Origin of the sequence: Paenibacillus thailandensis (assembly GCF_042685365.1) — a bacterium.
GTDB classification, from domain to species: domain Bacteria; phylum Bacillota; class Bacilli; order Paenibacillales; family Paenibacillaceae; genus Paenibacillus_AP; species Paenibacillus_AP thailandensis.
In genome coordinates this window covers 1-57,671 of the sequence record NZ_JBHUMY010000011.1, presented here as the reverse complement: position 1 = coordinate 57,671, position 57,671 = coordinate 1, and the positions used below count along the sequence as shown (strand labels likewise).

Below are 57,671 nucleotides of genomic sequence, written 5' to 3'. Positions count from 1 at the left end.
GATAAGCGGTCGCGACCTCTCGCTCGCTTTTCTTTTCGATATCGACCTGGTAATTCAAATCGATCATCGTTTCGACGTCAAGCGTGCCGATGAGCTCCGCGAGAGCCGTTTTGGCCTCGGGGTATTCGGACGCGATCTCTCCTCTCATGACGGTCGAAGCGTCGTACGGCGGGAAAAATTGCTTGTCGTCCTCAAGCGTTTGTAAATTGTAAGCCTTCAGTCTGGAATCGGTCGAATAAGCCAATACGATATCGACTTGCTTGTTCGCCACCGCTTGGTAGACCAGCGCGAGCTCCATCGGATAGGTGGTGCCGAAGCGAATGCCGTAATGCTTCGCGAACGCCGGATAACCGTCGCTTGGCCGCTCCAGCCACGTCGTGTCGACGCCGAGGCGCATGGAGGCCGCGTCCGGCTTAACGTCGGAAATTTTGGAATAGCCGTTCTGTTCGGCTACGTCCTTCCGGACCGTAAACGCGTACGTATTCTCGAAGCCAAGCGGGTCGAACCATTCCAGGTTGAAATATTTGCGGAAGCCCTGCTGCGCCTGCTCGAGCACGCGCGCCCGCTCCTTCGTGTTTTCGATCGGAAAATGGTTGTTGAATATTTCGCCGCTGTACAAGGTGGCGACATCGACGTCGCCTCTTATCAATGCCGATACGACGAGCGGACTGGAAGCGAGATCGGGGATGACCTCCGCGCTGGCGTCCGTCCGGTCCTCGATAAGCGCCCTGTACATTTCGGCCAATATTTTCGCTTCCGTAAACGTTTGGGCGCCGATGACGATGTCGCTTCTCATGCCGCAGCCCCCCGCCAGCGCCGGCAAGGCGGCAAGCAGAACGACGGCGACCGATTTCAAGACGAACCTATGCCGAGCGAAACGAAGTTTAGCCATTATGCCGCGGCACCTCCCGTTCGGCCGAAGCGGCCGGATAGCCACCTCTCCAGCAGGCCCAGCAGGAGGTCGGCGAAAAACGCCAGCGCCACGGCGCCAATCGCTCCCGAAAAGACGAGCTCCGGCTTGTTGACGCCCATCCCCGACACAATCAGCTGGCCGAGCCCGCCCGCGCCGATCAAGGTGGCCAGCGTCGCCCAACTGATAATATAAACGGTCGTGATGCGAATGCCGGACATCATGTACGGCAGCGACAAGGGGAGCTGTATCGACCAGATGCGCTGCATCGTGCTGTATCCCATGCCGCGGGCCGACTCGAGCACATGCGGATCGACGGCTTTGAAGCCGTCGTACGTATTGCGCAATATCGGCATGATGGAATAAAGCAGCAAGGCGAGCACGGCCGGCTTTATGCCGATGCCGAGAAGCGGAATAAGAACCGCAAGCAAAGCGAGACTCGGTATGGTCTGCAGGATGTTCGCGACAAAAAAAACCGTCGTCCGAAGCCAGTTCTGCTTGGAATAAACGAGAGCGATGCCAAGCGGAATGGCGACGACGCTGCCGAGCGCGATGGATGCAAACGAGATGACGAGATGCTCGCGGAGCGCGGTCCATAAATCGGGAAAACGCTCCTGGAGAAAAGCCCATATATCGGCCATCGTTACACCTCCTTGCCCGTATTGGAGGGGAAGTCCCCGTTGTCGCGGGCATTCGCTTCGTCATCCGGTTCGGCAGGCCTATCCGCTCCGGTATCTCCGGACGCCGGCCCGCCCGATGCCGGATCGGATTTCGGTTCGCCGGCATCGGGATCGGGAGCGAACGTCGGCAGCACTTCCGCAAGGTGGCGCACGACGCTGCCCCTCGTAATCAGGCCGACCAGCCGGTTGTTGGCGTCCACGATAGCCAGATTGGATAGCTTAAAGTTGTTCAGCAATTCGACCGCTTCCGGCAGCGGCGTTCCCGACGGCAGACTGTACGCGACGGGCTTCATGACGTCCGCAATGGTCATGTTCTCGTCGCCGTAATGCTCAAGCACGTTGAAGATCGAGACGATGCCTTGCAGCTTCCGGTTGCGGTCCGTAATGAACAACGTATCGACGCGCCGGCGTTCCATGATGGCGATCGCCTCCGCCAAGCCCCGGTTCGGGTAGATCGTTACCGGGTGGCGGACCATCACATCGTCGACGGACGGCATGTCGTACACGTTTTCTTCGTTGTCTCCGGGATCCGGATTTTCTTGCGCAAGGCGCTGCTGTCCGATGAACGAACGGACGAAATCGTTTGCGGGGTGGCGCAGAATTCGTTCGGGCTTGTCGCTTTGCACGACGGTGCCGGCCTGCATAATGACGATGCGGTCGGCGATTTTGAGCGCTTCGTCCATATCGTGCGTGACGAACACGATCGTCTTGTGAAGCTCCTGCTGCAGCCGGACGATATCGTCCTGCAGCTGCTCGCGGCTGATCGGATCAAGCGCGCTGAACGGCTCGTCCATCAGAATGACGTCGGGATCGGCGGCGAGCGCCCGGATGACGCCGATCCGCTGCTGCTGGCCGCCGCTGAGCTCGGAAGGGTAGCGGTCCTTGTACTGATTGGCCGAAAGGCCAACCATGTCCATCAATTCCTCGACCCGGCGTTCGATCTTGTTTTTATCCCATTTTTTCAGCTGCGGCACGACGCCGACGTTGCGGCCGATCGTCATATGGGGGAACAAGCCGATGCTTTGGATGACGTAGCCGATATTGCGCCTCAGCTTGACCGGATCGATGGCCGATATGTCTTCGCCGTTAATGAGAATGGTGCCGCTTGACGGCACGATCAAGCGATTGATCAGCTTCATGGTCGTCGATTTGCCGCAGCCGCTCGGCCCGATCAATACCGTAATTTCTCCTTTATGAAACGTCAGGTTTATGTCTTTAAGCGCGTGAAATCCGTCGGGATAAATTTTATTTACGTTTTTGATTTCAATCATGAGCGGTTATGCCCTCCGTTCCCGTTGTCGGTCGATACCCTCGCGGTCTTGGTCCATATTAATATAAACGTTTAACGGAAATTTGAATCAGCGGCGGGACAAAAAAGAAAAACGTCCTTATTCCGGGCCGTCATCGGCGCGGGAATACGGACGTCTCAAGTCGATTCAATAACGTTGTGTTCTCCATTATTTGATTTCATAGCGATGCCGCAGCGATTCCGCAAGCTCGCGGATTCGCTCCTCCTCGGGCATCCGGAAAGCCGCTGCTGCAGCCTCGTCCGCTTCCGGCGATTGGGAGCGGCGGACGACTTCCTTCACTTCGTTAGCGAACGGAACCGCCGAGCCGGGCATCAAGTCGGCCAATTGCTCCAGACTTGCCATCTTGTCGTCCCGCACGATCGGGTATTGGCCGGGCTCGGCCCCGTCTGCGGCGATTCGGTAGAACGACCGGACCGTCTCCGCCCGCTGCCTGCCGTCTCCTTCGACGATGACGAACGCCTGAACGATATAAGCGTTCAATTGCCTGCGCTGCGCAATGCCGCAAAACTTGAACCCGCCGATGCTCAGGTCGTAGTCGCCGGGACAATACGATCCGGCGATTTCGCCTTTGTCGATCCGGCGGCCCGTCGCGGCAAGCGCGTCCGCAATCAGGCGGTACATCCGCTCGAAGTCGCCGTGAAAATGTTCGCCGGCGCTCCCGTTTTTGGGGAGGATGAGCGAAACGTTGACGACGCCCGAATCGAGCGGAACGGCTGCGCCGCCCGAATTGCGCACGGCGACGCTCCAGCCTTCCGCCTCGAGCCGCTCCTTCGCTTGCGGCGCGCAAGGGAGCCGGCTGTCGCGCAGCCCCATGATGAAAGCGGAAGGGTGGCGCCACAGATGGCAGACGGCGGGGCCGCCCGTTCCCGTCTGCCGGCACAGCAATTCATCGAGAGCGAATGCGTATAAAGGATCGGCCGCATACGGTTCGTTCATGCGATCCAAAATATAGATAGGCCTTGTCGTTTCAAGCTTGCCGTCCATGTTCATGGCGTTCGCCATCTCCTTTCGCATCCGTCCGAAATTCTCGTTTGGCGCTTCAAACCAAGAATTTCCTTAAGGTTTCTATCTCTTTCTTTCATCCAATGGGCTTAGTCGCCGGGAAGATTGATGTCAAACCTGCATTTTCCAATTATATCCAGGATTATGGCTGTATCGACTATTGCCCGGGCAATGACGAGAAGGTCTTAGTCGCGCGAATGCCGTTACATCAGCGCGTTATCCCGCTTTAAACGGCGGTACAGCACGATTCCCGTCAAAGAGCACAGCCATGCGCACACGCCGATAAAGAGATAACCCGCCTGCAGCCCTTTTACGATGCCCGCTGCAGGTCCGTATACGGCCGTCATCGCCGTCCGGAATAAATCCGAGATCGCCCCGACCAGAAAATTGCCGACGATGCTGGCAACGCCCATGAACGTTACCGTGAACGTAATGGCCATGTCGCTGTTGCCGGCATACTTGCGCGCAAGAAACGCCATGACGGTCGGATAAACGGGAGCGATGCCGATTCCCGCCGCGGCGAACAGGACCGCGCCCGATTCGCCGGAGGCGATAGCCGCTACGGTGCACGCTCCGGAGAATGCGGAATAAACGATAATCGATTTGATATAACCGATCTTGTCGGTCCAAACGCCGAGCACAAGCCTTGCAAGCGTAAAGCAGAGGAAGAAGGCGGAAAGCATATAAGACGAGGCGGAAGAACTCCAGCCGTAAGCCTTCTCCAAAAAGTTGACGAGCCAGCCGCCGACGGCAAGCTCGGATATGACGCCAAACGATAAAAGCAAAACGATGAGCCAGATGACCCGGTCGCCCATGAACTGCTTTATCGATATCCGTTCCGCTTTGACGTCGTCTCCGGCCGGGAAGGAGGCGGCGAGCGCCGGAATCATCGGCAGGACGGATAACGACAGCATGATCAGATACATGCCCCTCCAGCCGATCTCCTCTCCTCCAAGCGGGACTCCCATCAAGGCTGCTGCGGCGATCGGCGCGACGGTGGAGCTTAGCCCGTAGAAAAAATGCGAAAGGTTCATCATGGCCCCGGTGTTTTTCGTAAATACCCGCGCCCCCAATATAGCGAGCGCGATTTCGAGAATGCCGTTTCCTATGTACATAAAAAAATACGATAATGCAAAAGTTCCGAACGTCGCGGACAAATAGATGAAGACGCCGGATAAGGCCATCGAGCCGAACGCGAGCGACGTCGAAAGCTTTAAGCCCCATTTGCCGACCATCCAGCCGGTAAAGCTGCAAGCGAGCAAATAGCCGAGCGAGTTGAGCGCGAGCAGCAGCCCGAGCTGCATCTCGTCCAGCCCGAAATCCGCCTGCATGCGCGGCACGGCAGGGCCCTTTATATTTTCCGAAAAGCCGAAAACGGTATAGCCGATAAAGACGACAAGCAGCATCAGCACATAATGCCGCTTGATCGGATCCGTTTGGTAACGGATTTGTTCCATTCCGATCGATTCCCCCTGCAAAAATTGTCGGTAACTCGTAAACGTTGTCTATCGAAGAAGCAACTGCCGGCGAGCGGGCGATTAGCGGCGAAGCGCCAGACACATAATAAAGGTCGATGGCCCGAAATGAAACCGGCATTCCGGCATCATTTGATTACTATAACATTGCTTCCAAACAGCGACAATCGTTAACTTTTTCGGTATGTCGCGGACGACGAAGCCGTTTCGAATTGGAAATTATTGGACTTGCTTTCCTGCCCAAGGCAAGCCTATAATGTGATCAGTGAGATTGCAGTTAATTTTATAGTTACTCCCCATTTTTGAGTAAAACTGTGTTACAACGCATGCAGTTATAGGCTCATTCTCACACCATCACATCTTAACCGGAGGGATTTAGCAGTGGCTAAAGTATTGTTCATCAAAGCAAACGACCGTCCCGTAGAACAAGCGGTCAGCGTAAAGCTGTACGACGCATTCCTTAAAACGTACAAGGAAGCGAACCCGCAAGACCAAATTACGGAGCTCGACCTGTTCGCGCTGAACCTGCCGTATTACGGCAACACGACGATTACCGGCCAATTCAAGCTTGCGCAAGGCATCGAGCCTACGGCGGAAGAGAAGAAACTGGCCGATCTGGCCAACCAATACCTGGATCAATTCCTGGCCGCCGATAAAGTAGTCGTGGCCTATCCGCTCTGGAACTTCACCGTTCCGGCGCCGCTCATTACGTACATGTCGTACCTGTCCCAAGCGGGCAAAACGTTCAAGTACACCGCGGAAGGCCCTGTCGGTCTTGCCGGCAACAAAAAAGTGGCCCTGCTTAACGCGCGCGGCGGCGTATATTCGACGCCTCCGATGGACGCGATCGAAATGGCTCACAAATTGGTGAAAACGACGTTCGGCTTCTGGGGCATCAACCAAACCGAAGACGTCATCATCGAAGGACATAACGCGGATCAGCAGCGTTCCGCGGAAATCATCGAAGCGGGGCTGCGCAAAGCGGCGGAAGTTGCTTCCAAGTTCTAATTCGATTGATTTCGTTTCGCAAAGACCGGCAAGGGCATATCGGATGCCCGTTGCCGGTCTTTTTTTGGCAAATAGATGATTGATAAATCTGTGCTCCTCCAAAATTAGATTGAAATGTCGGCTGGGCATCTTTTACAATATGAGGTACGTCAGCCAAGCTTGTAGTACGGCGGGGGCGACGCCCCGATTGCCGTCGAAGAGAGGAGCATACATGAAACCGGTTACGATTTACGATATCGCCAAAGAAGCGGGCGTTTCCGTTGCGACCGTATCCCGGGTGCTGAACAATTCGGCGCCTGTCAAACACGAAACCCGCGACAAGATCAAGGATCTTATTCAGAAATACCAGTTTCAGCCGAACGCTCTTGCGAGAAGTTTGCTGAAGAAGGAGACGGGTACGATCGGCATTATTTTTCCCGACATTACCAATCCTTTTTTTCCGATGCTGCTTGCGGGACTGGAGGAGGAAGCGAGAAGCAAGGGCTATCATTTTTTTCTGTGCGACACGGTATCCACGATGGGGCAGATGGAAGATCAATACGAAAGAGAGTCCCAATACATATCGATCCTGATGGAGAAGCAAGTCGACGGCATTATTATGGTCGGGGGACGGATCAACTTAGCGAGGCCTTCAAAGGAGTTGACGACGGAGGTGGCGGAAACGGCGAAGCGCGTGCCCGTTCTGCTCATAAACGGCCAGCTGCCGGGAACGGACTTGAACCGGATATACGCCGACGAACGGCTTGGAGCGGAGCTCGCTACGCAGCATTTGATCGATTTGGGTCACCGTCGCATCGCGTTTGCCGGAGGTTACCGGTTTATGTCGAATTCGGTGCAGCGCATTCAAGGCTTCCGGAAGACGATGGAGCGAAACGGCCTCGCCGTCCGTCCGGAATGGACGCTCGTCACGGGTTATTCGGCGGACAGCGGCAAGGAGGCTTTCGAGACGCTGCATAGCATGGGAGAGCTGCCGACGGCCGTTTTTTGCGCCAATGACCAGATTGCGATCGGCATGCTGAAAGCCGCCCGGAAAGCAGGGCTGAAAGTGCCGGAAGATCTGTCGCTGGTCGGCTTCGACGACATTCCTTACGCGTCCTACAGCATACCGGAGCTGACGACCGTATCGCTCCGCAGCTATGAGGTCGGACGGTCTGCGCTCGATTTGCTACACCGGATGATCGGCAAGGAAAAGGTAAGCAAGCGGACAGTCGTCAAGCCGGAGCTTATCGTACGGGAATCGACGGCCCCGCCGCGTTGTTGAAGGATTCTTTCGATTGCAGGAAATTGTTTCAAAAAATATAATTGACAACGCTTACAAATGTGCATACAATCAAGGTAACAAAAACAGCAGACATCAGCGCTAAAAATGAAACCCGTTTCATTACAATGCCGCCAATCTGTTCATATCGCTTTTCCTTATACACGATCGCCGATAACGACAAGATGTTTGGCCGCAATAGAATCTGATGAACGTCCGAAGCAATCGGAAATCATAAATTCTATTGGCGATAAAACCTGCTTTGACGCTTTCGAAGCGAGCCGGCTCCGGGAATTCATCTGGCTGCTTAGCTTCGAAAAGCTCCGAAAGAGGTTTTCTTGAAATATAAGAATTTATAAGTTTTGCGTTATAAATTGTCTTATATTTTCGCTGAAACGTTTCGTCCTTAAGACAAGGACCGAGAAGACCGTTTCTGCTTGTCCGGTTCCAGAGAGTGTATTTCTTTTTGTTCGGATTGTAACCGATTTCATGAAATGGGTTTCATTATGCTTGCATTTTAACAAGGCTTGGAGGTCATGCCGTGAACATGGAAATCAAACCAAGCGAAGCCGTAAGCTTTCGGCCTTCCGGCGTCTGGCTTGAAGGCGTTCCGCGCATTTTAATGAGCGCTTCTCTGTTCTATTTTCGCATCCCGAGGGGGCTGTGGAAGGAGCGGATGGAGCAGCTCAAGTCATTCGGGTACAACGCCATCGACGTTTATTTTCCGTGGAACTACCACGAACGGTCGGAAGGCGAGTGGGATTTCGGCGGGGAACGCGACGTAACGGCGTTTCTGGCGGCTGCCGCCGAGACGGGGCTTTGGGTCATCGCCCGGCCGGGACCGTACATTTGCTCGGAATGGGACGGAGGTGCCCTGCCCGCCTACCTGTTCGCCGAGGAAGGAATGCGCCTGAGGGACAACGACCCGCTTTTCCTGCGGCATGTCGAGAGATGGTTCGGCCGCATTTTGCCGCTTCTGAAAGCCTATGAGGCGGGCGCGGGGGGCACGGTCATCGCCGTTCAGCTGGACAACGAGCTCGACTTTTACGGCTGCGCGGACCCGAAAGGGTACATGGAGGCTTTGGTCCGAATGGCCGCTTCGGCCGGCCTTAACGTTCCGCTGTTCGCGTGCGCGGGGCAAGGCGGCCTTCGGCAGGCGACCGGCCTCGAGGAAGGCGTGATGCCGACATGCAATTTTTATCCGAACGACAAAGATCCGGCGTTTGAGGAGAAGGCGCTCCATTACAACGGGCTGCTGCGATCGCTCGGGTATCCGCTGCTCGTGACGGAGACGAACCGTTCCCATTATTTGCTGCGGCGGCTCCTGTCCTGCGGCGCCAAGCTGCTTGGCCCGTACCTTCAAGTGTCGGGGACGAATTTCGGCTTGACGAACGCGACGAACAATTGGGGCAAACCGCTTGCTTTCCTGACGTCCGACTACGATTTCGGCGGGATGATTTCGCCCGAAGGGCATATCCGGGAGGAGGCCTACGAAGGCCGGCTGCTCGCCCGGTTGATCGAGGCGTACGGGACGGATCTTGCCGAAGCGGAAGCGATCGGGCCGGATCCGGAGCTGAAGATGGCCGGCGCTGCCGTTTCCAAAGCGGCGATTGCGGGTCCCTATACGCTGAAGCTGGCGGGAGGAGGGCGGCTAGTCTTCTTGACCAACCTGGAGGATTGCGATCATGCGGTCTCCCTCGCCGGTCTTGCGGGGACGGCCGATACCGGCATCGCCTTTACGCTGAAGGCCGGCCGCTCGGTTGCTCTTCCGGTCGGCTTGCCGCTTGCCGCGTGGGGCATGGAAGGCTCCGTTCGCTACTCCACGGCCGAGCTGTTCACGGCTACCTGCGGCGAAGGCAGCGCCGCTTTGTTCTTCCACGCCGAAGGAAGCGGGCAGCTTGCGCTCGCGATCGACGAGCCGCTGACGGCCGTCTCTTGGCAAGCGCAAGCCGAATACCGGGACGGCGGGCTCGTTGTATCGTTTGACGTCCGCGAGGGGGATGCCGTTTGCGAGCTTGTGACGAAAGCAGGTACTACGCTGCGCGTTATCGTTATGGATCGCGCGAAAGCGCTGCTGTTGGAAGAGGCGCGAGGCGACGGAACGTTCAGTATCGGCAGCATGCCGCGATATCCGGACCGGCCCGAGAAAGCCGAAGCCGGCTGGAGCCTCGTTCGAACGGCGGGAACGGAGCCGCTGTCGAACCGGAGGTTGTACAGGAAGGCGCTGCGCCGTCTGGAGCGGGAATCGGTCTACCGCGGTTTCGCCTGGTACGAAGCGGAGCTTGGCGTGCCGGCCGCCGCACCGGTGCTCGGCTTGCTCTTGAAAGAGGCCGCCGACGTCGTGTCCGTCTATGCCGGCGGGCGGTATGCCGGAACCGTCACTCCGGGCGGAGGCAGCGTTTATGTGCCGCTCGAAGGCGGCCCGCCGGAGGACGGGCGATGTATTTTGCAGGCTCGGGTCGAAATATGGGGCCATTCCAATTTCGACGACGTCCGGCTGCCCGGCTTGAGGCTGCACGCCGGGAAGGGGATAACCGGCGCTGCGGCCGTAACGTCCGTCAGCGACATTAACGGCAATTGGAGCGTATGCCGCCTATCCGCCGGCGAGCCGGAAGAACGGCTGCTGAGCGAGGACACCGCTCTATGGCCCGTCGTCGGGTTCGGCGGGTGGTTGTCGGCGGATCATCCCGCTTACGAATTGTACCGCCGCAAGGTTAAGCTGAGCGGCGACGCGGACAGCTGGATCATTAATATCCAGAATATTCGGTCTATTTGCAGCTTGTATGTGAACGGAAGCAAGGCCGGCGACATCAATCCGTTTGATCCTTTCCTGGACATTACCCCTTACGTCGCCCCAGGCGAAACGGCCGAAATCGCCGTATGCGTCAAACGGGTGCTTGGCTGGCCGGCAGGACGGGTCGTCCTGTACGAAGGGACGGAAGTGCGGGATTGGACGATATGTCCGGCCGACGAAGACGATTTGCGCGTTTGCGCCGACGCCGTGCAAGGGAGCGGGGAGGAGACCGCCTTGCCCGTTATTTTGTCCCCGGGAGAAACCGCCTGGCTGTACGCCGAGACGCTCAATTCCGATTGCGGGGGCGGCTGGCGGATGCATGCGGCCGGGGAAGGAGTGAAACTGACGGTCTTGCTGGAAAGCATCGTCGTAGGCCGATTGTGGCTTGGCGAAGCCGGCAGGCAAGCGGCGATGACGGGCGGCAGCGCCGATACCGTTTATTTGCCGGGCGTCTGGTATAAGGAAGGCGCCGGCAAGCTCGCCATATGGCTTGAAGCGGTGGACCGCGCACGGGAGGCGCGTCTCGAATCGTTAACCTTCGTGCCGGTTGGCAATCGGATTCAGCCGTAGCTTCCGAAGCGAGATTTTGTTGCGAAGAAATTTCATGAAGCAAAGCTCCACAAAACTCTTAGGAGGAAACAACATGACGGCTCAGACGGAAACCGCGGCGGCCGTCCCCAAGCGGGAGGCGTCAGCCGGCATCAAGCTGAAGCGGCTGTGGAACAACAAAACGCTGCTTCTCATGTGCCTGCCGGCCATCGTATTTTTTATCATTTTCGCTTATTTGCCGATGCCGGGCTTGTATCTCGCTTTTATTCAATACAACTATTCGGATGGCATTTTCCGAAGTCCGTTCGTCGGTTTCGACAATTTCCGTTTCCTTGTCATGAACGGGGATTTGTGGCGCCTGACGTTCAACACCGTCGCCTACAACGTCGTTTTTATCGTGCTGGGGAACGTGCTGCAAATTTTTGTGGCCATTCTGCTGAACGAAATCCGGAAAAAATGGTTCAAAAAAATATCGCAGACGATTATGTTCCTGCCCCACTTCATATCGGCGGTATTGATCGGGCTGATCGCCTACAACATTCTGAGCTACGATTACGGTTATTTGAACAGCGTCCTGGAATCGCTTGGCATGGAGCCGGTCAAAGTCTATTCCAATCCGAACGTATGGCCCATTATTATCGTGCTGACCTATCTGTGGCAATCGACGGGTTACGGCTCCATCGTTTATTTCGCCGCGATCATGGGGCTGGACAGCGAAATTATCGAAGCCTCCGAGATCGACGGCGCGAACGCTTTCCAGCGCATTATTTATATTTTGCTGCCGTGGCTGAAGCCGACTTTTATCATTCTCGTGTTGTTCTCCCTCGGCGGCATTCTGAAAGGAAACTTCGGGTTGTTCTACAACCTGGTGGGCGCCAACAACACGGCGCTGTACGGGACGACCGACATTATCGAAACGTACGTGTTCCGCTCGCTCATGACCAACTTCAACTTCTCGATCGGAAGCGCCGTCAGCTTGTATCAATCGGTATTCGGCTTCGTGATCGTCTTGACCGCCAACTGGATGGTCCGCAAAGTGTCGCCGGACAATTCCCTGTTCTGACCGGCCGGCCTGCCTAAGGCCCGGCATGCATAAAGAGGAGGTGCTTCCATGGAAATCGGGGAATCCCGCAGCATTCGCACCGATGCGAGCGAAGTGATCGTGAAGGTGTTCGGCTATTTGTTTTTGTCCGTCTTCGCGATTTGCTGCTTGCTGCCGTTTCTGCTCATCCTCGGCACTTCGTTTACGGCGGAAAGCGCGATTAAAAAATTCGGCTTTAATTTTGTGCCAAGGGAATTCAGCACGTTCGCTTACAAAATCGTATTCGAAAATCCGGACGTCATCGTCGGCTCTTATATCGTCACGATTGTGCTGACGATCGCCGGCACGGCCATCGGACTGTTTATCGTCGCGATGAGCGGCTACGCCTTGCAGCGCCCCGACTTCGGCTACCGCAACGGGATATCGTTTTTCATCTATTTTACGACGTTGTTCTCCGGCGGGCTGGTGCCTTTCTATTTGCTCGTTACCCAATATCTGAGCCTGAAAGACAATTATTTGGCCGTGCTGCTTCCCGGCCTGCTCAGCCCGTTTCTGATCATCATGATGAAAAGCTTCGTCCGGTCCATCCCGCACGCCATAACGGAATCGGCCAAAATCGACGGAGCCGGCGACTTTACGATTTTTCTCAAGCTGATCCTGCCGATGTCGACGCCGGCGCTGGCCACGATCGGGCTGTTCATCGCATTGGGCTACTGGAACGAATGGTACAACTCGATGCTGTTCCTGTCGCCGGACATGAAATATAGGCCCCTGCAGCTGTTCCTGTACAATGTCGTCACCAGCGCGGACTTTATCCGCAACTCGGCCGCCGCCTCCAACGTGGAGCTGCGGGATGTGCCGCTCGAATCGATGAAGATGGCGACGGCCGTCGTCGCGACCGGTCCGGTTATCTTGTTCTACCCGTTCGTCCAGCGTTATTTCATTAAGGGTATTACCGTCGGAGCCGTGAAAGGCTGATTGATCGGCGGAACGGCAACGTTCCTAAAGCGCGGCGGGAACCGACGATCCATTATAAAGGGGGAAAAAGGATGTTGAAGTTCAAACCGATTATTTCGCTTCTCGCTGCTTTCCTGCTTATTTTCTTGGCCGCTTGCTCGGGAGGCGGCGGAGGCGGCAACGGGGACACGGGGGGCCAGCAGCAGGGCGAGTCCGCTTCGCCGTCCGCGGATGGCAAGAGCAGCAGCGGCGGGGCCGTCGATACGTCCAAATTCGTCAAAATCAGCTATGTCGTGCTCGGCAACAAGCCGACCAACGGACAATTCGAGAAAGTGCTCGCCGAAGTGAACAAAATCATGAAGGAAAAAATTAACGCCGAGCTGGAATGGAAATGGGTCGAATGGGCGGATTGGCAGACGAAATACAATCTGCTGCTTGCGTCCGGCGAACCGGTCGACCTCATTACGATCGGCACCGACTGGCTCGACACATGGGGCAACGCGCAGCGCGGCGCATTTATGAACCTCGACGAGCTTCTGCCCGTATACGCGCCGGAAACATGGAAATCGATTCCGGAAGAAGATTGGAACGAAAGCAAATATAACGGCAAAATCGTGCTCATCCCCGAAAACGATTACACGCAATGGGTAAATCACGGCTTCTTCTACCGCGGCGATTGGGCGAAGGAAGCGGGCATTACGGAGCCGATCAAGGATTGGGAAGGCATCGGCCAATATTTGCAATACGTGAAGGACAATAAGCCGGATGTCATTCCGTGGGACGCCGCGGCCCAAACGAGCACATTCGGCGGGTATTTCAACTCGTATACCGACGAGCTGGAGCTTCCGATTTCGACCGGCTACCTCCCCGTATTCGCGGCGAAATCGTACGACGAGAGGTATACGGCGGTCAGCCCCGTTTTCGAAGATACGTTCCTCAATTACGCGAAGCTGATGAAGGAATGGGGAGACAAAGGATTTTGGCGCGAAGACGTGCTGAACAACAAAAACGACGCCCGCGCCGCTCTCCGCGCCGGCCTGTCGGGCATGGACCAGCACCATACGCAAACGTTCAGCGGTCTTCGGGTGCAGATGGATAAAGACCAGCCGGGCTCCGAGCTGCAAATGTTCCCGTTCTCGCGGACGAGGGGCAATCTGCTGGAGCTGTCCATTACGCACGGCGGAACCTCCGTCGGCGCACACAGCAAAAATCCGGAACGGGCGCTTATGGCGTACGATCTCATTCGCAACGACGAGCAAATTTACCATCTGATCAACTACGGCATCGAAGGGGTCCAATACGAAATTAAAGACGGCAAGCGCGTGCAGCCGGCGGGCTATGACGAAGCTCAGCATGGTTTCTACTCGGATTTCTGGGGCGGTCGCGTCGACAAATTCGAAATTCCGAGCGCCAATTCGTGGGATCAAATCGAGGAAACGCTTTACGCCGAATACGACAAAGTCAAAAAACCATACCCGTACGGCCAATTCGTCTTCGACAAAACGCCGGTCGACGCGGAGCTGACCGCCATTACGCAAGTAACGGGCGAGCTTGGCCCGGCCATCGGCTACGGCAAGGCTGGCGACCCGGTCAAAGCGGTCGAGGAATTCCGCAGCAAGCTGAAGACGGCGGGCGTCGACAAGGTGCTTGCGGAGCTGCAGCGCCAGCTCGACGAATTCAAGAAGAAGATGGAAGGGCAATAAGGGGGTTGAAAAGGTTATATAAAAGCAAAGACCCGGCTTTAGTTAAAGCCGGGTTATTCATTTCCAATTAAATAATCGGTTATTTAAACAATGGTAACGTATTTTTAAATAGCGCAAACCCGCCTTTTGCTGCACAATGACAATGGGGCCCATATGCGCTCTTCTTGGAATGAAACCAACTCTAAATTCGAGGAAGGTGTAGGACGGATGGAATACCGATTTGATTTCGGCGCGGGGGAAGCGGAAGCGGGCTATACGAAGGTGCCCGCAGGCACGGCGTACGATAAAGCGCTCGGCTACGGCTTCGAAGGCGGCATTGTGAACGAGCGGGACCGAGGCGGTCCGGATAAGCTGAGAGGATCGTTCTGCATACCGGTGAACGCGTCGTTTCTCGTCGATTTGCCGGACGGCAATTACACGGTCACCGTCACGATGGGCGACCAGATCGCGCCTACGACGACGACGCTTAAAGCGGGGCCGAACCGGATGATCCTGCATGAAGCGGCCGCGTCGGCCGGGCAATTTCTCGTTCGCAGCTTTACGACGAACGTCAATACGGGACAACTGAAGCTTTCGTTTTCGGGCATCGCCCCTCGCGTGAACGCGGTCACGATTCGGCCGGCCCCGCAGGCAACGACGATATTTCTTGCCGGCGATTCTACCGTTACCGACCAGGAGACGTTCCCTTACGCCGGATGGGGGCAAATGCTGCCGCTGTATTTGAACGCGGAAGTGGCCGTCGTCAACGAAGCGAAATCGGGCCGAAGCTCGAAGAGCTTCCTGAACGAAGGGCGGCTGCAGCCGATTTTGGACCGGATCAAGCCGAAGGATTTCCTGTTCATTCAGTTCGGGCATAACGACGAGAAGACGGACGAGGAGCGGGCGACCGATCCTTTCACGACCTACAAGCAATATTTGAATGTATATATAAAAGAAGCGAGGGAACGCGGAGCGATACCGGTTCTGATCACCCCCGTGCAGCGCCGCAAGTTCGGTGCCGACGGCAAAATTATCGACACGCACGGCGATTACGTAACGGCGATGAAGGAGCTGGCGGCGGAAGAGAACGTGCCGCTGATCGATTTGACGGCGAGCAGCACCGCGCTGTACGAAAGCATGGGGGACGAGCCGTCGAAGGCGCTGTTCATGTGGGCGTATCCCGGCGAGTTCGCGGCTTTCCCCGAAGGAGCAAAGGACGACACGCACTTCCAGGAGCTGGGCGGGATCCGCATCGCCGGCCTCGTCAAAGACGGCATCAAGGAGCTTGGGCTTATGCCGCTTTGCGTCTATTTGAGAGATTAGATTCTATAAAAGTTGAACAAATGAGCTCCCTGACAATGCCTAATGAAATGGAGAAAGGGAATCCCTTTCGGAATGGATGGCTGGCCATTATTACGTTCAACTTTTATAGCTGCGCCGAAGCACAAATTTCTTTACAGAAAATCTATTATTCGCCCGTCTTTAATCCGGTATGATACAAGTAGGAACGGCTTCGTTCGTCGCCTTGGCCGATGGGCATGACGTTCCTCGAATCCATAACGAAAAGGCGGCGCAATCGCGATGAGTGCAAACGGAATCGACACGGGATTAAAGCTGGAGGGCCAGACGATCGACCTGGTGCTGCTGGAGCCGGCCCATAAGGGCGAGCTGGCCGCAGTGCTGCATAATGATGCGATCTGGGAGTTTACATGGCGGAAGATAACGTCGCTGGAACAGGCGGAAGCGCTCGTAGACGAAGCGCTGCGGGGGCGCGCGGGAGGCACGCAGCTTCCGTTTGCGGTTATCGAGAAGAAGACCGGACAAGTCGTCGGCACGACGAGAATCGCGGATATCAACCAAACGCACCGGAACGCCGAAATCGGCTATTCGTGGCTGTCGCCCCGCGTATGGCGGACGTCCGTCAATACCGAATGCAAAAGGCTGCTGCTCGCCCATTGCTTCGAACGGCTGGGGACGCTTCGCGTGCAATTTTCGATCAGTCATTTCAATGTCCGGTCGCAGCGGGCGGTGGAACGGATCGGAGCGGTACAGGAAGGCGTTCTGCGGCGGGCCAGAATCAAGCCGGACGGGTCGGTGCACGACGTTCTGCTGTACAGCATTCTCGATACCGAATGGCCGGCGGTCAAGGAGCGGCTGGACGGCTTGCTGCGCAAAAAATACGATTGATTCGCCGACCCGGCGGCGAAATCGGAATATCCGGTTCCGTCAGCGGGAAACCGAAAGCGGGCTATATTTGCTTGCGGTAGTCGCGCGGCGGCACTTTCGCAATCCGCTTGAACGTTTTGCCGAAATGGGAGAAATTGTCGAAGCCGACATCCGCCGCTACCTCGGTTATGCTTTTGTCCGTTTCGCGCAGCAGACGCTGCGCTTCCTTGATCCGGGTCAGCACGAGATAATCGGTATAGGCGAAGCCGGTAATCTCCTTGAATTTGCGGCTTAAATAATGCGGGCTTATATAAAAACGGTCGGAGAGCTCCCGAAGCGTAAGCGGTTCGGCGAAATGGGCGTCGATATGGCGGACGATTTCGGATATTTTCGCATGGAGCGGCGTATCGTGATGAATCGGCACCGGGTCGTGCTCCTGCAAATATCTGGCGGCCGTCAGCAGCAGATCGGTCACGGCGGCGGCGGGAACGAGCTCGTAGCCCGCCGGCTTATGGCGGAGTTCGTCCGCAAGGCGGCGAAGCTGACGGTCGACCGGAAGCTGCTCCTGCCGCGGCAGCCGGATGACCTTGCTTGCTTGCTCGAACGGACTGAGCAGCAAGGCGCGGTGCAGGCTGGAGAACCCGTTAAGAAACGCGTCTCCGAAATGGACGACAAGCCGTTCATGCTCCGGATCGCCGGCATGCATCGTCTGGTGCAGCACGTTCGGCTTAATAAACACCAGGTCGCCTTGCTCTACCGGATAAGAACGGTCGCCGACGAAATAGATGCGGCTGCCGGACAGCATGTAATAGATTTCGTAATAGGGATGAAAGTGGTCCGCTCCCATCGTATAGGGGGCGGATCGTTTCACGTATTCGACGAACAGCCGGTCGACGGTTCCGAAGCGGAACGATTCCGTCTGGACATCCATTCGCGCGCCTCCTCCGATCTGCTGCCGCAAACGCAAAATATGCGGCATTTATAGCGATATCAGCATGATTTGCAAAGAATTATAGCATTAAGATGCGATAAGATGAAGCCGACAGCAAAAGCAACGCTTCAAATTAACGGAAAAGGATGGATTCGAATGAGCGCGAAGAAAAAGTATGCCCTGGTAGGCACGGGCGGCCGGGCGGAGTTTTTTTATTCCGCAATTGCAACCGATTACAAAGAGACGTCCGAATTGGTCGCATTTTGCGATATTAACCAAATCCGCATGGATTACGCCAACAGGCGGCTGACGGAAAAATACGATTATCATGCGGTCAACACCTATAAAGCGGACCGGTTCGATGATATGATTAAAACGGAGAAGCCGGACGTCGTCATCGTGACGAGCGTGGACCGGACCCATCATACTTACATTATTCGCGCCATGGAGCTCGGCTGCGACGTCATTACGGAAAAGCCGATGACCGTGGACGAGAAGAAGTGCCAGGAAATTCTGGACGCCGTGGAGCGCACGGGACGCAATGTCCGCGTGACGTTCAACTACCGCTACGCGCCGCACCATACGAAAGCGAGAGAGCTGATCGCGGACGGCACGATCGGCAAGGTCACGTCGGTCCATTTCGAATGGCTGCTCAATACGAAGCACGGCGCCGATTATTTCCGCAGATGGCACCGAGACAAGCGCAACAGCGGCGGCCTGCTCGTACACAAGTCGACGCATCACTTCGATCTGGTTAACTTCTGGATCGGCTCGCAGCCGGAATCGGTGTTCGCGTACGGCGATCTGCTGTTCTACGGACGGGAGAACGCGGAAGCGCGCGGCGTGACCAAGTTTTACGACCGGGCGACCGGCCATCCGAACGCGGAGGGAGATCCGTTCGCATTGCCGCTCGACAGGAACGAGCATTTGAAAGCGATGTATCTTGACGCCGAGCCGGAGGACGGCTACCGCCGCGACCAAAGCGTATTCGGGGACGGGATCAGCATCGAAGACACGATGGGCGTGCTTGTTCGTTACAAGAACAACGCGATTATGACGTATTCGCTGAACGCTTATTTGCCGTGGGAAGGTTACCGGATCGCGTTTAACGGCACGAAGGGGCGCATCGAGATGTCCATCGTCGAGCAATCGTACGTCAATTCCGGCGGCAAAAAATCGGAAGAGGGCGCGCTGAAAGCGAAAACGATTAAAGTGTTCCCGATGTTCGCGGAGCCTTACGAGGTGGACGTCGAGGAAGGCGCAGGCGGCCACGGCGGGGGCGACCCGGTGCTGCTCAACGATCTGTTCGGAACTCCGGTGGAGGACAAATTCAAACGCGCGGCGAACCATATCGACGGCGCCAGATCGATTCTGACCGGCATCGCGGCGAACCGTTCGATCCAGACCGGCCAGCAGATCAAAATCGACGAGCTTGTCAAATTCCATTAGCAGTTGCGGCCGCCGATGCCACCCGCGCATCGGCGGCTAGCCCGATTTTATGAGAAGGAGCGGAAGATTGCCTTGAAAACTTTTCTCGATGAACGATTTTTGTTAACGAACGAAACCGCCGTACGCCTGTACGAGGATTACGCAAAAGATTTGCCGATCATCGATTACCACTGCCATTTGAGCCCGCAGCAAATTTATGAAAACGCTGCCTTCGAAAATTTGACGGCGGCTTGGCTGTACGGCGACCATTACAAATGGCGAGCGCTCCGCGCTAACGGCGTGGAGGAGAAATACGTAACCGGCGGCGAAGGAGTCACCGATTACGACCGTTTCCTGGCATGGGCGCGCACCGTTCCGCAAACGATCGGCAATCCGCTGTACCATTGGTCGCATCTGGAGCTGAAGCGGTTTTTCGGCGTGGAGGAGCTGATCAACGAAAAAAATGCGCCGGTTATTTGGGAGAAGGTTAACGCCGAGCTGAAGACCGGCAATTACAAGGCAAGAGACCTGATCGTCAAGTCCAACGTGGAAGTGATCTGCACGACGGACGATCCGGCCGATTCGCTCGAATATCATGTGAAAATCAAGGAGCTTCCGGACTTCAACGTAAAGGTGCTGCCTTCGTTCCGTCCGGACAAAGCGCTGGAGATTAACCGCAAAGGCTATTTGGAATGGCTCGGGAAGCTGGAGCAGGCTGCGGGGACGAGCATCGCGACTTACGACGACTTGCTGGCGGCGCTGGAAGCGAGAGTGCGGTTTTTCCACGATACCGGCTGCCGCGTATCCGACCATGCGCTTGATTACGTGCCGTTCGCGGAGGCGACCAAAGAAGAGGCTGCGGCTATTTTCGCCAAGGCGAAAAGCGGCTCGGCCGTTTCTTTGGAAGAGGAAAAGCAATACAAAACGTATACGCTCGTATTCCTCGGCAAGCTGTACGCGGAGCGCGGCTGGGCGATGCAGCTCCATATCAACGCGTCCCGCAACAACAACTCGCGGATGTTCGAGAAGCTTGGTCCCGACACGGGCTACGATTCGATCGGAGACAGCCCGGTGGCGCTGCCGCTTGTGAGGCTGCTGGACGCGATCGAGTCGGACGGAGGATTGCCGCGCACGATTCTGTATTCGCTCAATCCGAACGACAACGACATTCTGGCATCGATTGCGGGCAGCTTCCAGGGCGGCGGCATTCCCGGCAAAATCCAGCTCGGCTCCGCCTGGTGGTTCAACGATACGAAGGACGGCATGCTGCAGCAGCTGAAAGCATTGGCCAATATCGGCCTGCTGAGCCGGTTCGTCGGCATGCTGACGGATTCGCGCAGCTTCCTGTCGTATACGCGGCACGAATATTTCCGCCGCATTCTGTGCAACCTGCTCGGCGAATGGGCCGAGAGCGGCGAAGTTCCAGGCGACATGGAGCTGCTTGGCGACATCGTCGGCAATATTTCCTACCGCAACGCCAAGGCCTATTTCAACTTTTAAAAAAAATGGATATGAGAACCGCTTGCCGGCCGGCCCGATGGCCCGCCGCGAGGCGGTTCTTTTTTAAAGCGGTTCCTTGCTTCATTGCGTCTTTTTGGCTAATATTTATAAGATAACGCTTGACCAGGAGAGAATGACCATGAGCTCGAACCGCAACCATCCCATCGGGCCGCCCCGCTTTGCCATTGCCGTTCACACGCTGGTCATGCTGGCGCATTGCGGCTGCATTATGACCAGCGGCGCGATCGCCAAGCACGTGAATTCGCATCCGACCTTCTTGCGCCGCGTTTTGGCGCAGCTTGCGGGCGAAGGCATTGTGGAAGCGCGCGAAGGGCGCGAGGGAGGATATTTCCTCAAGGCGAATCCCGACAAGCTGACGCTTGCCGACATTTATATGGCGGTCCGCCAGGACGCGGAGGAATGCCCGGGAGCCCGTTCTCCCGAATGCGCCAGCGCCGCGGAGCAGATCGACCGGCAGCTCGAAGCGATTATGGCCGAGAGCGAGCAGAGGACCTACGAATTGTTGAAGCAGTACAAGCTGTCGGATCTATTGGACAAAATCGTCTTTCATTCGCCAGACGTTTAGTTCGGCCGTTTCCGGAAGTTTCGGAGGCGGTTTTTTTCTGTCTTTTTTCTTCAAAAATAAGCTTCCAGCACCTTTAAAAACGGTATCCCAGCCGGAAACCAGCTCCTCCTCAAATTGGAATTCTGTGAAAAGGTTAATCCTGCGAGCCCTAAATGCTGTGGTATAATCTGCTAAACGCGTGAATGTCGGAAGCGCCCACGTATTTGAATCAAATATTGGGAGGTAACCATGTTCAAACGGAACAACTTTTACGGGCTGCGCTTTGTTATCGCAATATGTACGGCGCTGCTGCTTTGCTCCGGACCGCTGTCCGCTGCCGCATCCGCCGCGGATACGGTAGGAATCGAGCTTGACGGGAAAACGGCGAAGCTGGCCGATCCGGCCCGCCTGGTGAACGGATCGATATTCGTTCCCGTCGCGAGCCTGTCGACGCTGCTTGGAGCAGATATGAAATGGAACAATACGAACGAGGAAGCAACGATACATACCGCTTTAGGAGATACAATCGTGCTGGGCAACGGCGTGCCGGTCGTTTATTTCAACGACGGGCGTTACGTGATGGATTCGGTGCCGTTTGTGGAAGAAGGCAGAATGTACGTCCCATTGCGGGAGACGGCGGAAATGATGCACGCGAGAGTAAGCTGGAACGATAAAGCCGGCACGGCGGAAATCAAGACGGTCCAGCCGGCGGTTGCGGCGGACGACTACGGTTTGGCCGAGATCAGCAAGGATTACGGCATGAGCCAGGCCCAGCTTCTTGCCCGCAACGGGCTCGCCGGCGGCGACAGCATCAAGCCGGGTAAGAAGCTGAAGGTTGTAATCCCTTACGTGCAGATGAACAAGGCGAAGCCGTTTACGGAAGAAGAGCTTACGCTGCTCGCCAAGATCACGCAGGTGGAAGCCGGTTATGAGCCGTACGAAGGTCAGCTCGGCATCGCGAACGTCATCTTGAACCGGGTGAAAGACTCGCGTTTCCCGGATACGATCAAGGACGTCATTTATTCGGGCAAGCAATTCCCGCCTGCGCACAACGGCCTGCTGGACAAAAGCAAGCCGGGCGAAACCGCGCTTCGCGCCGCCAAAGACGCGTTAAACGGCAAAAATAACGTGGGGGACGCGGTTTACTTTTTTAATCCCGAAGTATCCAAGGGCGAGTTTTGGTCCAGTCTTGACGTCGTCGTCACGATCGGCCATCACAGCTTTGCAAAGTAAGAGGCACAACTCCGGTCGCTTCCGCGCCTACCGCTCTTCCGTTCGTTCCGGGGAGAGCTGCCGGATCTAGTCTTTCAGGAAGGGCTTCCCGCTTTTGTGCGGGAAGCCTTTTTCCATTCACAAAAGCGGTTCTTCCTTGTTCAGGAAGAACCGCTTTTGCCTTTTTTCGAAGGTTATGCCGGCGAAGCGCCGAGGGCGAGGGCCGTTTTTTATCCGGCGAATTGGCTTAACGCTTGATCAAGCAGCCGAAGCATGTCGTCGATGTCGCTTTGCTGCACGATAAGCGGCGGCATCAGGCGGATCGTCCCCGGCTGCGGCGAATTGACCAGCAAGCCCGCTTCGCGGCAAGCGGCGACCAGTTCGCTGCCGTAATGGTACGGCAGATCAAACGCGACGAGAAGCCCTTTGCCGCGAATGTTGGACAGGTTGTGCTTGGAAGCGAGCTTCTGCAGCCCGTCAAGCAAATATTGGCCTTGCACAGCGGCGTTTTGCGCCAAATCCCGCTTCATAATCTCTTGAACGACGGCAAGCCCCGCCGCCATCCCAAGCGGCTGCCCGGTATACGTGCCGCCTTGGTCGCCGGCCTCGAACAGGTCGAGTTTTTCCTTGGCGAGCATGGCGGCAAGCGGGAAGCCTCCGCCGACTCCTTTGCCGAGCGTCATAATGTCGGGCTCGATGCCGTAATGCTCGTAAGCGAACATGGCGCCGGTTCTGCCGAGCCCCGTCTGCACCTCGTCGACGATTAGCATAATGTCGTAAATGTCGCACATTTTTCGAATCGCGTACAGGTAGCTTTCGTTAGCCGCATGAACGCCGCCTTCGCCTTGCACCAGCTCCAGCATGATGGCGCAAGTGTTGTCGCTGACGGCCGCAAACAAAGCGTCGATGTCGTTTAGCGGAACATGCTTGAAGCCCGGCACCTTCGGCTCGAACAGCGTTTGCCATTGCGGCTTGCCCGTCGCGGACATCATGGCCAGCGTCCGGCCGTGGAAGCCGTTCGTAACCGTAATGATTTCATAAGCGCCGTTCTTATGAAGAGCGCCGTATTTGCGGGCCAGCTTCACCGCGCTTTCGTTGGCTTCGGCACCGGTGCTCGTGAAAAAAACTTTGTCGAAGCAGGAAATGTCCGTCAGCAGCTTGGCGAATTCGAGCATCGGCTTATTGTAGAAAGCCGGGCTTGCGTGCACGAGCAACGAAGCTTGGCGGGCAAGCGCCTCCTGCAGCGCGGCAGGCGAGTGGCCCAAGCTGTTGACCGCCCAGCCGCCGGTGAAGTCGAGGTAGCGGTTGCCCGCCGTATCCCACAGGTACATGCCTTCGCCGCGCTCCATAACCAGATCCGGACGGACGGCGGTAAAAAGAATAGAATCGGCCGGCGACTTGTGTCCGCCCGTTATCGTTTTGCCGTCGAGCGAACCGGGACTCGTCATGGCGTCGCCGCTTTTCAACGCCGGCTGCTGAAGTTGAGTTTGCGTAATCGGTGACATCGGTTATCGAACCCCCTAAAAAGTGTTGTGAGCGTCGCTTCCTGACCGGCGTCGAACAGAACTCGGCTTCGGAAGCATCGGCTAACGATCGTAAATCGTTAAGCTTGCCGTTTGGAACGAATTATCGGAAACAGGCGGCAATCGTCATTCGCATGGCGTATGGGATTGGCCTCTGAGTGATTTCGAATGCTGCTGCAATCATGGATTCGGCTTCTGCATAAAGGATATGAATAAATATACAACAGTATTAATAATAATACAACTCAATGGAAAAATTTTTATCAAAGTCTTTCGAGGATGTGAGGCATCGGTTACAAAAAATCCGGGTATAAGAGCCGTGCAGCTCTTTACCCGGATTTTGGTTCGCGGTTGGCTTTTGCGATTATGAGTAAGCTTATTCGGAAACTTTCAGCAGCTTGGAAGCGTGCGGCGCCAGGGTAAACGACAGTTCCTCGGCCGGCCCCAGATCCTTGTGCGCCCACAGATCGCGGACGCTTGCGAGCTCCCGCAGCCCAAGCCGGGCAGCGTCAACCGTGACGGTCTGCTCGGATTCGGAGGCGTTGAACAGCGCGACGAACATGCCGCTGCCGCCGGCCTCCTTGGACGTCCAGACGATGCGGTCCTCCTCCCGGAACAGCTGGCGGGCGTCCCGTCCGTCGCGAAGAACGGCCAGCACTTCCTCGTTCGTCAGCAGCGACAGCGTCCATTCGTCGTTGTCCCGCATTTCCCCGCCGAACATAAGCGGCGAACGGAATATGGACCAAAGCGTCATCATCGTCACTTGCTCGTCCTTCGTAAAACGCGTCCGCCGGTCGCTGGCGCCTCCGTCCACCGAGCGGATGCCGAGATGGCCAAGCGGCAGCATGTCGCAGTCCGGCCAATGCCCTTCTCCGACGTATGGCGCCCACTTCTCGCAGCGCTCGAACATGGCGTAAAGCAGCCGCCAAATATCCCAATAATCGTCGGTCATCCGCCACATGTTCGCTTGCCCGATCAGCTCTTCGGCGTATTCCAGCGGAGCGGGGCCCGGCGAAAGGCTGAGCACCATCGGACGGCCGCATTGGTCGATGGCATTGCGGATCAGCTTGATTTCGTCCATCTGGATGCCGTACAGCAGCGAGGCGGCGATATCGTCCACTTTGACGTAATCGACGCCCCAGGAGGCGTACAGGTCGAACAAAGAGTTATAGTACTCCTGCGCCCCTTCCTTCGCAGGATCGACGCCGTACATGTCGGTGTTCCATTTGCAGATGGCGCCGTCCCACGTTTTGGCGATGGAGCGGGCGGTTGCCGCCGTGCCGAGCAGCGGCGTATCCGCATGGACGGCTTGGCGCGGAATGCCGCGCATGATGTGGATGCCGAACTTAAGGCCAAGGCTATGGACATAATCGGCAAGCGGCTTGAATCCTTTCCCTCCGGCAGCGGAAGGAAACCGGTTCGCCGCCGGGATAAGGCGGGAGTATTCGTCCATCTCCAGCGGCACGTAAGGCCGGTAAACGGAAGATTCGGCTCCGGGCTCGTACCATTGAATGTCGACGACGACATATTCCCAGCCGTACGGTTTTAAATGCTCGGCCATATACTCGGCGTTGCCCCGCACTTCTTCCTCGCGCACGGCGGCCCCGTAGCAATCCCAGCTGTTCCAGCCGAGCGGCGGCGTCACCGCAAATTGATGATGCTTCATCGCATTATTCGCTCCTTCAGGCGTTTATGATTGCTGCGTTTGCCTTAATCGTAAAGCAGAAGAAGACGCGAATCCAGCGCAATGTTTTGCTCCGGTATGTAAAATATTGCTCATCGAAAAGAAACGAGAAAGCCTGCGCCGCAAGACGCAGCGTCTCTCGATTCTAGTCGAAAATGATGCGGTTAAAGGCGGGGAGCTCCTTCCCATCGCGGAACTCGCTTGGCGGGAAGCCGGTCCGTCCGCGGAACGCCTTGCTGAAATAGCTGCCGTTCGCGTAACCGACCTCGCGGGCGATTTCCTCGACGGTGAGCTCCGTGGACCGGAGCAGCTGAACCGCTTTTTCGATTCGCACCTTGGCGGCGTAGGCCATCGGAGACAGACCCGTAGAAGCTTTAAACATTCGCGACAAGTGATACTTGGAGCTTCCGGAAGCGGCGGCGATGTCGTCAAGCCCCTCCAGCTCCCGGTAATGTTCGTCGATATACGAGACGGCCAGCCGGACCGCTTCCGGCCAGCTTGTTTTCTGATGCTTATGCGTAAAGCCGCTGCGCATCAATTCCATAACGAAGCCGTACAGCAGCGACGAGGCGCGGTAGCCGTCCTGAATGGCTCCGAGCCTGGCTTCGGCGTAGACGGATTGCAGCAGACGGATCGCCGGGCTGCCCGGCTCGAAGCGCGGGAGCGGGCCAAGCTCGCGGAGCGCCTCCCGCCACAGATCCTCCAGATGCCGCTGCCGGAACAGGATGAAATAGAATTCCCAGCCGTCACTGTCTTCGGGCAAATAATACCGGTGCTCCCCCGGAATTTCGACGAGAAACGCCGTTCCGGGGCAACGTCATGCTCCTTGCCGTCTAGCGCCAGCCGGCCGAGGCCGGAGACGGTATATTGGAACAAGTAGAGCGGCCCGTCGATCCGCTTCATCCCGTCCCAATCGTAGTCATGCGACACGACATGCTCATACCCGACGGCAAACAGACGGTAGAGCGGCTGTACCGGGCCGTCCTGGAACCGGTAGCCGTATACGCCGTAGCCGTCTTTTTCTTTGCGGTCCGCCATAAGCCGTACCCCCTAATCTTTCAAATGTGTTTGTCTGTCGCACCCCGCCCGCAAGCGGATTTATTCGTTCGGGCGCGGCGAATGCCGATTACTAGGCTTGCTTCGAATACGATTGCCGGAATTGACGCGGCGAGACGCCGTTCCGAGCGGCAAAGCTGTTCGAGAAATACGGGATATTCTCGAAGCCGACCGCGCGGCCGATCTCGGCGATCGGCCATTCGGTTTTCAGCAGCAGCAGCTTCGCCTGCTCGAGGCGGTAAAACGTCAAATATTCGCCCGGCGTCATGCCGTACACCTGCTTCATGCAGCGCGTAATGTAGTTGTAATGGTAATGAAGCGCTTCGGACAACGTACGGCTTGTGAGCTGCGTGCCGTAATGGTTTTTAATGTAGGCTTCGGCTTTCTCCGCGACGGTTACGGCGGGGGAGGCATATTGCTCCAGCTGCCGCAGGTCCATCATGCGAAGCAGCTCCTCGAACGCTTGCCCGCCGTTCCAGAAGGCGCTGGATTGCCGTTCGCCGTTCGCCGCGATGAGTCGGTTCATCAGCCGGAACGTTTCTTCGGGATATGGCATGTCCCAATGCTTGGCGAGATGAAGCACATAAGGCGCCGCGCGGAACGTCCGCTGATGATCTTCAAGCCCCCAGGCCGGCGCGTCTTCCGGAACTTCCCTCCATTCGCATGCCGTTTGAAAATGAATCCAATAAAAGCTTGTCGCTTCCTCGCAAGGCTTCACCGAATAATGGTACAAGTCCGGCCGCAGCAATAGCGATTGGCCGGCCGTGAGCGACCATTCCGTATCCTCTTCGCCGATATGGAGGCAGCCGCTCTCCATGATGATAAGATCGAACAGGCCGAGCTGCTTTCGGCTCGGATGCTGGTCTCCGGGAGCGTAAACCGTTTTGCCGCATTCGATGAAATAAGGAGCCGGCGGCGCCGCAAACGCCACGATAAGCTCGGATTTGTTCATGTTACGCGCCTCCTTTCGTTCGATGGACCGCTAATGCCAATTCAGTGTGAAATATTATAACTTTCAGGTTGGCATGCTTTATTTTCTCTATCGAAAATATACCATACAATTAATCCATCGAGGATGAAATCCAATAAATTAAAGAGGTGTTACCGATGGCTGAAACCGTATCCATGGAGCGGGCCAGGACGCTCGCTTTGCCTAAAGTGAAAATCGACGACGGCTTCTGGAGCTATTATATATCGCTGGTGCGCGGCACCGTCGTGCCCTATCAATGGGAGGCGCTGAACGACCGGGTCGAAGGAGCCGAACCAAGCGGAGCGGTGCGCAATTTCAAAATCGCGGCGGGTCTTGAGGAAGGCGATTTTTACGGCTTCGTGTTTCAGGACAGCGACGTTGCCAAGTGGCTGGAGGCGGTCGGCTATTTGCTGGCGGCGCAGCCCGATCCGGATTTGGAAGCCGTAGCCGACGGCATGATCGATCTTGTCGCGGCGGCCCAGCACGAGAACGGTTATTTGAACACGTATTTCACGATCCGCAAGCCGGGCGAGCAATGGACGAATCTGATGGATTGCCATGAGCTGTATTGCGCGGGCCACATGATCGAAGCGGGCGTCGCTTACTACAAGGCGACGGGCAAGCGGAAGCTGCTGGACGTCGTTATTCGTTTCGCCGATTACATCGATACCGTGTTCGGCAACGAGCCGGGCAAGCTTCGCGGATACGACGGCCATCAGGAGATCGAGCTGGCGCTCGTGAAGCTGTACGAAACGACCGGCGACCGGAAATATTTGAACTTAAGCCGTTTCTTTATTGACCAGCGCGGCACGGAGCCGAACTTCCTCGTGCAGGAAGCGGACTCCCGGAACCGCGTCAGCCATTGGGGCTTCACCCATGGCAAAAACATCGATCTGGCCTACTTCCAGGCGCATGAGCCGGTACGCGAGCAGCAGCAGGCGGTCGGCCATGCGGTCCGGTTCGCTTATATGCTGTCGGGGATGATCGACGTGGCGGCCGAGACGGGAGACGGCGAGCTGCTGGCCGCTTGCCGCAGGCTGTGGGACAATATGACCGAACGCCAAATGTACATTACGGGCGGTATCGGCTCGATGGCCCAAGGCGAAGCGTTCTCCTTCGACTACGACTTGCCGAACGATACGGTTTATGCCGAAACCTGCGCATCGATCGGCCTTGTTTTCGCCGCGCAGCGGATGCTGCGGCTGGAGCCGGACGCGAAATACGCGGACGCGCTGGAGCGGGCGCTGTATAATACCGTCGTCGGCGGGATGTCGCGGGACGGCAAGCATTTCTTCTATGTCAATCCGCTGGAGGTCGATCCGAAGGCGTGCGGCGGCAAAAACAAAAAGTACGACCATGTGAAGCCGGTTCGCCAGGAATGGTTCGGCTGCGCCTGCTGCCCGCCGAACGTGGCGAGGCTGCTCGCTTCGCTTGGCTCGTACGTCTACACCGCGAAGGACGATGCGGTATACGCGCATCTGTACGTCGGCGGCGAAGCCGAGCTGGAGCTTGGCGGCACGGCCGTTACGCTCGTACAGCAGTCGGACTACCCGTGGAGCGGCGATGTCCGCTTCGAAGTGAAGCCGGAGCAAGCGGCAACGTTCAAGCTGTGCCTCCGCTTGCCGGACTGGAGCCCTTCGGCCTCTATCCGGGTGAACGGGACGGACTTCTCGTATCAAACGGAAAAAGGCTATGCCGTCATTGAACGGACTTGGCAGCAAGGAGATACGGTGGAGCTGGCGCTGGAAATGCCGATTATGCGCATTCGCAGCAATCCGCTCGTCCGCGGCAACGCCGGCAAGGTAGCGCTGCAGCGCGGCCCGCTCGTTTATTGTTTGGAGCAGGCGGACAACGGCGCGGACTTGCATCTGCTGCTGCTTCCGCAGGAGGCGGAGCTGAAAGCTCGCCGCGCGGAAGAGCTGCTCGACGGCATCGTCGTTATCGAGGCCGAAGGCTTGCGCGAGAACGCCAAGGCATGGGGCTCGTCGCTGTACAGCACGGCCGGGCGCCCGGCGGCCGAGCCGGAGCGGCTGACGTTTATTCCTTATTACGCATGGGCCAACCGCGGGGAAGGCGAAATGACCGTCTGGGTTCGCGAGGGTTAACTCGCCTTCGGAATGACCTTCGGAATGTCCGTATTTTCGGCCGGTTTTTTGTGACTGCTCTTACGGTTCACTGCGAAACGGCACCGTCCCTTTGTCGGAGACGGTGCCGTTATCTTGTCGTTCGTTAAAGAATGATTCGTTCGACAAAAATGATGTTCGATAATCAAAAATACGGAAAAATACCTCATTCATGGGTTGACAGCACTTATTCCGCGCGCTATGATAACTTTGCAAACGATATCAATACCGTTTTCTTCACGAATTGAAAACGGATACAGCCGAGGTAAACGATGAACGATTCCAAACGATTGACTTTAAAGGAGATTTCGCAGCTGATCGGGATTTCGGTGGCGACGGTCGACCGCGTGCTCAATAACCGGGGGAATGTGAAGCCCGAAACGTACCGCAAGGTCATGGAGAAATTAAAGGAGCTTAATTATACGCCGAACAAATCGGCCAGTTTTCTTTCGAGAAAAAAGGAATTGTCCATTGCGGTCGTCTTTCCGGAGCTGCCCGATTACTTTTGGGAACAGATCGAAAAAGGAATTTGGATTGCTTATGAAGAGTTGAGAGATTACGGGCTTCATATCGAGCTGTTCAAATCGGAGAAGTACGATATGGAGAAGCAGAAGCAGGTCGTTCAAAAAATTATTGAATCGCAATCGTTTGACGCCGTTGCGGTTTCTCCGAACGATTCCGGGGAAATGGCCGATATTATCGACAGAGGCATCGATTCCGGCATTGCCATTTGCACGTTTAATAACGATTCTCCGCTGAGCAAGCGCCTGTTCTATGTAGGCTGCGATTACCGCATCGCGGGAAGGCTGGCCGCGGATATGCTTTGCAAATTTGCCGGGCCCAAAGCCCGAATCGGCTTGATTACGTCGGACGCTTCATCCGTTTCTTCCGCGACAACGTTTCAGATGCAGCAGAAAATTACGGGGTTCCGGGAAGTGATTGCGGAGAACGGACAGGTCGAAATGACCGAACTGTTCAAGCTGAAACAGGAAGATTACGACAATCCGGACGTCTTTGAACCGTTGTTCCGGCAAGTCGATGCAGTTTATGTAACGAGCGCCAAGCTGCATGTCGTAGCCTCGCATCTGGAGAACGCCGATCTGGCCGGTAAAGTCGCTTTAATCGGGCATGACATGACGGAAGGAATTTATGACATGCTCCGCAAAGACGTCGTGACCGCGACGATTTGCCAGGACCCGGTGAATCAAGGGTATTTGGCGGTCAAAACACTGTTCTCCCATATGGCATACGGAGAAAAAATCAATATGAAGGAAAATATAACGAAGCTTGAACTTGTAACGAAAGAAAACGCTCACTATTATATTTAAACCGGACGGATAATGACAATAGCCGCCAATCCGCCAGGACCGGGCAATGTATGCGAAAACGGGCTTTGACCGCCAAACAAGGCGGCAGCCGTTTACGTCCGCCAAAAATGATGTACGTACATCATTTTTATGATTGTTGATATCAAGACATCAAAATATCGCCTTCATAGGGGAATCATAAGCTTAGGCGACACCTTTTAGGCGTTAAGTATAGATCCTTCGAAGCATCAAGCGATAACGGATTTATTAAAGGGGGAAGATCAGGATGTCAATCAAAATGAAGACGCTATCGGCGCTTTTGGCTTTAATCGTTCTGTTGACGGCATGCTCTTCGGGCTCCGGGCCGTCCGGGGCGGGGAAAAAAACGACGATCACCTGGTGGGACACCATGACGACGGATGCCAGCGTAGAAGCCATTAATAAAATCATTTCGGAATATGAAACGGCTCATCCCGACGTGACCATCAAACGGACGTACGTTTCCTATTCCGACATTAAAACGAAGCTGCTGCTCGGCTCGATCGGCAATAATGGGCCCGATATCGTCTGGATCGACAGCGCCGATCATCAGACGTTTGCCGCGGCTGGCGTTCTCGCCGATTTGACGGAAAAAATCGAGAAGTGGGGGCAGGCGAAAAATTACATCGAAGGACCTTGGTCCTCTACGGTTTACAACGGCCGGAACTACGGCGTGCCGGTAGGAAGCAATAACCTGGCTCTTTATTATAACGCCGATCTTCTCAAATCGGCCGGTTTGAATCCGCCGTCAACGTGGAAGGAGCTTGAGGAAGCGGTCGAAAAGCTGACGAAGGATGACGTCTTCGGCTTTGCTGTAAGCGCTGTTAAGACCGAAGAAGGAACGTTCCAATTTCTCCCGTTCATGCTGCAGGCCGGTTCGGACATTCCCGATTTCGATTCTCCGGGGACATTGAAAGCGCTTGAGATGCTCACCGCTATGGTGAACAAAGGTTATATGTCCAAAGACGTTATAACGCAGAAGCAGTCCGATACGGCAACCCAATTCGCGGCGGGCAAAGTGGCCATGATGGTGAACGGCACCTGGCAAATCCCTTTCCTGCAAAAAAACGCAAAGGTGAGCTGGGACGTCGTGCCTCTGCCTTCCGACAAGCAGTCCGCTACCGTTCTAGGAGGAGAAAACTGGGCGATCTCGGAAGCTTCCCGGCATCAAGACATCGCCTTCGACGTAATTCAATTCGCCAATGAGCCGGAACGGCTTAAGCAGCTGCTCCAAACGAACGGCCGCCTGCCGAGCCGCGGCGATCTGCTTCAGGATCCGTTCTGGCAGAAAGACAAGCAAATGAAAGTGTTTGCCGACAGTATGCTCGTGTCGAAAGCGAGAGCGTACGGCCCGAATTACGCTAGCATTTCCGAAGCGGTTCAGACGATGCTTCAGGAAGCGTTTACGGGAGCCAAAACGCCGGAAGCCGCCGTGAAAAACGCCGGCGCCGTCATCCAATCTTTGCTGGATCGTCAGCAAGAATAGCGGAAAGGAGAATCCGAGATGTCGCATCATGGAATAAGTTCGGCGAAGCGAGCTTCCGCACTGTCTTCTTCGTGGAAAAACTATTTGTTTGTTCTGCCGATATTGCTGTTTATGCTTGTATTCGTTTTGTTTCCGATCATTTACAACATTACGCTTAGCCTCCAGGACGTAAACGTATACAACTTTAAGAAAGCGCATCATTTTGCCGGATTGGAAAACTATATCGAAACGTTTAAAGATCCGGTGTTTTATACCGCTTTTAGGAATTCGGCCGTCTTCACGGTATTAAGCCTTCTGTTTCAATTCGGGATCGGTTTCGCTTTGGCTTTGTTTTTCAACCGCAAGTTTCCCGGACGGAACTTAATGCGCTCGCTGATGCTGCTGGCCTGGATGCTGCCGGCGGTCATTACCGCCTCCGTCTTTCAATGGATGCTGAACGGCGATTACGGCGTTCTCAATTTCATCCTTCATGGACTCGGCATCATCGATCAGCCGCATAGCTGGCTCAGCGACAACAGAACGTCGCTTTTGTCGACGGTCGTCGCCAATATTTGGATCGGCATTCCGTTTAATATGATCATTTTGTTGACCGGTCTTCAAGGCATGCCCGAGCAGCTTTACGAGGCGGCGAAGCTGGACGGAGCGAACCGGCTGAAGCAATTCCGCCATATTACGATGCCGCTTATGAGGCCGACGATTTTGATTTTGATCATGCTGGGCATCATCAACACGTTCAAAGTGTTTGACGTTATTTTCATCATGACGGCGGGCGGTCCCGTCAACTCGTCCAACGTATTGCCGATTTACGCTTACCAGCTGTCGTTTACGAAATTCCAGTTCAGCCAGGGAGCCTCGGTATCGATGATCATGTTCATAATCCTGATTCTGATCGCGATCGTCTACCTGCGCATGACAAGCAAGGAGGAAGCTCAATAATGGAAAATGCCCGCAACAAATACTTCATGACTGTTATTGCAGCTTTAATCACGATCGTCTTTTTGTTCCCGGTGTATTGGATGGTCAAAACGTCGCTTACGCCGATTACCGACCTGTTCCAGACGCCGCCGCGTTTCGGGCTGACGAACTCGACGTTTGCGGCTTATGTGGACAACTTTATAAAAAATCACGACATGCTCCATTACATCGGAAACAGCTTTATCGTTGCGCTCGGCACGATGGTTTTGTCGCTGTTGTTTGCGGTTCCGGGAGCGTACGCCCTTGCCAGGCTCAACATCAAAGGCAAATCGCTGCTGCTGATTTTGCTCCTGGCGATTCAGATGCTGCCGGGCATCACGATGGCGATGCCGCTGTTCATTATGTTTTCCAAGGTGCATCTGGTGGACAATTATCTCGGGCTCATCCTTGCGGATATGATTCACGCATTGCCGTTTGCGGTGCTTATTCTGAGACCGTCCTTTCTGGCGCTGCCGAAAGGGCTTGAGGAAGCCGCCGCCATCGACGGCTGCAACCGGTTTACCGCATTTACGAGAATTATATTGCCGCTTGTCGTGCCGGGCATGATGACGGTTGCGGTTTTCTGCTTCCTGTTCGGCTGGGGTGACTTTATGTTCGCCTTGACGCTTACGACGGACAACGCCGTTAGACCTTTGACGCTCGGGTTGTACCGCTTTATCGGGCAATACGGCACCGAATGGAACAATCTGATGGCTGTCGCAACGATCGCGGCGATGCCGATCATCATTATATTTGTTGCATTGCAGCGGTATGTGGTAGGCGGCATTGTCGCCGGATCGATGAAAGATTAAACAATAGACTAGTATGCGAGGGAGAGAACGACTGATGAAATTTACAGACGGTTACTGGCACGTAAGATCCGGATTGAATGTACTGTACCCGGTGGAAATCCGCGATATCCGAACGACGGACGATTCCGTCACCGTATTCGCCTCCACCAAAAAAATCGAGCATAAAGGCCACACGCTCAATACGACGCTGCTGACGGTACGTTACAGCTCGCCGATGAAAAACGTCATTTGCGTGGAATATATTCATAACGATATGGACGAAGTTTGGCCGAAGTTCCCTATTTACCGGGATGAAAACGCGAAAGTCGAAGTGTCCCGGGATAACGGCAAAGTCAGTCTTGCAAGCGGCAAGCTGAGCGTCCATATCGATCCGGAAGCAGGCTGGAAAGTCGATTATGTTTACTGCGGCCGCCGCCTGACGGGAACGGGCTACAAAGGCCCGGCCTATATCAAAAACACGCAAGACCCCGCGGTTTATATGCGCGAGCAGCTCGACCTCGGCATCGGCGAATATATTTACGGCTTGGGCGAAAGGTTCACGCCTTTCGTCAAAAACGGGCAAGTCGTCGACATGTGGAACGAAGACGGGGGCACTTGCAGCGAGCAGGCTTACAAGAACGTACCGTTCTACATCTCGAATTACGGTTACGGCGTGTTCGTGGACCATCCGGAGCGCGTATCGTACGAGGTTGCTTCGGAGCACGTATCCAAGGTTCAATTCAGCGTTGCGGGCGAAAGCTTGAAATATTATATCGTCGGCGGCGAATCGATGAAGGAAGTGCTTGAAAACTATACGGCGCTTACCGGCAGGCCGGCGCTTCCTCCGGCTTGGTCGTTCGGCTTGTGGCTGACGACGTCCTTTACGACGGATTACGATGAAGCGACGGTCAATACGTTCGTCGACGGCATGCTGGAGAGGGATATTCCGCTGCATGTGTTCCACTTCGACTGCTTCTGGATGAAGGAGTTTCAATGGTGCGACTTCAAATGGGACGAGGACGTCTTCCCTGATCCGAAAGCAATGCTGAAGCGGCTGAAAGACAAAGGGCTGAGCATTTGCGTCTGGATCAACCCGTACATCGGGCAAAAGTCGTATCTGTTCGCCGAAGGAAAGAAAAACGGCTATCTGGTGAAAAACCCGGACGGAACGGTATGGCAATGGGACCGCTGGCAATCCGGAATGGGACTTGTCGACTTTACGAACCCCGTGGCCGTCCGCTGGTTCAAGGACAAGCTGATCGAACTCGTCGAAATGGGCGTGGACAGCTTTAAAACCGACTTCGGTGAGCGCATCCCGACGAACGTCGTATATTACGACGGCTCCGACCCGGTGAAAATGCATAACTATTATACGTACCTATACAATAAAACGGTGTTCGAAGCGCTGGAGGAAAGCCGCGGCAAAAACGAAGCGATGCTGTTCGCGCGCTCGGCAACCGCAGGGAGCCAGCAGTTCCCGGTCCACTGGGGCGGCGACTGCTCCGCAACGTATGCGTCGATGGCCGAAACTCTCCGCGGCGGTCTGTCGCTCGGCTTGAGCGGCTTCGGCTTCTGGAGCCATGACATTAGCGGGTTCGAAAGGACGGCCACTCCGGATTTGTACAAACGGTGGACCGCATTCGGCCTCTTGTCCTCGCACAGCCGCCTGCACGGCAACGAGTCGTACCGCGTACCGTGGCTGTTCGACGAAGAAGCGGTCGATGTGCTGCGCCATTACACGAAGTTGAAGTGCACGCTAATGCCGTACTTGTTCTCCGCGTCGGTCGACGCGACGAAGAAGGGACTTCCTCTGATGAGAGCGATGGTGCTGGAGTTCACGGAAGACCCGAACTGCGCAACGCTGGATCTTCAATATATGCTGGGCGGGTCCATGCTTGTCGCTCCGATCTTCAACGAAGAAGGGATTGCTCGCTATTACTTGCCGGAAGGGAGCTGGACCCACTTTCTGACGGGCGAAAAGGTGCAAGGAGGCAAATGGTACGGCGGCCAATACGATTATTTCAGCTTGCCGCTGTTCGTTCGCGAGAACAGTGTCGTGGCTGTCGGACAGAACGACCGCCGTCCGGACTACGATTACGCGGACAACGTCGAGCTGCAGTTATTTGAGCTGCGGGATCAGGCCGTTGTGAGAACAACCGTTTGCAACACGAACGGCAATGACGAGCTTCATGTCACTGCGGAAAGAAAAGGCGATGTGATCGAAGTTGCGGCCGAAGGCGAAGGAAAGCCTTGGAAGCTGGTGCTCCGCGGCATTCATCGTATCGAGTCGGCGGAGGGAGCTCAATGGTCGGACAGCGAGAAAGGCATCGTGCTTGTTCCCGACTTCCCGCAAGGGAAATTTACCGTCGCATTGAAATAACGTTCGAGAAGCGGAACCGGATCTGCAAGGATCCGGTTCTTTCGTTTCGGAAATTAGTCTTCTTAAGGGAATAATTCGTGCCCTCAAACCATCTTCTTTTACAAAAAAAATCAATAGAAAGCCCTTTTCAGTTATGCTATGATCGAGCTTGGAAATTAGCCGACAGGAGAGGAAAACCGCAGAATGAAAACAATTTTGTTAAAAGGAGCTTTATCGCTCGCCCTATTGCTTTCCGTTTTTTATCCGATTCAAGCGCAATCCGTAGAGGCGGCGGAATCCCAGACGTTGGATATGTATTTTCCGGCCGATATCGAAGAGCATTGGGCTTATGACGAGATGGACAATTTCGTTAACGCCGACTTGCTGAAAGGATACGTTGACGCGGAAGGTACGGTTACGCTGAAACCGAACAATTCGATCACCCGCGCCGAATTTGTGGCTATTCTGGTACGAGCCCTCAATCTGCAAACCGAACAAAGCGGCAAAACGTTTGCCGACGTCGAGCAAGGAAAATGGTACTCCGAACCGATTCGCGTCGCCAGCTCGCTTGGCATCGTAAACGGCGTCAGCGATACGAAATTCGGCGTGAACCAAATGATTACGCGCGGCGAGATCGCGACGATCGTCGTTCGGGCATTTGAAGCGTCCGTCTCATTCGAAGGCGAAACGAAAGCTTTCACGGACGTTCCGGACTATTACGCGAAGCCTTTCATCGAAAAAGCGAGTCAGGCCGGCATCGTGCGGGGAGCAACCGCCGATTCGTTCAAGCCGTTTGCCCGCGCAACGCGCGCGGAAGCGGTCGTCATGCTGCAGCGGGCGCTCGATTTGGAGCGCAGCGATCTGCCCGAGGACGGCGTATTGACCGAAATCGTGAAAAACGCGGAACAGCAAGAGCTTGAAGCGATGGCGGACAAAAATTACGATGGAATGACCGAACTTTACAAGCGGTATTTCACCGGATACCAGCTTGCTTCCAATCTGTTCGCCATTGAAGAGATCAAAGGAATCGAAGAGTCCGGATTTAGTTTCGATATTCAGAAATCGAGCGATGCAGCCTATGAAGTCGCGGATAAAACGAATCGATTTGCGGTCGTGTTATCCAGCGGCGGAAGCTACACGGTCACGATGAACGACGGCACGGAGCAAACGGTTGAAACGGAATCGTCCGACGGGACTTATTTGCTCAAGAAAACGTCGGAAAGCGAATGGAAAATTTACGCGTTTTATCCGGATGAAGAACTGGAATAGGCTAGATGCGATACGGTACGCCGGCTTTTGTCCTTGTTGGGGCGAAGGCCGGCGTTTTTTAAGATCTTTGTCCCCCTTTTTCTGCGAAAAATCGATTCGAAACCTCTGTTATATTTATCAAGATTTCCAAAGATTGCCGCAAATCATCAACTTCCAATCCGTGGTTGGCATCCTTAACTCTACGTACATCTGTATTTGGCAACTCGTCCAATCGGTCCATCAAGTCACATCAGTCGTGAGACAGAGCCCGTTTTTTTTGTTATACTTTATGATAATGATAACCATTATCATAAAAAGGAAGAGGAATTATGGATCAAATATCCGACATGCGGTTCGAGGACCGTTCTATTTCCATACCTACCGACGAAATGGCCGCCAAGCTGTGGGGCGTTGATGTCATAACCGCCGGAGACACGCAATTATTTGGCCGGCAGCTTACGAATTCTTATGCGATCGTGGCGCTGCTAAGCGGCGGCGGCACGCTGGAGCGGGACGGACGGACATGCCGGCTGCGCCCCGATACCGTGTATCCTTGCATGCCGGAGACGACTTTCGGCATCACGCCCGAAGAAGGCGATTCCGCGATTGCGGTCGTTCGGTTCGGCTTGTATCGGACCGATTCGCGCTTCGCGGGAGAGACTTATGCGGCAGAAGCCGGCGCGGTAACGGCTCTTTTTTTGAACAGGGATACGGCCATAGAGCCGCATGGACGGGTGGCGGATCTGTGCCGGGCGATGCGCGACGGAATGGGAAGCGGCGACGCGCTGCTGCGATGGAAAGCGCAGATCGGGCTTTACGAGCTGTTGTACGAGACGATGGCCGCTTCCGGGCGGCAGCGAACGGCCGGCACCGGCGAAGCTTTGGAACGGGCGAGACGTTATATGGAGGAGCATTGCGGGGAACCGCTCAACATCGAAAGGCTTGCGGGCATTGCGGAGCTAAGCCCCAAATACTTCGTCGATTTGTTCAAAAAAACGTACGGCCGCAGCGCATTGGATTTTTTGACGCATATCCGGATGGCAAAAGCGAAGCGGCTGATGCTCCGGTCCGATCGGAGGCTCAAGGATATTGCGCATGAGGTCGGCTATGAGGACGAGTTTTATTTCAGCCGCAAGTTCAAGAAGGAAAGCGGCTTGTCGCCGACGGCTTTCCGGAAACGGCGGGAGCGGAAAATCGCGCTCTACGGCAGCAGCTCCCTTCTCGGCTATATGCTGCCGCTGCACATAATCCCCCATGCCGCGCCTCTCCATCCGAAATGGTCGGAAGATTATTACAATCTGCTGGGCGCGGATATTCCTTTTCATCTGGACGGTTACCGGCAAAACTACCGAAAAAGCGAAAATTTGGACCGCTTGGCGGAATCCCGGCCGCATCTGATCGTGACCGCGCCCGGTCTGGAGATTTGGGAAAAGGAGCGTTTGGACGCGATTGCAGAACATATCGAGATGCCGGAGGAGCCGGCCGGTTGGCGGCAAGGGCTTCTTCTGCTCGCCGAGCGGCTCGGCGAGACGGCGGAGGCGGAGCGTTGGATCGGCGAATACGAGCGCCGGACGGCCGAGCTGAAGGCAAGGGCGGAGTCTTCCCTGCAGCGGGAGCCGGTGCTGTTCGTGAGAGTGCTGAAAGGCCGGTTATATGCGTATTGCAACCAGGGCATCGAAGATGTCGTTTACGGCGATCTTGCCGTAATCCGGCCCGAAGGGTTGCCGGCCCGGGGAACGTTCAACGAGCCGTTGTCGCTCGAGAAGCTGGAGAGGCTCGGAACGGGACGGGTGCTGGTGCTGGTCTGTCAGGAATCCGAAACGCTGGATGCGTGGAAAAGGCTAAGCGCATCGCCGGAATGGCTGTCGCTCTCGGCCGTCCGCAACCGGAAGCTGCAGCTGATCGGCTCCAATCCGTGGCGCGAGCATTCGCCCGTCGCTGCGGAAAAAATCCGGGACGAAGCGATCGCGCTGCTGGCCGGAAATTGTCCATGAGCGTTCAGGAAATTATCCATGGCGCAGGAGGCGCTCCCCGACTACAATCACTAATGAGAATCGTTATCATTAATTGTGCGATAGGATGAAGGGAGTCTTATACAAAATGAAAGCTTTGTTGAAATTTTTTGTATTTGCCGCGCTTGCCGTCTTGCTTGCCGCATGCGGATCGAACGGGGGAGTGAGCTCCGTATCCGGATCGGCGGAGAACGCAAGCGCAAGTCCGGAAGCAAGCCCCGTTGCCAGTCCTGCCGAAAGTCAAACGCCGGAGGCGGCCGGCACGAAGACGATTACCTACTTGGACCAGGAATACGAAGTTCCGGCGAGCACGGAGCGGATCGTCATCGCGGGCGCAATCGAAGCGATGGAGGACGCGATCGTTCTGGACGTTCATCCGGCAGGCGCGATATCGGTCGGAGGCGTATTCCCGGACATGTTCGCCTCCATTACCGATCAGGCGAAGCCGATCGGCGAGAAAATGGAGCCGGACTTCGAAGCGATATTGGCGCTGAAGCCCGATGTTATTCTCGGGTCGTCGAAATTTAAGCCCGAAGTGACCGAACAGCTTCAAAAAATCGCCACGGTGATCCCGTACTCGCATATCGCGACGAACTGGGAGGCGAATTTGAGACTGCTTGCCGAGCTTAGCGGCAAGACGGAGGAGGCGGAGCAGGAGATCGCGCAGTACAAGGCGGACCTGGAATCGGCCAAAGCGAAGCTGGGGGAGGAATTGAAGGATAAAAGGATCGTGGCGGTCCGCGTACGCCAAGGAGACGTTTATGTATACCCGGTCGGCGTGTTCTTCAACCCGGTATTGTACGGCGATCTCGGCCTCGCTCCTCCGGCTGAAGTTGCGGCGGCGAAGGCGCAGGAGGCGATCTCGATCGAGAAGCTTGCGGAAATGAACCCGGACGTCATGTTCATCCAGTTCTCGCCGGACGAGAATACGGAAGCGCCCAAAGCGCTCGAGGAGCTGCAAAGCAATCCGATTCTGAGCGGCACGAACGCGTTCAAAAACGGCCAGGCCTACGTCAATGTCGTGGACCCGCTCGCCCAAGGCGGAACGGCCTACAGCAAAATCGAGTTTCTGAAAGCTTTTGTGGAGAAGCTTGGCGAATAGCATTCATTCGGTAAGGTGTGTTGCTTTTATGCGTGTTAACTTTTCGGCGGCCGCGGCGATCTTCGCTGCGGCGCCAGCGGCTGCGGCGCTGCTTATCGTCTTGTCCGTCCTGTTCGGCGCGAAAAACATCGCCCCGGCGACGATCTGGGAGGCGCTCGTTCAATTCGACGCCGGCAACGTCGATCATCAGATCATCCGTTCCTCGCGTTTGCCGAGGGTCGTCGGCGCCATGCTGATCGGCGCCTTCCTGGCCGCGTCGGGAGCGATCATGCAGGGGATGACGAGGAACGCCCTCGCATCCCCTTCCCTTATGGGCGTATCGGACGGTTCGGTATTTGCCGTGACGATGACGATGATCTTCTGGCCCGATTCGGGGTCCGTAGGTTTAATTGCGTTGTCCATGGTCGGCTCGGCCGTCGGAGCCGGTCTCGTGTTCGGCGTCGCGAGGCTTATCCCGCAAGGAATGTCGCCGGTAAAGTTGACGATATTGGGCACCGTCATCGGGACGTTCCTGAGCGGCGTATCCGCAGCGGCGGCCGCCTACTTCCAAATCTCGCAAAACATCGGCTTATGGTATAACGCCAGATTGCATCAAATGGACCCGGAGCTTATTAAGCTCAGTCTCCCGTTCGCGGCCGTCGGTCTCGGTCTCGGCCTATGTTTGTCCAAATCCGTTACCGTGCTGTCGCTCGGAGACGAGCTGTCGGCCGGTCTTGGCCAGCGGACCGTCCTGGTGAAAGGTCTATCGATGCTGGCCGTCGTCATTCTGACGGGCGTATCGGTCGCGCTCGCGGGCAAAATCGCCTTCGTCGGCCTGATCGTCCCGCATATCGCGAGGCTTCTCGCCGGGGTCGACTACCGGCGGATCATACCGGCGTCCGCGGTGCTCGGCGCCTTGTTTCTCGCGCTATGCGACCTGATCGCCCGTTTCGTCAACGCGCCGTTCGAGACGCCGGTCGGCGTCGTAACCGCTTTGTTCGGCGTGCCGTTTTTTCTTTATTTGATCCGGGCCAAAGGAGGCGGCAAGCTTGGTTAGAGGGAGTCTCGCCCGTACTTGGACCGTGATGCTTTCCTGTATCGCGATTATTTTGGCGGCGGTTTATGTAAGCCTGACGAACGGTACATTCGATATGTCCGTTGCGGAGGTCGTCAAGACGCTGCTGCGCATCGAGCCGGACCCGGACCACGATCTGGTCGTATTCGAATTCCGGCTTCCGCGCATCGTCCTTGGAGCGGCGGTCGGTTATGCGCTTGGCATCGCCGGAGCCGTCATTCAAGGCGTTACCCGGAACGGGCTGGCCGATCCGGGCATTTTGGGCATTAACGCCGGAGCGGGGACGGCGGTCGTGCTGTTTATGTTTTTGTTCCAAGGGTCGCTCCATACGACGGGGTGGGCGGCGGTGATGACGATGCCGATGTTCGGACTTGCCGGAGGGCTAGCGGCATTGGCCGCGATCTACCGCTTCGCGCGGAAAGACGGCCGGCTGGACCCGCAGAGGTTCGTTCTGGTCGGCATCGCCGTCACCTCCGGTTTCGGCGCCGTTACGCTGTTCGTTTCGCTTAAAATGTCGCCGCAGGATTACGAGTCGGCCGCCGTATGGCTGGCCGGCAGCATATACGGCGCGGACTGGAAGCTGGTCGCGGCGACGCTTCCCTGGATGCTCGTACTGCCGCCCGTCATCTGGCGGAGCGCGAAGGCGCTTGACGTGTTCCAGCTTGGGGAAGATAGCGCAACGGGGCGTGGGGCGCAGGTCGAAAAGGAAAAAAAGCTGCTCCTCCTTTGCAGCGCCGGCCTGGTTGCGGCAAGCGTGGCCGTCAGCGGCAGCGTAGCCTTCGTCGGCCTGATCGCTCCGCATATGGCCCGCCGGCTGGTCGGCCTGTCGCATCGGAGCATCATTCCGGCCAGCGGCCTGATCGGCATCGCGATGGTCGTCATCGGCGACTGGATCGGACGTACGGCGTTTGCGCCGGCTCAGCTCGCCGTCGGCATCGTCATTTCGATTATCGGCGTTCCTTATTTCGTTTACTTGCTAATGCGTTCCCGCACTTGACTGAAGGAAATGGCAGGAGGATAGCTATATGAAATCGATACGCACCGAGCGGCGAAACGGCACGAACCGTTGCCATGCGGTTACGATACAAGACCGTGCGCTGCTTGTTTATTTGCCGCCTTCGTATTCGAGCGGGGACCGGCATTATCCCGTCGCTTACGTTCAGGATGGCGGCGGGTTGATCGACGACTGCGCCAATTATTTGGAGCTGTTGTTCCGGGAGGGGAAGCTGCCGGAGCTTATTCTGGTCGGCGTCGCGACGCAGAACCGGAACGACGAATATACGCCGTGGCCGGCCCCTGCTTTGCTGGCCGGGCGTCCGGATTTTGGCGGAGCCGCCCGCTCGTACTTGAACGAATTGGCGGATACGGTGAAGCCTTACATCGATCAGCATTACCGAACGCAGCCCGCCAGCGGGCATACCGGCGTGATCGGAGCCTCTTTAGGCGGAATGGTCTCGATGCTCGCCGGTTATTGGCGGCCGGACGTATTCGGACGAATCGGCATGCTGTCGGCTTCGTTGTGGTACGAAGGCGTTATGGATTTTATAAGGGAGCAAGCGCCGCCGACGGAAGGGATGCGCATCTATATGTCCGTGGGCGGCAGCGAAGGCGTTTATAAAACAAACGTTCAGCGGAACATGGTAAGCTTTAGCCGCGAGACGCATCGCCTATGGCTTGAAAAAGGCTTTCCGCCGCATCGATTGCGCTTTGACGTGGAGGAAGGCGGGACGCACGATCCGCTGTTTATGGCAAGAAGATTCCCCGAAGCGCTTCGTTTCTTGTTTGGCGGGAGCGGAGCTTCCGGCGAGGGAGCGCTTCGTCCGGCGCGCCGGGAAGACGGCTTGCGGGAAGGTCGGCGGGCGAGCCGTCCGCAAGCCGCCAATCGTCAGGCTATCGGGGTTCCGGGGGGCAGGTATCGGGAGGATTGAACGGGCTCGGCTATCGGTTGCCGAAGACGGAAACCTTTGAGCTGCAAGCTTCCCGATCGGGCAAAAACTATCGGATTTTCGTATCGGTTCCGGCAAAGCCGGCCCCGGCGGACGGTTATCCGATTCTGTACGCGCTCGACGGGAACGCCTGCTTCGCATCGCTCGCCGAGGCGATGCGGCTGCAGTCGAGGCATCCGCTTGGCCTCGAGCCGGGCCTTATCGTCGGCATCGGCTACGACACCGGCGAGCCGTTCGAGACGAATCGGCGCTTCTACGATTTTACGACCCCGGCTTCTCCTTCCGGCACAAGGCCGGACGGCTCCCCGTGGCCGGAGACGGGCGGGGCGGAGGCGTTTCTTTCGTTTATCGAGAATGAATTGAAACCCGAGATCGAACGCCGGTACCCGGTTGACCGGGAAAGGCAAGCTCTGTTCGGCCATTCGCTTGGCGGTTTTTTCGTTTTGCATACGCTGCTCGAGCAGCCGGATGCGTTCCGCTTCTACATTGCCGGCAGCCCGTCGGTATGGTGGGACGAGAGCGTGCTGCTGAAGCGTCTGCCGGAATGGCGGAAGCATGCGCATGAAGGCAAGCCCGATAATCGGATCCAGCTTATGATCGGGGTCGGGGCGGAGGAGAAGCAGAACATGGTCGAAGGGGCCAAGCAGGCTTACGGCCTTCTGGCGCCGCTCGAAAGCTGCGGCATGCGCGTTGCGTTCGAGCTTTTTGACGGGGAAGGGCATGTATCGGTCATTCATCCATTGATCAGCCGGATGCTTCGTTTCGTTTTTCAGCCTGCAGACCGTTAATAGATGATTGCGGGCATGGCTAGAGCGAGGCTGTCTCCGATGAGGCAGCCTCTTTTGCATGCAAAGAAAAGATAGACACCGAACCGTCAGTCCCTTAAAATAAAAAATGGATTAAAATTCCATGTTTCTCCATTCAAGGAAGGGTGATTGGGACGTGCAAAATACGGTATCGGTTCATGCAAGTCGGACGGATGCGAGCCCGGAGGAAATCGGCTTTGACCCGCGAAGCTTGGACAGGCTGGACGATCATTACACCGAGTTGATCGGCAAAGGTACGATTCAAGCGGCAGGTTATATTTTATCGCGGAAAGGAAAGGTATTTGCCCACCGGACGATGGGGAAGCTCCGGCCGGGAGAAAGCGGCGCGGACTTGCAGCCGGATTCCATCCGTAAAGTTTACTCCATTACGAAAGCGGTTACAACGGTCGCGATTCATCAGCTCATCGACCGCGGCCAGCTGTTTCTCGCGCAGAAGGTAAGCAGCATTATACCCGAATTCGACAACGACAAGCATCGTGCCATCACCGTATTCCATTTGTTGACCCATACGTCGGGGCTTCGGGGGGACCCGGGCTTTTATACCGAGCCTTACAGCCTTCCCTGGTTTGAATGGGCGGTCAGCGAACTGAAGAAAAAAGGGAACGACATCGGCTGGATTAAAGCCATCCTGGCGGGACCGCTTCAAAACATGCCCGGTAAAGAATGGATTTATAATACGAGCGGCTATGCTCTGCTGGGGCATATTATTGCAAAAGTGTCCGGCAAGCCGTACGAGCAATACGTTGCGGACGAAATATTGACGCCGCTCGGAATGGATAGAACCTTTTTCGCCGTACCGGAAGCTTTCCGGGATAATGTATGCTGCACGAACGATTGGGAGGCTGAACAAGCCGGCAAGTCGCTAGGGGAACCGGGGGACGCTCCCCCTAAAGCCGGCAACGGGCTGTATTCCACGCTCGAAGATTTATGGAAGTTCGGGCAAATGATGCTCGGGGGAGGAGAGTTAAACGGCGTGCGTATTATTTCCCGGCGAGCGGTAGAGCTCCAAACCTCGAATCACTTGAACGGAGTAGCCTTTAACGGCTGGGGGAGTAAAGCGGACGATTATAAATTCGGGCTCGGCTGGTCGCTTGAGCATTACGATCTTTGCAGCAGAGGAACGTATTCCCATGAAGGCTTCGGACATTGCGGTCTGTTTGTCGACCCGGCCGAAGAGCTCGTATTTGCGTTTTTCGTACCAAGCCCTAAAGGATATACGAACGAGTCCGTCGTTACGCCGCGGGCTATCGTATGGTCCGGATTGCTTTAACAATAAGCGCATTGTGGGGGATAGCCTATGACCATATCAAGTGTAACGAATCGTAGACAGCCGCTGGAAGCCGGGTTCGATCCGGAGTCGCAGCGCCGGCTGGAGAGCCATTTTCAGAAGCTGATTGAAGAAGGCAAGCTGCAGTGCGCCTCCTACTTGCTGGCGAAGGACGGTTCGGTATTCGCGGAAGGGGCGTTTGGCCCTCTCCGATACGATAGTCCGGACGCAATGCTTCAAACGGATTCGATCCGCAGAGTCGCCTCCGTGACAAAGCTGTTTACGGCGGTCGCGATCTTCCAGTTGATCGAGCGCGGGAAGCTCTTTTTGCGCCAATCGGTTGCCGAGTGGATCGAGGAATTTAAAAATCCGATGTACGAACGCGTGCAAATTTGGCATTTGTTGACGCATACTTCGGGCTTACGGGCCGATCCGTTTTATTATTTGGAGCCTTATCCGATGGGCTGGTGGGATGTTCTGTTCGCTTTCGAGCCGGAGACGGAAGGGCCGTTTGCGGTAACCGATCCCGAGGAAGCGGATCGCCAGCGCCGCAGCGCGTGGATTCGGGCAGTCTTGTCCGGCAAGCCGCTGTCCGCTCCCGGCGAACAATGGAACTATTCGTCGGCCGGCTACGCCGTTCTGGGGGAAATTGTAACGCGCGCCAGCGGAATTCCTTATGAACAATATATTATCGAACAGATCGCCCGTCCGCTTGGGATGAACCGCACCTTCTTCGACGTTCCGGCGGAGCTACAGAACGAATTGTGCATCATTAACGATTATGAAAAATCCCGCCTCGCGAACAATGACCGTACGTACGTTCCTCCGCGCGCAGGGGGCGGGCTCTACTCGACGCTATACGATCTGTTCCGCTTCGGCCAAATGCTGCTGAACGGCGGGACGCTTGAGGGCGTGCGCATTGTATCGCGCAAATCGGTGGAGAAGATGACAAGCAATGCGCTTGGCGGCGGAATAAAAGGATTTTGCTGGGGAGGCAAAATCGAAAGCTTCACATACGGCCTCGGCGCTTCGTTAACGGGTCCGGGCGAATGGATGCCCGAGGGCTGTTTCGGACATGAAGGGGCAGGACGGTGCAAGCTGCTTATCGATCCGCAGCGGCAAGCGGTCATCGTTTTTTTTGTTCCTTCGAATACGGATTGGTGCCCCGAGTCGATTACCGGCACGCAGAACATTATCGGCTCGGGCTGGCTATGAGAAGGCTGGCGGCTGTCATACGGGCGATCGGCTTCGCGACTTATAAGGAGTGGGCAGCCTTCCGGTCTCATATGGCAGCGTCGCTGCTCGTCGGTCCCGTTTTGTTCCTGGTTCAGGTTTATATTTGGCATGCGATGTTCGAAGGGCGCGATACGCTGAACGGCCTGACCTATTCGCAGATGCTGGCTTATTACGGCGTGGCGACGTTAATTCATTACATCTCTTTCGATTTTGCCGATTGGAATTTGCAAATGCTGGTCCGCAGCGGGAAATTCGTTACTTTCGCGCTGCGGCCGCTGCCGCATTGGCTGTTTGCGCTGGCGCAAAAAATCGGTCATCGTTCCTTGGCGCTATGGATCGAAGTGCTGCCGGTGATGGCGCTGTTTATTTTTGTTTTTGGCGTCAATATGAAGCCGGCGGCTCCCGGCTGGGCGATTGTATCCATCCTGCTCAGCTTTCTGATGAACTTCCTGGTCAATTACTGCGTCGGGCTTACCGCTTTCTGGCTTGTAAGGGCGGAGGGCGTACGCCGGGTGTTTCTGCTTCTGAAAGATGTAAGCGCAGGCGTCTTCATTCCGCTCTCCTTTTTTCCCGACGCGCTTCAGAAGCTGCTGTTTTTCCTTCCGTTTCAGTTCATCACTTACCTCCCGACGCGGGTCTATATCGGAGACTATGAGCTTGCCGGGATTCATCTGTCGCTCGGACAGGCCGTAGCATTGCAAACGGCCGCGGTAGGCGTTGCGGCTGCGGCGACGACCGCTCTGTACGGGGCGGCGATGAGAAGGTTTACGGGGGTAGGCGTATGAGGGGAGTCATTTATTGCTTTGGCGCCGTTATGCGCACGAAGCTGGCGGAGCAGATGGCCTACCGGAGCCATTTTGTCTTAAGCGTGCTGCTTCTTATTGCCGGGGACCTCGTCGTCCCGCTTGTAACGCTTCTAGTTTACAACTCGGGAGCATCCTTTCCGGGCTGGACGATGCACGAAGCGCTGCTCATCCAAGGCATATTCGCGCTGGCCAAAGGAGTGGCGTTCCCGTTTTTCTTCGGGATGGTCGGAACGACGCTTGGCCAGGTCAGAGAGGGGACATTCGATCTGCTGCTGCTGCGTCCGCGCCCCGTCATGCTGATGGCGATGCTTACCGGCTTCGACCCCGACGACTTCGGCAGACTATTAAGCGGTGCCGTGCTGTTCGGGTTTGCCCTAAGCGGCTTATCCGCTCCTTCGGGGGAAGAATGGATTCGATTCACGCTGCTATTCGCCGCTTCCATCGCCATTCTATGCGCCGTATCGCTGTTTCTGTCGGGGATGCTGTTTCGCTGGGTCGGCAGCAGCCGCGTATTCGATATATTCGACGCGTTGACAAGCTTTGGGATGTATCCCGGGACGATCTACGCGAAATCGCTGCAAAACCTGTTTACTTACGTGCTGCCGATCGGTTTGATCGCTTACGTGCCGGCTTCGGCCTTGCTGGGCCGAAGCGGCTGGGGAACGCTATGGGCGCTTGCGTCGGCTGCCGTTTTTTTAACGCTGGGAGCCGTTTATTGGAACCGGATGCTGAAAGGCTATACGAGCGCAGGCGGATAATCGTCAGGCGTCGAGGGGAGAAGAAGAACTGGAATGATCGAGGTTCGCAATTTGACAAAAACGTATATGACCTATGAGCGGGGACATACGCTGCGCGAAGTGGTCAAAAATCTCATTCGCCGTCCGATGAAGGAAATACGGGCGGTTAACGATTTATCGTTTACGGTGCCGCAGGGGGAGATGCTCGCTTTTCTCGGACCGAACGGCGCAGGTAAATCGACGACGCTGAAGATGCTGACCGGCGTCCTTCACCCTACCGCGGGGGAAATAAAGGCGCTGGGGCTTGTTCCGTGGAAGCAAAGGCGGGAATACGTAGGCCGAATCGGTGCCGTATTCGGGCAAAAGTCGCAGCTGCTCTGGGACATTCCCCCGGTCGACGCCTTTTATATGAACAAAGCGATTTACGGGGTGCCCGAAAGGGAATACCGGAAGACACTGGACGAGCTGACCGGTTTGCTTGAAGTCGGCGATATCATACGCAAGCCGACCCGGCAGCTGTCGCTGGGGGAACGGATGAAATGCGAATTTATTATGGCGATGCTGCATCGGCCCGAGCTTGTTTTTCTCGATGAGCCGACAATCGGACTCGATATGATCGCCAAAGAAAATATCCGCAGCTTTATACGCAGCATGAACCGGGAAGGCGTAACGTTTATTTTAACGACTCACGATCTGGAAGATGTGGAATTGCTGGCGGAGCGGGTAATCGTTATCAATCGCGGAGAGATCGTCGTCGACGATTCTCTAGTCGGTTTAAGAAGCCGGCTCGGACATAAAAAGTCGGTTCGCCTGACGACGGAAACGGCGGTTCCGGATATCCAGAAGCCCGGATTGAAAATTGCAGAACGAATCGGGACGCTCGAAATCGAGGTTGAAATCGATACCGCCGTTTTGCCGCTGAAGCGGTTCATCCGGGATTTTAACGAAGCGTACGGCATTGCGGACATGGCTATCGACTCTATAGCGATCGAATCGATTATGAAAGAGCTGTACAAGGAAGACGCCGATCTCGAAACGGCTGCGGCGCACAATTAACTTTTATCCCGGCACATTCCAAGTATGATGTCTTAACAAAAAAGGCAGCGCGGATCGTTGACGATTCCGCGCTGCCTTACTTTCAAAAGACAATATCGTTCCCCTGCGATTATAGCCATACCGCGCCGATTGCGCCGCTCAACAATCCGAAGCCGAAGACGGACAGAACGACGATGACGAGCGCTTTTTTCGGGAACGACCGCGATACGAGCAGTACCGACGGCAGACTGACGGCAGGGAGCGTCACCAGCAATGCGGCTGCGGCGCCGCCTCCCAGCCCCATGGACATAAACGTTTGAATGATCGGAATTTCCGCGGCTGTCGGAATAACGAACAGCGTGCCTACGAGCGCGAATAGAATGACGGCCACAACGCCAGACTCCAGCCATACGGGGAACATATAGCTCTCGAGCGCGCTAAGAATCAATACGGACAGAATATAAACCGGAACGACCTGCAGTGCCATCACACCAAGGCTCTTCAGCCAGCGAAGAACGAGGGGCCCCTTTGCGCCGGCATCCTTTTGATTCGAAGGCAGCGGCATTTCGGGAACGCTGTCGCTCTTCGTCAAGCGGTCGGCGATATAGCTGACTCCAAAAGTAAGCAGAACGCCGAGCACAAGGCGGATTGCGGTAAACTGCCAAGGCAGCACGAACGCCATGAACACAAGCGTGGCCGGATTGAGCAGCGGATTCCCGAGCCAGAAGGCGAGGCTCGCTCCGACGGAAGCGTTCCGCTTGCGCATTCCTTCCGCGACGGGAGCCGCGCAGCAGGAGCACATCATGCCGGGCAAAGCTGCGACGCCGCCTATGACGGTGCTCTTCAGCCCTTGTCTCCCCAGCAGCCGGTACAGCCAATCCGCCGGGATCAGCACTTGGATCAAGGAACCGAGCAGCATGCCGAGAACGGCCGCTTTCCATACCGATTTGAAATAGGTGACGGCATATTGTACAGCCGCGTCCCAAGAAGACAGAGTGCCGGCCCCTTCTTGGCCGGACAGGATCGAAGAACCGATGGAGTGCGTATCGGCGGCGGTCAACGCTTTATCGTAATAAGGCGCCCACTTCACATACAGAAGTCCTCCGGCCGCAACAAGGAAGAAAAGCACCACCAGAGCAATCGCCGTTCGCGAATTGCGTTTATTCGAGACGGTAGTCAATGCGGTGGGTGACATCGTAAACCCCCTCCAGATCTATAAATGATTGTTATCTGCAACAAAATGATATTATAACATAAGCGGAAGCGACTTCGTAGTCCGAGTCTTAAGGAAGAACCGTATTGCGGTGAAAAATAAGCCCGTTTAGAAGGCGCAGATTTATAAATTGATATTTTTTTAACAGTTTGCGTCCGTTTGCGTCATTTCGGGTTTTTCATGTACGATATGAAGGCGGATGTTTTTCACATCTTAGTTTATATTTCTCGCCGAAACGGTATGTCCTTACGACTTGGACAAAAAACCGCTTCAGCTTGGCCTTCTACAATTCTATTCCGAAAGGTCGTGCAAATATATGAGTACGGAAAATGCAATAAAACTGACTTCCTTGTCCAGCAAAGGCGGCTGCGGCTGCAAGATCGGCCCGGCGGATCTGAGCCAGGTCATCCGGCTGCTGCCTCCCGCGGAACCCAATCCGGATCTGCTTGTCGGTCTGGACACGAGCGACGACGCCGGCGTGTACCGGCTAAGCGACGAGCTTGCGCTGGTGCAAACCGTCGATTTCTTTACGCCGATCGTGGACGATCCTTATTCGTTCGGCCAGATTGCCGCGGCAAACGCGATCAGCGATATATACGCGATGGGCGGCAAGCCGCTGACGGCGCTCAATATCGTCGCTTTTCCGATTGCGACGCTGGATAAAGCGATTCTCGCCGAAATTATGCGCGGCGCAGCCGACAAAGTGAAGGAAGCCGGCGCTACGCTTGTAGGCGGCCACTCGATCGACGACAAGGAGCCGAAATTCGGGATGGCCGTCACCGGCCTAATCCATCCGGACAAGGTGCGCACGAATGCCGGCGCGCGTCCCGGGGACAAGCTGATCTTAACCAAGCCGATCGGCGTCGGCATCATGACGACCTCGATCAAGCATAACCGGTTGACGGAGGAAGAGACGGCCCGGGTCACGCAAGTGATGGCGACGCTGAATAGAAGAGCCGCCGAAATTATGAGCGGTTACGACGTTCACGCCTGCACGGACGTGACCGGCTTCGGCTTGCTTGGCCATGCGCTGGAAATGGCGAAAGGAAGCGGAGCGGTCATTACGATCGTCAAGGAGGACGTTCCGGTGCTGCCGCGGGTCAGGGAGCTTGCGGAGCAAGGCTCGGTGCCGGGAGGGACCAAAAACAATTACAATCATGTCGAAAAAGACGTAGACTTCCCCGAGGACATGGATCAGATCGACCGGTGGATTCTATGCGACGCCGTTACGTCCGGCGGCCTTCTCATCTCGGTTGCCGGCGGCGAAGCGGAGCGGCTGCTCGGCGAATTGAAGGAAGCCGGCGTCGAAGCGAGCCTTGTCGGCGAAGTGACGGCCGAAGGACCGGGCCGCATTATCGTAAAATAAAACGTTCATTTCCACTTGAAGCGGATAGTCGTAAAAGGAGTTTTCAGGAATGTTTCAAGATATTGCGTTGGACGAATGGATGAAGCTTCGGGAGAACGGCGAGCTTACGACGATCGACGTTCGTTCTCCTTCCGAATTCAAGGAAGCGACAATACCGGGGAGCTTGAACATCCCCTTCTTCAATGACGAGGAACGCGCGGAGATCGGCACGATCTACAAGCAGGTCAGCGTCGAAGCCGCCAAGGAGCGCGGGCTTGAAATCGTATCGGGCAAGCTTCCTTCCTTCATTAAGCAGTTCGCCGGCCTCGCCGGGAAGAAGGCCGTGTTCTGCTGGCGCGGCGGCATGCGAAGCAGAACGACCGCGACGGTATTGTCGCTTATGGACATTCATGTGTACCGGATCACCGGGGGATATCGCGCTTATCGGCAGTGGGTTGTCGAGCAGCTGCAATCGATGGACTTCGCCCCCTCTGCCGTCGTGCTGCACGGGAATACCGGCACCGGGAAGACGGCCATTCTGAGAAGGCTGGAGGAGAAAGGGGCGCCGGTGCTCGACTTGGAGGCGATGGCCGGACACCGCGGTTCGATTTTCGGAGAAATCGGGCTGAACAGCCATAACCAGAAAATGTTCGACGCCTTGCTTATGGAGAAGCTGCTTGCTTACCGGCAAGCGCCGTACGTATTGCTTGAAGCGGAAAGCAGAAGAATCGGCAAGGCGGTCCTGCCGGATTTGATCATGAGGAAGAAAGAGACGGGGCTTCATATTCGAATAGAACTTCCGATAGAGGAGCGCGTGCGTCAAATCATCGGCGACTATAGGCCGTGGGAGCATCCGGATGCCTGCAAGAGCGCGTTCAAACGGATTAAGGACCGGATCCATACGCCGGTCGCCGCCGAGATCGAATCCTGTCTGAATCAGGATAAATACGAGCGGGCGGTGGAGCTGCTCTTGAGCTATTATTACGATCCGAAATATTCGCATGCGTCAAGCCAATATTGCGAGCAGCCGGCGCACGTGATCCGGGCCGATAGCGTCGATGAAGCTGCGGCGGCCGTCGAGTCGATATTGGCTCAAGCGAAATATAAATAAATCGCGATCCGCCGCTTTAAGCAAGCGGAGCTCGGTATAAAATGCTCTCGATCCGCCAGGGCGGCGGATCGGGGGCATTTTTCATGATGACGTCTTTTTATGTTCGAAAAAGTGTGTTATGATAAAAACGAACAAAAACAAACCATTTATAGGTGCGAAATCATAAGGAGGCTGTTACGAATGGAAGTCCGTCATACTACGAATCCGACCGATGTGAAGCAATATACGACCGAGCGTCTGCGCAAGGAGTTTCTTGTGGAAAACCTGTTCGAGCCGAACAAAATCAACATGGTTTATTCGCATTACGACCGGCTGATCATCGGCGGCGCGACTCCTGCAGGCGAAGCGCTGAAGCTGGAGGATCCCGAAACGCTGAAGACGGAATATTTCCTGGAGCGCCGTGAAATCGGTTTCTTGCATATCGGCGGCGGAGCCGCGGTCATTAGCGTCGACGGCGAAAGCTACGAGCTGACCAAGCTGGACGTGCTGTACGTCGGCAAAGGCAAGCGGGACGTGCAGATCGCAAGCAAGGACAATGCCAATCCGGCGAAGGTTTACCTCGTATCCGCGCTGGCTCATGCCGAATATCCGACTCGCAAAATGACCGCAGAGCAAGCGAATCCGACCCCTCTCGGCTCGATCGAAACGTCGAACGAGCGCGTCATCAACAAATACATTCATGAGGACGGCATTCAAAGCTGCCAGCTCATGCTTGGCGTCACGACGCTGAAGCCGGGCAGCATCTGGAACACGATGCCGACCCATGTCCACGACCGCCGGATGGAGGCTTATCTTTATTTCGATCTGAACGACGACGCCCGCGTATTCCATATGATGGGCGAGCCTACGGAAACGAGGCATCTCGTCATTGCGAACGAGCAAGCGGTCATCTCTCCGCCATGGTCGATCCACTCCGGCGCGGGAACGAGCAATTATGCGTTCTGCTGGGCGATGGCAGGCGAAAACTACAGCTTCTCCGATCAGGAATTTATCCCGATGAAGGATCTGAAATAGAGGATCGGCATGCTTGCAGCGGAACGCCATCGGTATATCGTGGAACAGCTGGAGCGCAAGGGCAGCGTCAAGGTGTCCGAGCTCAGCGAATTTTTTAAAGTTACGGAGAAGACGGTCCGCGAGGATCTCGAGAAGTTGGAGGAGAAAGGGCTGCTCCGCCGCATTCACGGCGGGGCGGTTGCGGAATCGGACGGGGAGGACAGCCTGCTGCCGATTCAAATTCCGAACGTCAAGCACCAGAAGGAGAAGGGCGCTATCGCCGACAAAGCGCTGGCGTCGATCGAGCCCGGCGATATTATCGCGCTGGATGCCGGAAGCACGACGCTTGAAGTGGCGAAACGGCTTCGCAATATGCCGCTGACGGTGCTTACGAACGATCTGCTCATTATCCGCGAGTTGACGCCGAAGGACCAAATCCGGCTTGTCGTTCCCGGCGGCTACCGGCAGAACAATCTGCTGATCGGCACCGACTCGCTTGACTGGATCCGGAAGCTGAACGTCCATAAGCTGTTCCTGTCCGCAACCGGGATTCATTTGGAATACGGCTTGACGATTTTTACGGAAGAATTGGCCGCTTTGAAGAGGCTTTACGTGGAAATCGCGAAGACGGTTTATTGCTTGGCCGACCACAGCAAATTCGACCGGGGCGCGCTCATCACGTTTGCCGAGCTGTCGGACGTTGATTTCATCATTACCGATTCGGCCATCGACGATGCGGTGGCGCTTAAATACGAGCAAGCGGGAGTACGCATGCTGCGGGCGTAACGAACAAGGGGGAGGAGTTATTCATGAACTATTTTGACTTGACGGGCAAAGTGGCCGTCGTGACGGGCGCCGGGCGCGGACTGGGCGAATCGATTGCGGTCGGCCTCGCCGAAGCGGGCGCCGATCTGGTGCTGGTGACGAACAGTACGCCCGCCGACAAGACGGCAAGCAAAGTGCGGGAGCTGGGACGCAAAGCGATAACGATTCAGACGGACGTATCGGACTTGGCCAAGCTGCCTGGCATTATCGACAGAACGGTCGAGGAATTCGGACGCATCGACATTCTCGTCAACAACGCGGGCATAATCCGCCGCACGCCGGCGGCCGAGCACAGCTACAAGGATTGGGAGGACGTTATCAACGTCAATCTGAACTCCGTGTTCGTCCTCAGCCAGGAAGCCGGCAAGCGCATGATCGCGCAAGGCTCGGGCAAAATTATCAACATCGCCTCCATGCTGTCGTTCCAGGGCGGCATTAACGTTCCGGGCTATACGGCAAGCAAGCACGCGGTGGCCGGACTGACGAAGGAGATGGGCAATGAGTGGGCGTCCAAAGGCGTTCAAGTGAACGCCATCGCTCCGGGTTACATGGCGACGGACAATACCGAAGCGCTGCGCGACGATCCGGTGCGGAGCGAGCAGATCTTGGCCCGCATTCCGGCAGGCCGCTGGGGAACCGGAGCCGATCTTGCCGGCGCGGCGATCTTCCTCGCCTCTTCCGCTTCCGACTATATGAGCGGCCACGTCCTCTGCGTGGACGGCGGCTGGATGAACCGTTAAAGCTTAGAAGCTTTGACGGCAAGCTTGCGTTTCGCGGTGAACAATAGACCAGGTTTTCAAATAAGGCCGTTTCCTATTCGATTAAATCGAAGGGAGACGGCCTTTGATTTATGTCCTGGCGCGAGATGCTGACGCTGCTGCCCTTACATGCACCTTCCGCTAAAGGCAGAATAAGTGTGTCCAAAGCGAATATGGAATGAAATGGTGGGTACCCTACTTTTATTGGACTTTAGGCGTATAAGAGGGTGGATGAAAGTGGAATTGGATCTTGATTGTGATGTGGCTGCTAGGCTTTGCCGGCTGTATTTGGCTTATTCCACGCGAACGTCGACGCGAAGGTTTTCTGGCGTTTGTGATGTTTCAGGCATTCATTTGGCTTTGTGATATGCCAGCATTTCAATATAACTTGTTAAGCGCCCCTGTACGGGAGTTTCCGAAAGCGACAGACCTTGCAATTACAATAAATTATTTTTTACCCCGTATTGTTTTCAATCTTTTATGTCCGTCGGCGAGCGAAGACGGGGCTTTGGTTCCGATTCGGTTACTTTTTCCTTTGGATCTCGTTGATTACGTTGTTCGATAACCTATTGGAGACATATTCGCATTTATTGGAGTATGGAAGATTAACGTGGTTTGGGATGTGGCTGTATATCGGGTTTCTCTTTTACGTCAGTCAAGTCTCCTGCGACTGGTTTTTTAAGGAAAGATCGTTGTTTCAAGCGGAGCGGCGGGGGATTCAATGACCTTAGAGCTGTGGATTCTTCTATCGGTATACGTTGTGGCAATAGGCGCGTTTTGTTTCATACCGAAAAATAAAATCCGGCTTGCGGTATTGGCGTTTTTGACGAAACACGTGATAACATTTTTAATCGGTTTAGTGGTCGTGGAATTTGGGCTGATCGAATATCCCGTCCGATTATTTCCGTCCGTCAATCGGACAAGCTTCACTTACGAGGCGTTTGCTTTGCCGGCGGTCTGCTCCTTTTTTATGATATGGTACCCGATTGATCGAAGCAAACTTTACCAATTGGGCTATTATGCCGCGTATTGTTCCGTGTTGACCGGCTTTGAACTTGTATTGGAAACCTATACCGACCTTATTGAATATATACACTGGGAGTGGTACGTTACCTGGATTTCGCTCTGCATTTCTTTTTATATAACGCGCAGGTTGTGCGTTTGGTTTTTCTCAAAGGCGTGATTGGAAAATTAATGTTTGCTAGATTCGATAAAAAGCGCAGGGGAAAGAACCGTTCCAAACGTCAATAATAATGACGGGGAGCAGTTCTTTCTTTTTTACATTAACGGATGTGTCGCCGGCGAAATTTGAACTATAATGTGGAAGTATGTAGGGCTTGCTGAATAATCAAAAAATCCTTATCTCACAAGGGTTTAGAGACACTTTTGTCGAAT

47 protein-coding genes and 1 pseudogene (1 of these 48 running past the window's edge) are annotated in these 57,671 nt (G+C 55.7%); 37 read left to right on the top strand and 11 right to left on the bottom strand.

Annotation, left to right across the window (positions count from 1 at the left end):
• From ACFSW5_RS10760 to ACFSW5_RS10740, 5 genes are all read right to left on the bottom strand, one after another.
• Positions 1 to 892 carry the 5' portion of a glycine betaine ABC transporter substrate-binding protein gene (locus ACFSW5_RS10760; RefSeq protein ID WP_379272549.1) on the bottom strand. Its footprint begins 29 nt before the window's first position, so only the first 892 of its 921 coding nucleotides appear in the window; the start codon lies at positions 890 to 892; the stop codon falls past the left edge of the window.
• Positions 892 to 1,551, bottom strand: a complete 660-nt coding sequence (locus ACFSW5_RS10755) for an ABC transporter permease (RefSeq protein WP_379272546.1) — start codon at positions 1,549 to 1,551, stop codon at positions 892 to 894. Before ACFSW5_RS10755 ends, ACFSW5_RS10760 begins: the two co-directional genes overlap by 1 nt.
• 2 nt (positions 1,552 to 1,553) lie before the next feature.
• A complete protein-coding gene (locus ACFSW5_RS10750; RefSeq protein ID WP_379272543.1) occupies positions 1,554 to 2,861 on the bottom strand; it encodes an ABC transporter ATP-binding protein in 1,308 nt (435 codons plus the stop codon).
• A gap of 186 nt (positions 2,862 to 3,047) precedes the next feature.
• Positions 3,048 to 3,902, bottom strand: coding sequence for a lipoate--protein ligase family protein (locus ACFSW5_RS10745; RefSeq protein ID WP_379272540.1), 855 nt, complete (start codon positions 3,900 to 3,902; stop codon positions 3,048 to 3,050).
• 203 nt (positions 3,903 to 4,105) lie between these two features.
• Complete coding sequence (locus tag ACFSW5_RS10740; protein ID WP_379272538.1) at positions 4,106 to 5,359, bottom strand: MFS transporter; 1,254 nt, start codon at positions 5,357 to 5,359, stop codon at positions 4,106 to 4,108.
• A gap of 399 nt (positions 5,360 to 5,758) precedes the next feature.
• Between ACFSW5_RS10740 and ACFSW5_RS10735 the strand changes: the two genes are divergently transcribed.
• The 8 genes from ACFSW5_RS10735 (at position 5,759) to ACFSW5_RS10700 (ending at position 16,854) form a co-directional block, all read left to right on the top strand.
• The gene (locus ACFSW5_RS10735; protein ID WP_379272536.1) at positions 5,759 to 6,385 is read left to right on the top strand and encodes an FMN-dependent NADH-azoreductase; all 627 of its coding nucleotides are present in this window, start codon (positions 5,759 to 5,761) and stop codon (positions 6,383 to 6,385) included.
• Between the two features lie 211 nt (positions 6,386 to 6,596).
• A complete protein-coding gene (locus ACFSW5_RS10730) occupies positions 6,597 to 7,646 on the top strand; it encodes a LacI family DNA-binding transcriptional regulator (protein ID WP_379272534.1) in 1,050 nt (349 codons plus the stop codon).
• A 544-nt stretch (positions 7,647 to 8,190) separates the two neighbouring features.
• Complete coding sequence (locus ACFSW5_RS10725) at positions 8,191 to 11,007, top strand: beta-galactosidase (protein WP_379272870.1); 2,817 nt, start codon at positions 8,191 to 8,193, stop codon at positions 11,005 to 11,007.
• Positions 11,008 to 11,179: 172 nt separating this feature from the next.
• Positions 11,180 to 12,049 carry an ABC transporter permease gene (locus ACFSW5_RS10720; protein ID WP_379272868.1) on the top strand — a complete coding sequence of 290 codons (870 nt, stop codon included), beginning with the start codon at positions 11,180 to 11,182 and terminating at the stop codon, positions 12,047 to 12,049.
• A gap of 48 nt (positions 12,050 to 12,097) precedes the next feature.
• Positions 12,098 to 13,006: a carbohydrate ABC transporter permease gene (locus tag ACFSW5_RS10715; RefSeq protein WP_379272531.1), complete on the top strand. Its 909-nt coding sequence runs from the start codon at positions 12,098 to 12,100 to the stop codon at positions 13,004 to 13,006.
• Positions 13,007 to 13,077: 71 nt separating this feature from the next.
• Entirely contained in the window at positions 13,078 to 14,688 is a 1,611-nt protein-coding gene (locus ACFSW5_RS10710; protein ID WP_379272528.1) for a DUF3502 domain-containing protein, read from the top strand.
• Between the two features lie 207 nt (positions 14,689 to 14,895).
• Complete coding sequence (locus tag ACFSW5_RS10705) at positions 14,896 to 15,990, top strand: rhamnogalacturonan acetylesterase (protein WP_379272526.1); 1,095 nt, start codon at positions 14,896 to 14,898, stop codon at positions 15,988 to 15,990.
• A 258-nt stretch (positions 15,991 to 16,248) separates the two neighbouring features.
• Positions 16,249 to 16,854, top strand: coding sequence for a GNAT family N-acetyltransferase (locus ACFSW5_RS10700; protein ID WP_379272524.1), 606 nt, complete (start codon positions 16,249 to 16,251; stop codon positions 16,852 to 16,854).
• 61 nt (positions 16,855 to 16,915) lie between these two features.
• Here ACFSW5_RS10700 and ACFSW5_RS10695 read toward each other — a convergent pair whose 3' ends face one another.
• Positions 16,916 to 17,764, bottom strand: coding sequence for a helix-turn-helix domain-containing protein (locus ACFSW5_RS10695; RefSeq protein ID WP_379272522.1), 849 nt, complete (start codon positions 17,762 to 17,764; stop codon positions 16,916 to 16,918).
• 156 nt (positions 17,765 to 17,920) lie between these two features.
• On the opposite strand from ACFSW5_RS10695, the gene ACFSW5_RS10690 reads away from it, so the two are divergent.
• The 4 genes from ACFSW5_RS10690 to ACFSW5_RS10675 all read left to right on the top strand — a co-directional run bounded on the left by ACFSW5_RS10690 (position 17,921) and on the right by ACFSW5_RS10675 (position 22,490).
• A complete protein-coding gene (locus ACFSW5_RS10690; RefSeq protein ID WP_379272520.1) occupies positions 17,921 to 19,213 on the top strand; it encodes a Gfo/Idh/MocA family protein in 1,293 nt (430 codons plus the stop codon).
• Positions 19,214 to 19,285: 72 nt separating this feature from the next.
• Positions 19,286 to 20,692 carry a glucuronate isomerase gene (uxaC, locus tag ACFSW5_RS10685; RefSeq protein WP_379272518.1) on the top strand — a complete coding sequence of 469 codons (1,407 nt, stop codon included), beginning with the start codon at positions 19,286 to 19,288 and terminating at the stop codon, positions 20,690 to 20,692.
• A gap of 139 nt (positions 20,693 to 20,831) precedes the next feature.
• Positions 20,832 to 21,278: an Rrf2 family transcriptional regulator gene (locus ACFSW5_RS10680; protein WP_379272516.1), complete on the top strand. Its 447-nt coding sequence runs from the start codon at positions 20,832 to 20,834 to the stop codon at positions 21,276 to 21,278.
• A 228-nt stretch (positions 21,279 to 21,506) separates the two neighbouring features.
• Entirely contained in the window at positions 21,507 to 22,490 is a 984-nt protein-coding gene (locus ACFSW5_RS10675; protein ID WP_379272513.1) for a cell wall hydrolase, read from the top strand.
• Between the two features lie 209 nt (positions 22,491 to 22,699).
• Here ACFSW5_RS10675 and ACFSW5_RS10670 read toward each other — a convergent pair whose 3' ends face one another.
• The 4 genes from ACFSW5_RS10670 to ACFSW5_RS10655 all read right to left on the bottom strand — a co-directional run bounded on the left by ACFSW5_RS10670 (position 22,700) and on the right by ACFSW5_RS10655 (position 27,684).
• Positions 22,700 to 23,974 carry an aspartate aminotransferase family protein gene (locus ACFSW5_RS10670; RefSeq protein WP_379272511.1) on the bottom strand — a complete coding sequence of 425 codons (1,275 nt, stop codon included), beginning with the start codon at positions 23,972 to 23,974 and terminating at the stop codon, positions 22,700 to 22,702.
• A gap of 394 nt (positions 23,975 to 24,368) precedes the next feature.
• Positions 24,369 to 25,658: a glycoside hydrolase family 27 protein gene (locus tag ACFSW5_RS10665; RefSeq protein ID WP_379272509.1), complete on the bottom strand. Its 1,290-nt coding sequence runs from the start codon at positions 25,656 to 25,658 to the stop codon at positions 24,369 to 24,371.
• 163 nt (positions 25,659 to 25,821) lie between these two features.
• Positions 25,822 to 26,439, bottom strand: coding sequence for a helix-turn-helix domain-containing protein (locus ACFSW5_RS10660; RefSeq protein ID WP_379272506.1), 618 nt, complete (start codon positions 26,437 to 26,439; stop codon positions 25,822 to 25,824).
• Between the two features lie 366 nt (positions 26,440 to 26,805).
• The gene (locus tag ACFSW5_RS10655; RefSeq protein ID WP_379272504.1) at positions 26,806 to 27,684 is read right to left on the bottom strand and encodes a helix-turn-helix domain-containing protein; all 879 of its coding nucleotides are present in this window, start codon (positions 27,682 to 27,684) and stop codon (positions 26,806 to 26,808) included.
• A gap of 155 nt (positions 27,685 to 27,839) precedes the next feature.
• Between ACFSW5_RS10655 and ACFSW5_RS10650 the strand changes: the two genes are divergently transcribed.
• From ACFSW5_RS10650 to ACFSW5_RS10565, 18 genes are all read left to right on the top strand, one after another.
• Positions 27,840 to 29,807: a glycoside hydrolase family 127 protein gene (locus ACFSW5_RS10650; RefSeq protein ID WP_379272501.1), complete on the top strand. Its 1,968-nt coding sequence runs from the start codon at positions 27,840 to 27,842 to the stop codon at positions 29,805 to 29,807.
• Between the two features lie 290 nt (positions 29,808 to 30,097).
• Positions 30,098 to 31,153, top strand: a complete 1,056-nt coding sequence (locus tag ACFSW5_RS10645) for a LacI family DNA-binding transcriptional regulator (protein ID WP_379272499.1) — start codon at positions 30,098 to 30,100, stop codon at positions 31,151 to 31,153.
• A gap of 265 nt (positions 31,154 to 31,418) precedes the next feature.
• Positions 31,419 to 32,657, top strand: a complete 1,239-nt coding sequence (locus ACFSW5_RS10640) for an ABC transporter substrate-binding protein (RefSeq protein ID WP_379272496.1) — start codon at positions 31,419 to 31,421, stop codon at positions 32,655 to 32,657.
• Positions 32,658 to 32,675: 18 nt separating this feature from the next.
• A complete protein-coding gene (locus ACFSW5_RS10635) occupies positions 32,676 to 33,593 on the top strand; it encodes a carbohydrate ABC transporter permease (protein ID WP_379272493.1) in 918 nt (305 codons plus the stop codon).
• Positions 33,593 to 34,423, top strand: a complete 831-nt coding sequence (locus ACFSW5_RS10630; RefSeq protein WP_379272490.1) for a carbohydrate ABC transporter permease — start codon at positions 33,593 to 33,595, stop codon at positions 34,421 to 34,423. Before ACFSW5_RS10635 ends, ACFSW5_RS10630 begins: the two co-directional genes overlap by 1 nt.
• 34 nt (positions 34,424 to 34,457) lie before the next feature.
• Entirely contained in the window at positions 34,458 to 36,782 is a 2,325-nt protein-coding gene (gene yicI, locus ACFSW5_RS10625) for an alpha-xylosidase (protein ID WP_379272484.1), read from the top strand.
• Positions 36,783 to 36,965: 183 nt separating this feature from the next.
• Positions 36,966 to 38,030: an S-layer homology domain-containing protein gene (locus tag ACFSW5_RS10620; RefSeq protein ID WP_379272481.1), complete on the top strand. Its 1,065-nt coding sequence runs from the start codon at positions 36,966 to 36,968 to the stop codon at positions 38,028 to 38,030.
• Positions 38,031 to 38,338: 308 nt separating this feature from the next.
• Complete coding sequence (locus ACFSW5_RS10615) at positions 38,339 to 40,003, top strand: helix-turn-helix domain-containing protein (RefSeq protein WP_379272478.1); 1,665 nt, start codon at positions 38,339 to 38,341, stop codon at positions 40,001 to 40,003.
• Positions 40,004 to 40,109: 106 nt separating this feature from the next.
• Entirely contained in the window at positions 40,110 to 41,123 is a 1,014-nt protein-coding gene (locus ACFSW5_RS10610) for an ABC transporter substrate-binding protein (RefSeq protein WP_379272476.1), read from the top strand.
• Between the two features lie 28 nt (positions 41,124 to 41,151).
• Positions 41,152 to 42,159, top strand: a complete 1,008-nt coding sequence (locus ACFSW5_RS10605) for a FecCD family ABC transporter permease (protein ID WP_379272473.1) — start codon at positions 41,152 to 41,154, stop codon at positions 42,157 to 42,159.
• A 28-nt stretch (positions 42,160 to 42,187) separates the two neighbouring features.
• Positions 42,188 to 43,174 carry a FecCD family ABC transporter permease gene (locus tag ACFSW5_RS10600; protein ID WP_379272866.1) on the top strand — a complete coding sequence of 329 codons (987 nt, stop codon included), beginning with the start codon at positions 42,188 to 42,190 and terminating at the stop codon, positions 43,172 to 43,174.
• A gap of 28 nt (positions 43,175 to 43,202) precedes the next feature.
• Positions 43,203 to 44,105: an alpha/beta hydrolase gene (locus ACFSW5_RS10595; RefSeq protein WP_379272470.1), complete on the top strand. Its 903-nt coding sequence runs from the start codon at positions 43,203 to 43,205 to the stop codon at positions 44,103 to 44,105.
• Positions 44,102 to 44,911 carry an alpha/beta hydrolase gene (locus ACFSW5_RS10590; RefSeq protein WP_379272468.1) on the top strand — a complete coding sequence of 270 codons (810 nt, stop codon included), beginning with the start codon at positions 44,102 to 44,104 and terminating at the stop codon, positions 44,909 to 44,911. The genes ACFSW5_RS10595 and ACFSW5_RS10590 overlap by 4 nt, the downstream gene beginning before the upstream one ends.
• 154 nt (positions 44,912 to 45,065) lie before the next feature.
• Positions 45,066 to 46,220: a serine hydrolase domain-containing protein gene (locus ACFSW5_RS10585; RefSeq protein ID WP_379272466.1), complete on the top strand. Its 1,155-nt coding sequence runs from the start codon at positions 45,066 to 45,068 to the stop codon at positions 46,218 to 46,220.
• A gap of 27 nt (positions 46,221 to 46,247) precedes the next feature.
• Positions 46,248 to 47,432 (top strand): serine hydrolase domain-containing protein, encoded by a 1,185-nt coding sequence (locus ACFSW5_RS10580; RefSeq protein ID WP_379272464.1) that lies wholly within the window; start codon positions 46,248 to 46,250, stop codon positions 47,430 to 47,432.
• Positions 47,429 to 48,238 (top strand): ABC transporter permease, encoded by an 810-nt coding sequence (locus tag ACFSW5_RS10575; protein ID WP_379272461.1) that lies wholly within the window; start codon positions 47,429 to 47,431, stop codon positions 48,236 to 48,238. Before ACFSW5_RS10580 ends, ACFSW5_RS10575 begins: the two co-directional genes overlap by 4 nt.
• Positions 48,235 to 49,017, top strand: coding sequence for an ABC transporter permease (locus ACFSW5_RS10570; RefSeq protein WP_379272458.1), 783 nt, complete (start codon positions 48,235 to 48,237; stop codon positions 49,015 to 49,017). The genes ACFSW5_RS10575 and ACFSW5_RS10570 overlap by 4 nt, the downstream gene beginning before the upstream one ends.
• Positions 49,018 to 49,050: 33 nt before the next feature.
• On the top strand, positions 49,051 to 50,052 hold the full coding sequence (locus ACFSW5_RS10565) for an ABC transporter ATP-binding protein (protein WP_379272456.1): 1,002 nt from the start codon (positions 49,051 to 49,053) through the stop codon (positions 50,050 to 50,052).
• A 109-nt stretch (positions 50,053 to 50,161) separates the two neighbouring features.
• Here ACFSW5_RS10565 and ACFSW5_RS10560 read toward each other — a convergent pair whose 3' ends face one another.
• On the bottom strand, positions 50,162 to 51,226 hold the full coding sequence (locus ACFSW5_RS10560) for a permease (protein WP_379272453.1): 1,065 nt from the start codon (positions 51,224 to 51,226) through the stop codon (positions 50,162 to 50,164).
• Between the two features lie 334 nt (positions 51,227 to 51,560).
• On the opposite strand from ACFSW5_RS10560, the gene selD reads away from it, so the two are divergent.
• The 7 genes and pseudogenes from selD (at position 51,561) to ACFSW5_RS10525 (ending at position 57,459) form a co-directional block, all read left to right on the top strand.
• A complete protein-coding gene (gene selD / locus ACFSW5_RS10555) occupies positions 51,561 to 52,610 on the top strand; it encodes a selenide, water dikinase SelD (RefSeq protein ID WP_379272451.1) in 1,050 nt (349 codons plus the stop codon).
• A gap of 49 nt (positions 52,611 to 52,659) precedes the next feature.
• A complete protein-coding gene (gene mnmH, locus ACFSW5_RS10550) occupies positions 52,660 to 53,700 on the top strand; it encodes a tRNA 2-selenouridine(34) synthase MnmH (RefSeq protein ID WP_379272448.1) in 1,041 nt (346 codons plus the stop codon).
• 180 nt (positions 53,701 to 53,880) lie between these two features.
• Complete coding sequence (kduI, locus tag ACFSW5_RS10545) at positions 53,881 to 54,714, top strand: 5-dehydro-4-deoxy-D-glucuronate isomerase (RefSeq protein WP_379272437.1); 834 nt, start codon at positions 53,881 to 53,883, stop codon at positions 54,712 to 54,714.
• A gap of 9 nt (positions 54,715 to 54,723) precedes the next feature.
• A complete protein-coding gene (locus ACFSW5_RS10540) occupies positions 54,724 to 55,479 on the top strand; it encodes a DeoR/GlpR family DNA-binding transcription regulator (RefSeq protein ID WP_379272434.1) in 756 nt (251 codons plus the stop codon).
• A 23-nt stretch (positions 55,480 to 55,502) separates the two neighbouring features.
• Positions 55,503 to 56,258, top strand: a complete 756-nt coding sequence (gene kduD / locus ACFSW5_RS10535; protein ID WP_379272431.1) for a 2-dehydro-3-deoxy-D-gluconate 5-dehydrogenase KduD — start codon at positions 55,503 to 55,505, stop codon at positions 56,256 to 56,258.
• A 277-nt stretch (positions 56,259 to 56,535) separates the two neighbouring features.
• Positions 56,536 to 57,001 (top strand): annotated as a pseudogene (locus ACFSW5_RS10530) (CBO0543 family protein).
• Positions 56,998 to 57,459 carry a CBO0543 family protein gene (locus tag ACFSW5_RS10525; protein WP_379272428.1) on the top strand — a complete coding sequence of 154 codons (462 nt, stop codon included), beginning with the start codon at positions 56,998 to 57,000 and terminating at the stop codon, positions 57,457 to 57,459. Before ACFSW5_RS10530 ends, ACFSW5_RS10525 begins: the two are co-directional and overlap by 4 nt.
• Positions 57,460 to 57,671: the final 212 nt, after the last annotated feature.

Bases quoted from the DNA above. Each gene is read 5' to 3' on its own strand.
- ACFSW5_RS10705 (WP_379272526.1), top strand. From the start codon at position 14,896: ATGGAATACCGATTTGATTTCGGCGCGGGGGAAGCGGAAGCGGGCTAT.
- ACFSW5_RS10665 (WP_379272509.1), bottom strand. From the start codon at position 25,658: ATGAAGCATCATCAATTTGCGGTGACGCCGCCGCTCGGCTGGAACAGC.
- ACFSW5_RS10565 (WP_379272456.1), top strand. From the start codon at position 49,051: ATGATCGAGGTTCGCAATTTGACAAAAACGTATATGACCTATGAGCGG.
- ACFSW5_RS10720 (WP_379272868.1), top strand. From the start codon at position 11,180: ATGTGCCTGCCGGCCATCGTATTTTTTATCATTTTCGCTTATTTGCCG.
- ACFSW5_RS10670 (WP_379272511.1), bottom strand. From the start codon at position 23,974: ATGTCACCGATTACGCAAACTCAACTTCAGCAGCCGGCGTTGAAAAGC.
- ACFSW5_RS10750 (WP_379272543.1), bottom strand. From the start codon at position 2,861: ATGATTGAAATCAAAAACGTAAATAAAATTTATCCCGACGGATTTCAC.
- ACFSW5_RS10755 (WP_379272546.1), bottom strand. From the start codon at position 1,551: ATGGCCGATATATGGGCTTTTCTCCAGGAGCGTTTTCCCGATTTATGG.
- ACFSW5_RS10575 (WP_379272461.1), top strand. From the start codon at position 47,429: ATGAGAAGGCTGGCGGCTGTCATACGGGCGATCGGCTTCGCGACTTAT.
- ACFSW5_RS10710 (WP_379272528.1), top strand. From the start codon at position 13,078: ATGTTGAAGTTCAAACCGATTATTTCGCTTCTCGCTGCTTTCCTGCTT.
- ACFSW5_RS10635 (WP_379272493.1), top strand. From the start codon at position 32,676: ATGTCGCATCATGGAATAAGTTCGGCGAAGCGAGCTTCCGCACTGTCT.
- ACFSW5_RS10655 (WP_379272504.1), bottom strand. From the start codon at position 27,684: ATGAACAAATCCGAGCTTATCGTGGCGTTTGCGGCGCCGCCGGCTCCT.
- ACFSW5_RS10525 (WP_379272428.1), top strand. From the start codon at position 56,998: ATGACCTTAGAGCTGTGGATTCTTCTATCGGTATACGTTGTGGCAATA.
- ACFSW5_RS10570 (WP_379272458.1), top strand. From the start codon at position 48,235: ATGAGGGGAGTCATTTATTGCTTTGGCGCCGTTATGCGCACGAAGCTG.
- ACFSW5_RS10605 (WP_379272473.1), top strand. From the start codon at position 41,152: ATGCGTGTTAACTTTTCGGCGGCCGCGGCGATCTTCGCTGCGGCGCCA.
- ACFSW5_RS10695 (WP_379272522.1), bottom strand. From the start codon at position 17,764: ATGGATGTCCAGACGGAATCGTTCCGCTTCGGAACCGTCGACCGGCTG.
- ACFSW5_RS10580 (WP_379272464.1), top strand. From the start codon at position 46,248: ATGACCATATCAAGTGTAACGAATCGTAGACAGCCGCTGGAAGCCGGG.
- ACFSW5_RS10745 (WP_379272540.1), bottom strand. From the start codon at position 3,902: ATGGCGAACGCCATGAACATGGACGGCAAGCTTGAAACGACAAGGCCT.
- ACFSW5_RS10690 (WP_379272520.1), top strand. From the start codon at position 17,921: ATGAGCGCGAAGAAAAAGTATGCCCTGGTAGGCACGGGCGGCCGGGCG.
- kduI (WP_379272437.1), top strand. From the start codon at position 53,881: ATGGAAGTCCGTCATACTACGAATCCGACCGATGTGAAGCAATATACG.
- ACFSW5_RS10725 (WP_379272870.1), top strand. From the start codon at position 8,191: ATGGAAATCAAACCAAGCGAAGCCGTAAGCTTTCGGCCTTCCGGCGTC.
- ACFSW5_RS10560 (WP_379272453.1), bottom strand. From the start codon at position 51,226: ATGTCACCCACCGCATTGACTACCGTCTCGAATAAACGCAATTCGCGA.
- ACFSW5_RS10640 (WP_379272496.1), top strand. From the start codon at position 31,419: ATGTCAATCAAAATGAAGACGCTATCGGCGCTTTTGGCTTTAATCGTT.
- ACFSW5_RS10700 (WP_379272524.1), top strand. From the start codon at position 16,249: ATGAGTGCAAACGGAATCGACACGGGATTAAAGCTGGAGGGCCAGACG.
- kduD (WP_379272431.1), top strand. From the start codon at position 55,503: ATGAACTATTTTGACTTGACGGGCAAAGTGGCCGTCGTGACGGGCGCC.
- ACFSW5_RS10630 (WP_379272490.1), top strand. From the start codon at position 33,593: ATGGAAAATGCCCGCAACAAATACTTCATGACTGTTATTGCAGCTTTA.
- ACFSW5_RS10615 (WP_379272478.1), top strand. From the start codon at position 38,339: ATGGATCAAATATCCGACATGCGGTTCGAGGACCGTTCTATTTCCATA.
- ACFSW5_RS10730 (WP_379272534.1), top strand. From the start codon at position 6,597: ATGAAACCGGTTACGATTTACGATATCGCCAAAGAAGCGGGCGTTTCC.
- ACFSW5_RS10740 (WP_379272538.1), bottom strand. From the start codon at position 5,359: ATGGAACAAATCCGTTACCAAACGGATCCGATCAAGCGGCATTATGTG.
- ACFSW5_RS10620 (WP_379272481.1), top strand. From the start codon at position 36,966: ATGAAAACAATTTTGTTAAAAGGAGCTTTATCGCTCGCCCTATTGCTT.
- ACFSW5_RS10600 (WP_379272866.1), top strand. From the start codon at position 42,188: ATGCTTTCCTGTATCGCGATTATTTTGGCGGCGGTTTATGTAAGCCTG.
- ACFSW5_RS10715 (WP_379272531.1), top strand. From the start codon at position 12,098: ATGGAAATCGGGGAATCCCGCAGCATTCGCACCGATGCGAGCGAAGTG.
- ACFSW5_RS10675 (WP_379272513.1), top strand. From the start codon at position 21,507: ATGTTCAAACGGAACAACTTTTACGGGCTGCGCTTTGTTATCGCAATA.
- yicI (WP_379272484.1), top strand. From the start codon at position 34,458: ATGAAATTTACAGACGGTTACTGGCACGTAAGATCCGGATTGAATGTA.
- ACFSW5_RS10645 (WP_379272499.1), top strand. From the start codon at position 30,098: ATGAACGATTCCAAACGATTGACTTTAAAGGAGATTTCGCAGCTGATC.
- ACFSW5_RS10650 (WP_379272501.1), top strand. From the start codon at position 27,840: ATGGCTGAAACCGTATCCATGGAGCGGGCCAGGACGCTCGCTTTGCCT.
- ACFSW5_RS10680 (WP_379272516.1), top strand. From the start codon at position 20,832: ATGAGCTCGAACCGCAACCATCCCATCGGGCCGCCCCGCTTTGCCATT.
- ACFSW5_RS10540 (WP_379272434.1), top strand. From the start codon at position 54,724: ATGCTTGCAGCGGAACGCCATCGGTATATCGTGGAACAGCTGGAGCGC.
- mnmH (WP_379272448.1), top strand. From the start codon at position 52,660: ATGTTTCAAGATATTGCGTTGGACGAATGGATGAAGCTTCGGGAGAAC.
- ACFSW5_RS10595 (WP_379272470.1), top strand. From the start codon at position 43,203: ATGAAATCGATACGCACCGAGCGGCGAAACGGCACGAACCGTTGCCAT.
- ACFSW5_RS10610 (WP_379272476.1), top strand. From the start codon at position 40,110: ATGAAAGCTTTGTTGAAATTTTTTGTATTTGCCGCGCTTGCCGTCTTG.
- selD (WP_379272451.1), top strand. From the start codon at position 51,561: ATGAGTACGGAAAATGCAATAAAACTGACTTCCTTGTCCAGCAAAGGC.